Source organism: Nocardia sp. NPDC050712 (assembly GCF_040654295.1).
Lineage (GTDB): Bacteria > Actinomycetota > Actinomycetes > Mycobacteriales > Mycobacteriaceae > Nocardia.
In genome coordinates, this window is sequence record NZ_JBFAHT010000004.1 from 171761 (window position 1) to 227775 (window position 56015).

General features: G+C 68.7%; 57 protein-coding genes and 1 other RNA gene (2 of these 58 running past the window's edge). 27 read left to right on the plus strand and 31 right to left on the minus strand.

Annotated elements, in window-relative coordinates; genetic code table 11:
- Nucleotides 1-269: the 3' end of a leucyl aminopeptidase gene (locus AB0H76_RS28925; protein WP_357330178.1), read on the plus strand. Its footprint begins 1246 nt before the window's first position; the window shows 269 of its 1515 coding nt (coding positions 1247-1515); its start codon lies off the left edge, out of view; the stop codon is at nucleotides 267-269.
- A 49-nt stretch (nucleotides 270-318) separates the two neighbouring features.
- Here the strand turns inward: AB0H76_RS28925 and AB0H76_RS28930 are convergent, their stop codons facing one another.
- Nucleotides 319-681, minus strand: a complete 363-nt coding sequence (locus tag AB0H76_RS28930; protein ID WP_357330179.1) for an oxidoreductase — start codon at nucleotides 679-681, stop codon at nucleotides 319-321.
- 270 nt (nucleotides 682-951) lie between these two features.
- On the opposite strand from AB0H76_RS28930, the gene sucB reads away from it, so the two are divergent.
- Both sucB and AB0H76_RS28940 read left to right on the plus strand, forming a co-directional pair.
- Nucleotides 952-2748, plus strand: a complete 1797-nt coding sequence (gene sucB, locus AB0H76_RS28935) for a 2-oxoglutarate dehydrogenase, E2 component, dihydrolipoamide succinyltransferase (RefSeq protein ID WP_357330180.1) — start codon at nucleotides 952-954, stop codon at nucleotides 2746-2748.
- 6 nt (nucleotides 2749-2754) lie between these two features.
- Entirely contained in the window at nucleotides 2755-3663 is a 909-nt protein-coding gene (locus AB0H76_RS28940; protein WP_357330181.1) for a TIGR01777 family oxidoreductase, read from the plus strand.
- Here AB0H76_RS28940 and AB0H76_RS28945 read toward each other — a convergent pair.
- Nucleotides 3660-4088, minus strand: a complete 429-nt coding sequence (locus tag AB0H76_RS28945; protein WP_357330182.1) for a VOC family protein — start codon at nucleotides 4086-4088, stop codon at nucleotides 3660-3662. The genes AB0H76_RS28940 and AB0H76_RS28945 overlap by 4 nt on opposite strands.
- Nucleotides 4089-4219: 131 nt before the next feature.
- On the opposite strand from AB0H76_RS28945, the gene AB0H76_RS28950 reads away from it, so the two are divergent.
- From AB0H76_RS28950 to AB0H76_RS28965, 4 genes are all read left to right on the plus strand, one after another.
- The gene (locus AB0H76_RS28950; RefSeq protein WP_357330183.1) at nucleotides 4220-4753 is read left to right on the plus strand and encodes an N-acetyltransferase family protein; all 534 of its coding nucleotides are present in this window, start codon (nucleotides 4220-4222) and stop codon (nucleotides 4751-4753) included.
- Between the two features lie 154 nt (nucleotides 4754-4907).
- Nucleotides 4908-5660: a lipoyl(octanoyl) transferase LipB gene (gene lipB, locus AB0H76_RS28955; protein WP_357330184.1), complete on the plus strand. Its 753-nt coding sequence runs from the start codon at nucleotides 4908-4910 to the stop codon at nucleotides 5658-5660.
- Nucleotides 5661-5670: 10 nt separating this feature from the next.
- Nucleotides 5671-6687, plus strand: coding sequence for a lipoyl synthase (gene lipA, locus AB0H76_RS28960; protein WP_357330185.1), 1017 nt, complete (start codon nucleotides 5671-5673; stop codon nucleotides 6685-6687).
- A 46-nt stretch (nucleotides 6688-6733) separates the two neighbouring features.
- Entirely contained in the window at nucleotides 6734-7066 is a 333-nt protein-coding gene (locus AB0H76_RS28965) for a hypothetical protein (protein ID WP_357330186.1), read from the plus strand.
- Here AB0H76_RS28965 and AB0H76_RS28970 read toward each other — a convergent pair.
- From AB0H76_RS28970 to AB0H76_RS28980, 3 genes are all read right to left on the minus strand, one after another.
- Nucleotides 7053-7421 (minus strand): DUF1801 domain-containing protein, encoded by a 369-nt coding sequence (locus tag AB0H76_RS28970; protein WP_357330187.1) that lies wholly within the window; start codon nucleotides 7419-7421, stop codon nucleotides 7053-7055. The genes AB0H76_RS28965 and AB0H76_RS28970 overlap by 14 nt on opposite strands.
- Before the next feature lie 32 nt (nucleotides 7422-7453).
- Nucleotides 7454-7753, minus strand: a complete 300-nt coding sequence (locus AB0H76_RS28975) for an Rv3235 family protein (protein ID WP_357330188.1) — start codon at nucleotides 7751-7753, stop codon at nucleotides 7454-7456.
- 328 nt (nucleotides 7754-8081) lie between these two features.
- Entirely contained in the window at nucleotides 8082-9680 is a 1599-nt protein-coding gene (locus AB0H76_RS28980) for a TROVE domain-containing protein (RefSeq protein ID WP_357330189.1), read from the minus strand.
- A 480-nt stretch (nucleotides 9681-10160) separates the two neighbouring features.
- On the opposite strand from AB0H76_RS28980, the gene AB0H76_RS28985 reads away from it, so the two are divergent.
- The gene (locus AB0H76_RS28985; protein ID WP_357330190.1) at nucleotides 10161-10418 is read left to right on the plus strand and encodes a hypothetical protein; all 258 of its coding nucleotides are present in this window, start codon (nucleotides 10161-10163) and stop codon (nucleotides 10416-10418) included.
- 10 nt (nucleotides 10419-10428) lie between these two features.
- Here the strand turns inward: AB0H76_RS28985 and AB0H76_RS28990 are convergent, their stop codons facing one another.
- The gene (locus AB0H76_RS28990) at nucleotides 10429-11175 is read right to left on the minus strand and encodes a DJ-1/PfpI family protein (RefSeq protein ID WP_357330191.1); all 747 of its coding nucleotides are present in this window, start codon (nucleotides 11173-11175) and stop codon (nucleotides 10429-10431) included.
- Between the two features lie 15 nt (nucleotides 11176-11190).
- Complete coding sequence (locus AB0H76_RS28995; protein ID WP_357330192.1) at nucleotides 11191-12147, minus strand: GlxA family transcriptional regulator; 957 nt, start codon at nucleotides 12145-12147, stop codon at nucleotides 11191-11193.
- Between the two features lie 162 nt (nucleotides 12148-12309).
- Between AB0H76_RS28995 and AB0H76_RS29000 the strand changes: the two genes are divergently transcribed.
- Entirely contained in the window at nucleotides 12310-13398 is a 1089-nt protein-coding gene (locus tag AB0H76_RS29000) for an alpha/beta hydrolase (RefSeq protein ID WP_357330193.1), read from the plus strand.
- Between the two features lie 50 nt (nucleotides 13399-13448).
- Nucleotides 13449-15656, plus strand: a complete 2208-nt coding sequence (locus AB0H76_RS29005) for an SNF2-related protein (protein WP_357330194.1) — start codon at nucleotides 13449-13451, stop codon at nucleotides 15654-15656.
- A 37-nt stretch (nucleotides 15657-15693) separates the two neighbouring features.
- Here the strand turns inward: AB0H76_RS29005 and AB0H76_RS29010 are convergent, their stop codons facing one another.
- The 5 genes from AB0H76_RS29010 to AB0H76_RS29030 all read right to left on the minus strand — a co-directional run bounded on the left by AB0H76_RS29010 (nucleotide 15694) and on the right by AB0H76_RS29030 (nucleotide 18489).
- On the minus strand, nucleotides 15694-15933 hold the full coding sequence (locus AB0H76_RS29010; RefSeq protein WP_357330195.1) for a hypothetical protein: 240 nt from the start codon (nucleotides 15931-15933) through the stop codon (nucleotides 15694-15696).
- A gap of 98 nt (nucleotides 15934-16031) precedes the next feature.
- Complete coding sequence (locus tag AB0H76_RS29015) at nucleotides 16032-16601, minus strand: hypothetical protein (protein ID WP_357330196.1); 570 nt, start codon at nucleotides 16599-16601, stop codon at nucleotides 16032-16034.
- A 66-nt stretch (nucleotides 16602-16667) separates the two neighbouring features.
- Complete coding sequence (locus AB0H76_RS29020; RefSeq protein WP_357330197.1) at nucleotides 16668-17561, minus strand: hypothetical protein; 894 nt, start codon at nucleotides 17559-17561, stop codon at nucleotides 16668-16670.
- Between the two features lie 2 nt (nucleotides 17562-17563).
- Nucleotides 17564-17905 carry a type VII secretion target gene (locus tag AB0H76_RS29025; RefSeq protein WP_357330198.1) on the minus strand — a complete coding sequence of 114 codons (342 nt, stop codon included), beginning with the start codon at nucleotides 17903-17905 and terminating at the stop codon, nucleotides 17564-17566.
- A 2-nt stretch (nucleotides 17906-17907) separates the two neighbouring features.
- The gene (locus AB0H76_RS29030; protein WP_357330199.1) at nucleotides 17908-18489 is read right to left on the minus strand and encodes a YbaB/EbfC family nucleoid-associated protein; all 582 of its coding nucleotides are present in this window, start codon (nucleotides 18487-18489) and stop codon (nucleotides 17908-17910) included.
- Between the two features lie 249 nt (nucleotides 18490-18738).
- Here AB0H76_RS29030 and AB0H76_RS29035 point away from each other — a divergent pair, with 249 nt between their 5' ends.
- Nucleotides 18739-20952 carry an elongation factor G-like protein EF-G2 gene (locus tag AB0H76_RS29035; protein ID WP_357330200.1) on the plus strand — a complete coding sequence of 738 codons (2214 nt, stop codon included), beginning with the start codon at nucleotides 18739-18741 and terminating at the stop codon, nucleotides 20950-20952.
- A 43-nt stretch (nucleotides 20953-20995) separates the two neighbouring features.
- Complete coding sequence (locus AB0H76_RS29040) at nucleotides 20996-21739, plus strand: DUF4191 domain-containing protein (RefSeq protein WP_357330201.1); 744 nt, start codon at nucleotides 20996-20998, stop codon at nucleotides 21737-21739.
- Nucleotides 21740-21787: 48 nt separating this feature from the next.
- On the opposite strand, the gene AB0H76_RS29045 is transcribed toward AB0H76_RS29040, so the two are convergent.
- Complete coding sequence (locus tag AB0H76_RS29045) at nucleotides 21788-22318, minus strand: RDD family protein (protein WP_357330202.1); 531 nt, start codon at nucleotides 22316-22318, stop codon at nucleotides 21788-21790.
- Nucleotides 22319-22583: 265 nt separating this feature from the next.
- On the opposite strand from AB0H76_RS29045, the gene glnA (AB0H76_RS29050) reads away from it, so the two are divergent.
- Nucleotides 22584-24020 carry a type I glutamate--ammonia ligase gene (glnA, locus tag AB0H76_RS29050; RefSeq protein ID WP_357330203.1) on the plus strand — a complete coding sequence of 479 codons (1437 nt, stop codon included), beginning with the start codon at nucleotides 22584-22586 and terminating at the stop codon, nucleotides 24018-24020.
- Between the two features lie 277 nt (nucleotides 24021-24297).
- Nucleotides 24298-25176: a tyrosine-protein phosphatase gene (locus tag AB0H76_RS29055; protein WP_357330204.1), complete on the plus strand. Its 879-nt coding sequence runs from the start codon at nucleotides 24298-24300 to the stop codon at nucleotides 25174-25176.
- Between the two features lie 56 nt (nucleotides 25177-25232).
- On the opposite strand, the gene AB0H76_RS29060 is transcribed toward AB0H76_RS29055, so the two are convergent.
- A complete protein-coding gene (locus tag AB0H76_RS29060) occupies nucleotides 25233-27011 on the minus strand; it encodes a protein kinase (RefSeq protein WP_357330205.1) in 1779 nt (592 codons plus the stop codon).
- A gap of 57 nt (nucleotides 27012-27068) precedes the next feature.
- Nucleotides 27069-27506 carry a hypothetical protein gene (locus AB0H76_RS29065; protein WP_357330206.1) on the minus strand — a complete coding sequence of 146 codons (438 nt, stop codon included), beginning with the start codon at nucleotides 27504-27506 and terminating at the stop codon, nucleotides 27069-27071.
- Between the two features lie 190 nt (nucleotides 27507-27696).
- Between AB0H76_RS29065 and AB0H76_RS29070 the strand changes: the two genes are divergently transcribed.
- From AB0H76_RS29070 to AB0H76_RS29095, 6 genes are all read left to right on the plus strand, one after another.
- Entirely contained in the window at nucleotides 27697-28227 is a 531-nt protein-coding gene (locus AB0H76_RS29070; protein WP_357330207.1) for a DUF6886 family protein, read from the plus strand.
- Nucleotides 28228-28289: 62 nt separating this feature from the next.
- Nucleotides 28290-29933, plus strand: a complete 1644-nt coding sequence (locus AB0H76_RS29075) for a CocE/NonD family hydrolase (protein WP_357330208.1) — start codon at nucleotides 28290-28292, stop codon at nucleotides 29931-29933.
- An 82-nt stretch (nucleotides 29934-30015) separates the two neighbouring features.
- The gene (locus tag AB0H76_RS29080; protein ID WP_357330209.1) at nucleotides 30016-31398 is read left to right on the plus strand and encodes a M20/M25/M40 family metallo-hydrolase; all 1383 of its coding nucleotides are present in this window, start codon (nucleotides 30016-30018) and stop codon (nucleotides 31396-31398) included.
- Between the two features lie 133 nt (nucleotides 31399-31531).
- Nucleotides 31532-32371 carry a lysophospholipase gene (locus AB0H76_RS29085; protein WP_357330210.1) on the plus strand — a complete coding sequence of 280 codons (840 nt, stop codon included), beginning with the start codon at nucleotides 31532-31534 and terminating at the stop codon, nucleotides 32369-32371.
- Nucleotides 32372-32380: 9 nt separating this feature from the next.
- A complete protein-coding gene (locus AB0H76_RS29090; protein WP_357330211.1) occupies nucleotides 32381-32830 on the plus strand; it encodes a 6,7-dimethyl-8-ribityllumazine synthase in 450 nt (149 codons plus the stop codon).
- The gene (locus AB0H76_RS29095; protein WP_357330212.1) at nucleotides 32823-33239 is read left to right on the plus strand and encodes a hypothetical protein; all 417 of its coding nucleotides are present in this window, start codon (nucleotides 32823-32825) and stop codon (nucleotides 33237-33239) included. The genes AB0H76_RS29090 and AB0H76_RS29095 overlap by 8 nt, the downstream gene beginning before the upstream one ends.
- Here AB0H76_RS29095 and AB0H76_RS29100 read toward each other — a convergent pair whose 3' ends face one another.
- The 7 genes from AB0H76_RS29100 to AB0H76_RS29130 form a co-directional block, all read right to left on the minus strand.
- Nucleotides 33240-34682: a metallopeptidase gene (locus AB0H76_RS29100; RefSeq protein WP_357330213.1), complete on the minus strand. Its 1443-nt coding sequence runs from the start codon at nucleotides 34680-34682 to the stop codon at nucleotides 33240-33242. It lies immediately after the preceding gene.
- Nucleotides 34683-34799: 117 nt separating this feature from the next.
- Entirely contained in the window at nucleotides 34800-35744 is a 945-nt protein-coding gene (locus tag AB0H76_RS29105) for an endonuclease/exonuclease/phosphatase family protein (protein ID WP_357330214.1), read from the minus strand.
- Between the two features lie 69 nt (nucleotides 35745-35813).
- Nucleotides 35814-36422 (minus strand): aminodeoxychorismate synthase, encoded by a 609-nt coding sequence (locus AB0H76_RS29110; RefSeq protein WP_357330215.1) that lies wholly within the window; start codon nucleotides 36420-36422, stop codon nucleotides 35814-35816.
- A 69-nt stretch (nucleotides 36423-36491) separates the two neighbouring features.
- Nucleotides 36492-39506, minus strand: coding sequence for a bifunctional [glutamine synthetase] adenylyltransferase/[glutamine synthetase]-adenylyl-L-tyrosine phosphorylase (locus tag AB0H76_RS29115; RefSeq protein ID WP_357330216.1), 3015 nt, complete (start codon nucleotides 39504-39506; stop codon nucleotides 36492-36494).
- An 86-nt stretch (nucleotides 39507-39592) separates the two neighbouring features.
- Nucleotides 39593-40933, minus strand: coding sequence for a type I glutamate--ammonia ligase (gene glnA / locus AB0H76_RS29120; protein ID WP_357330217.1), 1341 nt, complete (start codon nucleotides 40931-40933; stop codon nucleotides 39593-39595).
- A 126-nt stretch (nucleotides 40934-41059) separates the two neighbouring features.
- On the minus strand, nucleotides 41060-41920 hold the full coding sequence (locus AB0H76_RS29125) for an alpha/beta fold hydrolase (RefSeq protein WP_357330218.1): 861 nt from the start codon (nucleotides 41918-41920) through the stop codon (nucleotides 41060-41062).
- 72 nt (nucleotides 41921-41992) lie between these two features.
- The gene (locus AB0H76_RS29130) at nucleotides 41993-43534 is read right to left on the minus strand and encodes an alpha/beta hydrolase (RefSeq protein ID WP_357330219.1); all 1542 of its coding nucleotides are present in this window, start codon (nucleotides 43532-43534) and stop codon (nucleotides 41993-41995) included.
- A 147-nt stretch (nucleotides 43535-43681) separates the two neighbouring features.
- Between AB0H76_RS29130 and panB the strand changes: the two genes are divergently transcribed.
- The 4 genes from panB to AB0H76_RS29150 all read left to right on the plus strand — a co-directional run bounded on the left by panB (nucleotide 43682) and on the right by AB0H76_RS29150 (nucleotide 47092).
- Nucleotides 43682-44536, plus strand: coding sequence for a 3-methyl-2-oxobutanoate hydroxymethyltransferase (panB, locus tag AB0H76_RS29135; RefSeq protein WP_357330220.1), 855 nt, complete (start codon nucleotides 43682-43684; stop codon nucleotides 44534-44536).
- A 171-nt stretch (nucleotides 44537-44707) separates the two neighbouring features.
- Nucleotides 44708-45100, plus strand: a complete 393-nt coding sequence (locus tag AB0H76_RS29140; RefSeq protein ID WP_357330221.1) for a hypothetical protein — start codon at nucleotides 44708-44710, stop codon at nucleotides 45098-45100.
- Nucleotides 45097-46068, plus strand: a complete 972-nt coding sequence (pip, locus tag AB0H76_RS29145) for a prolyl aminopeptidase (RefSeq protein ID WP_357330913.1) — start codon at nucleotides 45097-45099, stop codon at nucleotides 46066-46068. Before AB0H76_RS29140 ends, pip begins: the two co-directional genes overlap by 4 nt.
- A gap of 4 nt (nucleotides 46069-46072) precedes the next feature.
- Nucleotides 46073-47092 (plus strand): CHAD domain-containing protein, encoded by a 1020-nt coding sequence (locus AB0H76_RS29150; protein WP_357330222.1) that lies wholly within the window; start codon nucleotides 46073-46075, stop codon nucleotides 47090-47092.
- Here the strand turns inward: AB0H76_RS29150 and AB0H76_RS29155 are convergent.
- Nucleotides 47080-48522 carry an RNB domain-containing ribonuclease gene (locus tag AB0H76_RS29155; RefSeq protein WP_357330223.1) on the minus strand — a complete coding sequence of 481 codons (1443 nt, stop codon included), beginning with the start codon at nucleotides 48520-48522 and terminating at the stop codon, nucleotides 47080-47082. The genes AB0H76_RS29150 and AB0H76_RS29155 overlap by 13 nt on opposite strands.
- A 20-nt stretch (nucleotides 48523-48542) precedes the next feature.
- Nucleotides 48543-48917, minus strand: a complete 375-nt coding sequence (locus AB0H76_RS29160; RefSeq protein ID WP_357330224.1) for a hypothetical protein — start codon at nucleotides 48915-48917, stop codon at nucleotides 48543-48545.
- A 384-nt stretch (nucleotides 48918-49301) separates the two neighbouring features.
- Between AB0H76_RS29160 and AB0H76_RS29165 the strand changes: the two genes are divergently transcribed.
- Nucleotides 49302-49682 (plus strand): hypothetical protein, encoded by a 381-nt coding sequence (locus AB0H76_RS29165; protein WP_357330225.1) that lies wholly within the window; start codon nucleotides 49302-49304, stop codon nucleotides 49680-49682.
- Here the strand turns inward: AB0H76_RS29165 and AB0H76_RS29170 are convergent.
- Together AB0H76_RS29170 and rnpB are read right to left on the minus strand one after the other, a co-directional pair.
- A complete protein-coding gene (locus AB0H76_RS29170) occupies nucleotides 49679-50476 on the minus strand; it encodes a slipin family protein (protein WP_357330226.1) in 798 nt (265 codons plus the stop codon). The genes AB0H76_RS29165 and AB0H76_RS29170 overlap by 4 nt on opposite strands.
- Nucleotides 50477-50554: 78 nt before the next feature.
- Nucleotides 50555-50959, minus strand: an RNA gene (gene rnpB / locus AB0H76_RS29175) — RNase P RNA component class A.
- Between the two features lie 85 nt (nucleotides 50960-51044).
- On the opposite strand from rnpB, the gene AB0H76_RS29180 reads away from it, so the two are divergent.
- Together AB0H76_RS29180 and AB0H76_RS29185 are read left to right on the plus strand one after the other, a co-directional pair.
- Nucleotides 51045-51932 (plus strand): alpha/beta fold hydrolase, encoded by an 888-nt coding sequence (locus AB0H76_RS29180; RefSeq protein ID WP_357330227.1) that lies wholly within the window; start codon nucleotides 51045-51047, stop codon nucleotides 51930-51932.
- A 79-nt stretch (nucleotides 51933-52011) separates the two neighbouring features.
- The gene (locus AB0H76_RS29185; RefSeq protein ID WP_357330228.1) at nucleotides 52012-52530 is read left to right on the plus strand and encodes a TrmH family RNA methyltransferase; all 519 of its coding nucleotides are present in this window, start codon (nucleotides 52012-52014) and stop codon (nucleotides 52528-52530) included.
- A gap of 4 nt (nucleotides 52531-52534) precedes the next feature.
- Here the strand turns inward: AB0H76_RS29185 and AB0H76_RS29190 are convergent, their stop codons facing one another.
- The 5 genes from AB0H76_RS29190 to AB0H76_RS29210 form a co-directional block, all read right to left on the minus strand.
- Complete coding sequence (locus tag AB0H76_RS29190; protein ID WP_357330229.1) at nucleotides 52535-52792, minus strand: DUF4235 domain-containing protein; 258 nt, start codon at nucleotides 52790-52792, stop codon at nucleotides 52535-52537.
- The gene (locus tag AB0H76_RS29195) at nucleotides 52792-53055 is read right to left on the minus strand and encodes a hypothetical protein (RefSeq protein ID WP_357330230.1); all 264 of its coding nucleotides are present in this window, start codon (nucleotides 53053-53055) and stop codon (nucleotides 52792-52794) included. Before AB0H76_RS29195 ends, AB0H76_RS29190 begins: the two co-directional genes overlap by 1 nt.
- Nucleotides 53056-53057: 2 nt before the next feature.
- The gene (locus AB0H76_RS29200) at nucleotides 53058-54080 is read right to left on the minus strand and encodes a YihY/virulence factor BrkB family protein (RefSeq protein WP_357330231.1); all 1023 of its coding nucleotides are present in this window, start codon (nucleotides 54078-54080) and stop codon (nucleotides 53058-53060) included.
- 167 nt (nucleotides 54081-54247) lie between these two features.
- On the minus strand, nucleotides 54248-54952 hold the full coding sequence (locus tag AB0H76_RS29205) for a hypothetical protein (protein ID WP_357330232.1): 705 nt from the start codon (nucleotides 54950-54952) through the stop codon (nucleotides 54248-54250).
- A gap of 242 nt (nucleotides 54953-55194) precedes the next feature.
- Nucleotides 55195-56015, minus strand: partial view of a bifunctional RNase H/acid phosphatase gene (locus AB0H76_RS29210; RefSeq protein WP_357330914.1) — the 3' portion only. The gene runs 391 nt beyond the window's last position; only the last 821 of its 1212 coding nucleotides appear in the window; the start codon falls outside the window, past its right edge; the stop codon is at nucleotides 55195-55197.

Consider the following 56015-nt stretch of genomic DNA (forward strand, 5'->3'; position numbering starts at 1 on the left):
CCATGCCGCTGCCCGCGGAACTGCGCGCCGACCTGAACTCCAAGATCGCCGATCTGGCCAACGTCGCGCCGCACCGCTGGGGCGGCATGCTCTCGGCCGGGCTGTTCCTCAAGGAGTTCGTGCCCGAGGGCGTGCAGTGGGCCCACGTCGACATCGCGGGTCCGGCCTACAACACCGGCGGGCCGTTCGGCTACGTCGGCAAGGGCGGCACGGGTGTCCCGGTGCGCACGCTGATCGCGGTCCTCGAGGACATCGCCGCGTCGGAATAGCAACACTGAGGTTCGAGGCCCACCCGGACAATTCCCGGGTGGGCCTCCGTCATAGGTCGCGCAGTTCCTGCTCGAAGGCGCGCTGCCGTTCGATCTTCTTGCGGGCGTCGTGATCGCGCATCCGCTGCGGGTATCCGGTCTTGGCGATGTCGTAGACCGGAATGTGCAGATCACCCGCCAGACGCGCGGCGCCGCGCTCGCCGACGATCCGGCGCGTCCATTCCCCGTCCGCGGCGATCAGCACGGCTGTGACATCGGTCACCGTTGTCTTCGGTTCGATGAAACCTTCGACCCCGACGTGGGTGCGAACCCACTCGCGCAGATAGCGCAGATCCTCCTTGGTCGAAGTCCCCGCACGTGACGAGGTGCCACCACCTCTGCCGGCGCTCTTGAACCGATCCAGCAAACCCATCAGCGCCGACCTCCTAGCGACACCGGAGAACCAATCCCCACCGGTACCCCCATCTTGCCAGCTCGGCGAGAATTAACCGGTTTCTTGGCTGCCCTGTGCTACACGCCACCCGTGCGAGTGCAAGGATGGATCGCGGTACAAGGAACCACCCCGATCCTCGGTGCCACCGGAACCTCGGTGACTTTCGGGCATTCGTCGCGACCTGCGACGGCGGCCTGCCGAAGATCAACTGTTGCAAAATCCGTCGAGCAGTCAGAGGAGTCAACGGACATGGCCTTCTCCGTCCAGATGCCGGCTCTTGGTGAGAGCGTCACCGAGGGAACGGTGACCAGGTGGCTGAAGCAGGAAGGAGACACGGTCGAGGTCGACGAGCCACTGCTCGAGGTCTCCACCGACAAGGTCGACACCGAGATCCCGTCCCCGGTAGCCGGTGTGCTGTCGAAAATCGTCGCCAATGAGGACGATGTGGTCGAGGTCGGTGGCGAGCTGGGAGTGATCAGCGATGCCGGCGAGGCAGCGGAATCCGCGCCCGCACCTGAGGCATCCGAGCCCGAGGCTTCAGCCCCCGAGCCGGAACCCGAACCTGAGCCCGAACCCGAGTCGAAGCCCGCCGCACAGGAATCCGCCCCCGCGGCTTCCGGCAACGGCAATGGCAACGGCGGCTCCGGGACCCCCGTGAAGATGCCCGAGCTGGGCGAATCCGTCACCGAGGGCACCGTCACCCGCTGGCTCAAAGCCGTCGGCGACGAGGTCGCCGTCGACGAGCCGCTGCTCGAGGTCTCCACCGACAAGGTCGACACCGAGATCCCGTCGCCCGTCGCGGGCACCCTGCTGGAGATCACCGCGCAGGAAGACGATGTCGTCGCGGTCGGTGGCCAGCTGGGCGTGATCGGCAGCGGTCAGCCCGCCGCCGAGGCTTCCGAGCCGAAGCCCGAGCCCAAGCCGCAGGCCAAGGCCGAGCCGAAGCCGGAACCCAAGCCGAAGCCCGAGCCCAAGCCGGAACCCAAGCCCGAGCCCGCCCCCGCGGCCAAGGCCCCAGCCCCCGCGCCGAAGGCTCCCGCCCCGCAGCCGCCGGCCCAGGCCCCGGCCGCGTCGTCCTCCTCGTCGGGCAACGGCGCGACCCCGTACGTCACCCCGCTGGTCCGCAAGCTGGCCGATGAGAACGGCGTCGACCTGTCGTCACTCACCGGTTCCGGTGTCGGCGGCCGCATCCGCAAGCAGGATGTGCTCGCCGCGGCCGAGGCCAAGAAGGCGCCGGCCGCCACCGCGACCGCCGCCCCGGCCGCACCCGCTGCCAAGGCGCCGTCCGCTCCCGCGGCCGCCGCCCGCCCGCAGCTGGCGCATCTGCGTGGCACCACGCAGAAGGCGAACCGGATCCGCCAGATCACGGCCACCAAGACCCGGGAATCGCTGCAGACCACCGCGCAGCTGACCCAGGTGCACGAGGCCGACGTCACCAAGATCGCGGCGCTGCGCACGCAGGCCAAGGCGGCGTTCAAGGAGCGCGAGGGCGTCAACCTGACGTTCCTGCCGTTCTTCGCCAAGGCCGTGGTCGAGGCGCTGGGTGTGCATCCGAACGTCAACGCGTCCTACGACGAGTCGTCCAAGGAGATCACCTACCACGCCGCGGTGCACCTCGGTATCGCCGTGGACACCGACAACGGCCTGCTGTCGCCGGTGATCCACAACGCCAGTGACCTGTCGCTGGCCGGCCTGGCTCGCGCCATCGCCGATATCGCGAACCGGGCGCGCAACGGTGGCCTCAAGCCGGACGAGCTGTCCGGTGGCACCTTCACCATCACGAATATCGGCAGCCAGGGCGCGCTGTTCGATACGCCGATCCTGGTTCCGCCGCAGGCGGGCATGCTCGGCACCGGCGCGATCGTCAAGCGCCCGGTCGTGGTGACCGACGAGACGGGCAGCGAATCCATCGGCGTCCGCTCGATGTGCTTCCTGCCGCTCACCTACGATCACCGTCTCATCGACGGCGCCGACGCTGGTCGCTTCATGACCACGATCCGGCACCGGCTCGAGGAAGCGGCGTTCGAGGCCGATCTCGGTCTGTAACTACCGATGAAGGTTGTGATCGCCGGGTCCTCCGGAGTGATCGGGACAGCGCTCGTCGCGGCCCTGCGCCGCGACGGGCACGAGGTGGCCCGGCTGGTACGCCGTCGGGCCGCCGCACCCGACGAATTCGCCTGGGACCCGGTCCGCGCGGAACTGGACGTGCGCGCCCTGCGCGGCGCGGATGCGGTCGTCAACCTGTGCGGCGCATCGATCGGCGGGCGGCGCTGGACCGGCAGCTACAAGCAGGAGCTGCGGGACAGCCGCCTCACCCCGACCGATGTGCTGGCTTCCGCGGTCGCCGCCGAAGGGGTGCCGGTGCTGGTCAACGCCAGCGGCGTGCACGTCTACGGCGGCGACACCGGTAACCGGGTGGTCGACGAATCCACCCCCGCCGGAACGGGTTTCCTCGCGGCGCTGTGCCGCGACTGGGAGGCCGCCACCGCTCCGGCGGCCGCGGCCGGCGCCCGCACCGTGCTGCTGCGCAGCGCTCCCGTGCTGACTCGGCACGGCGGCATCCTCGGCATGCTGCGGCCGCTGTACTCGATCGGCCTGGGCGGGCGGCTCGGCAACGGCCGCCAGTACACCCCGTGGATCTCCGGCGACGACGAGATCGGCGCGATCCTCTTCGCGCTCACCCACGACACCGTCTCCGGCCCGGTCAACCTCGTCGGCCCCGCCCCGGTGACGAACGCCGAATTCAACCGCGCCCTCGGCAAGGCCCTGCACCGGCCGGCCCCGTTCGTGGTTCCCGCCTTCGCCCTGCGCGCCCTGGTCGGCGAGTTCGCCGACGAGGCGATTCTGCGCGGCCCCCGCGCCATCCCCACCGCCCTGGAAACCGCGGGTTACCAGTTCCGCCACCCCACCATCGGCGCGGCGCTGGCCGCGATCACCGGCCGCGACAGCGCCGAGCGCTAGCCGAAATCGGGCAGCGTCAGCGATCCGTCCGCGGCGAGCGGGAACCCGGGATTGTGCGCGATTTCCCAGGCGTGGCCGTCCGGGTCGACGAACGCGCTCGAATAGAAGCCGATCTCGTTGACCGCCGCGGGTTTGGTGACGGTCCCGCCCGCGCGCACCACGACCGCCAGCAGGGCATCGACCTCCGCCTCGGATCGGACATTGTGCGCCAGGACGATCCCGCCGAACCCCGTGGCCGGCCCGGGCGCCAGGCCGCAGTCGGCGGCGAGCTTGTCACGGCTCCAGAGGACCAGACCGAGCCCGCCCGCCTGGAAGAAGACCGTCTCCTGGACTTCCTGCCCCTGCCAGCCCAGGGCCTCGTAGAAACGCTTGGCCCGGGCGAGATCGGCGGCGCCCAGCGTGACCAGGGTGATGCGCTGCTCCATGCGGCCACGGTACGCCGCGGACGCGGCTGTGATCTTGCGAACCGCAGCCGCACAGTCCCGCCCGGATCGGCGACAATCGGGAGGCCAGCCCACCCGGCGACCCTCCCCCGACGACCACGACCGAGGCGATGATGACCGACACCGAGCTACGTCCCGCCACCGTCATCCGCGATGCGCGCGCGGACGACCTGCTGGCGATCCTGGACATCCACAACGCGAATATCGCGGCGTCCACCGCCATCTGGGATACCGACCTCGTGGGGCTGGACGATCGGCAGGCCTGGTTCCGGGATCGCACCGCGGCGGGCATGCCCATCCTGGTCGCCGAGATCGACGGCGAGCTCGCCGGGTACGCCAGCTACGGGCAGTGGCGCCCCAAATCCGGGTACCGCTACTCGGTGGAGAACTCCGTCTACATCGCCGACCGGTTCCACCGCCGCGGCCTGGCCACCGCGCTGCTCACCGAGCTGATCGCGCGCGCCGCCACATCCGGCCGGGTGCATGCCATGATCGCCGCGATCGAGTCCTCCAACACCGGTTCCATCACCCTGCACGAGCGCTTCGGCTTCGTCACCGTCGGTCAGCTACCGGAAGTCGGCCACAAATTCGGCCGCTGGATGGACCTGACCCTGATGCAGCTCACCCTCCCGCTCGAGCCCCAGTAGTGCGATCGCACGTGTGCAGGCGCGAGCCGCGGTGTGCCGTTTCCCCGATGCCACAAGGCCCAGGGTCAAGCCACCGTTAATGCCGCAATCTCGTGCCCCGAAGCGAGCCGGGTCCCCTTCACTCGGCGACTCTCCTGGGCGTAGCGTCAGAGCGGTGAACGACACGCGCACCATTCGGTCCGCCAGATTCGACACGACCCCGATCGTGGTCGAGGATCTCGGGCTCATCGATTACCACAGTGCTTGGGACCTGCAGCGCACCATCGCCGCGGAACGCGCTGAGGGCACCGGAACCGACCGCCTGCTGCTGCTGGAGCACCCGTCGGTCTACACCGCGGGCCGCCGCACCCAACCCGAGGACATGCCGATCGACGGCAGCCCGGTGGTGCAGGTGGACCGCGGCGGCAAGATCACCTGGCACGGTCCCGGGCAGCTCGTCGGCTACCCGATCGTGCGGCTCGCCGAGCCGGTCGATGTCGTGCACTACGTGCGCCGCCTCGAGGAGGCGCTGATCTCGGTCGTCTCCGGTTTCGGTCTCACCTGCGGCCGGATCGAGGGCCGTTCGGGCGTGTGGCTGCCCGCCACCGAGGTGTGCACCGAGCGCAAGATCGCCGCGATCGGCGTGCGCGTGCAGCGTGGGGTTGCGCTGCACGGCATTTCGCTCAACTGCACCGCCATGGACGGCTTCGGCGCCATCATCCCGTGCGGCATCCGCGACGCCGGTGTCACCACGCTCTCGCGTGAACTCGGCCGCGAAGTCACCGTCGCCGAACTGAAGCCCGCGGTCGCCGCCGCCATCGTGCGCGCGCTCGACGGCGAGTTGCCAGTTACCGAGCACGATATTCCCCGTGTCGCCAATGCCACAGCCGCCGACACGGCCCGTCCGGCCGTTTCGGCCCAAGCGTAAGGTCGATCACGTGACCTCAGCTCAAGCCCCGGCAGGACGCAAACTGCTGCGGATCGAAGCGCGCAACTCGGAGACCCCGATCGAGCGCAAGCCCAAGTGGATTCGTACCCGCGCCACCATGGGCCCCGAGTACTCCGAACTCAAGGGCCTGGTCAAACGCGAAGGCCTGCACACCGTCTGCGAAGAGGCCGGCTGTCCCAACATCTTCGAATGCTGGGAAGACCGCGAAGCCACCTTCCTGATCGGCGGCGAGCAGTGCACCCGGCGCTGCGACTTCTGCCAGATCGACACCGGCAAACCCACCGCACTCGACCGGGACGAGCCCCGCCGCGTCGCCGAGAGCGTCCAGGCCATGGGCCTGCGCTACTCCACCATCACCGGCGTCGCCCGCGACGACCTGGAAGACGGCGGCGCCTGGCTCTACGCCGAAACCGTCCGCGCCATCAAGGCGCTGAACCCGGCCACCGGCGTCGAACTGCTCATCCCCGATTTCAACGCCGTCCCCGATCAGCTGGCCGAGGTCTTCTCCTCGCGCCCCGAGGTTCTGGCGCACAACCTGGAGACGGTGCCGCGCATCTTCAAGCGCATCCGCCCCGCCTTCCGCTACGAGCGCTCACTGGCCGTGCTGACCGCGGCGCGCGAGGCGGGCCTGGTCACCAAGTCCAACCTGATCCTCGGCATGGGCGAGACCCCGGAAGAGGTCACCCAGGCCATGCGCGACCTGCACGAAGCGGGCTGCGACATCCTCACCATCACCCAGTACCTGCGCCCGTCCCCCAGGCATCACCCGGTCGATCGCTGGGTCAAGCCGGAGGAGTTCGTGGAGCATTCGAAGATGGCCGAGGAGATCGGTTTCGCCGGCGTGATGGCCGGGCCGCTGGTCCGCTCCTCCTACCGCGCGGGCCGGTTGTACGCCCAGGCCATGGCCCATCACGGCCGCGAAATCCCGTCCGACATGGCGCATCTGGCCCAGGGTGGCACCGCCTCCCAGGAAGCCAGCTCCGTCCTGGCCCGGTTCGGCAGCTAGCCCGGACGTACCCCGCGCCTCCGGGCGCGGGGTTCCGCTCTCCGCTATGTACAGAAATCGCATCGACAACCCGATCGCCACCGGCCGCGTCCAATGGACCTCCGGCGGCCGCCGCCTCGGCGCACCCACCGGTGGCCTCTACCTCCCCACCGCCCTGCCCGGCATCGGCCCGAACATCCGCCTGCGCGCGGTGCTGCTCAGCATCTACCTCGAGCGCACCGGGCAGATCTCCGACGAGGGCGAACTGGTGCAGATCGGCTTCCTGGTCCCCACCCTCGCCGCCCCGCACCTCTACCCCGGCGCGGAATGGACCGTCTTCGAGGGCCCGCGGCCCGTCGCGGAGCTCTCGATCAAGGCAGTGCTGATCAAGACTTCGTGATCTCTCCCGGCACGGCAGCCGTGGCTTCGATCAGATCCCGCACCAGGTCGAAGTCCACGTCCGCGGCATTGCGAAACCGCAAGCAGGCCTTGCCCATATCGTGCCCGGCGAGCCGTTCCTCGAACGCTTCGCGCACATCGGCGCGCATGACGTACACCGCGATGTACTGCTTCTGACTCGCGAACCCGAATTCGATGTCCGCGCGCTCATACCCGGGCATCCCGTACCGCATGACCTCGCCGAATCCCGCCAGCTCGGCCCGGCACATCTCGACCAGCCGGGTCAGCACCGCCCGCCGCTCCTCGGGCAGCTCCGCGAGATACTCCTCGACTGTCGCCGCTTTGCTCTGCACCATGCCCGCAGATCCTAGCGAGGGGGTCCGACGGTCTAGAACAACCGGAACGCCGTCAGGAGCCAGTCCTTCGAGCGACCGCATTCCATGCGAGCCGCCAGCGCGAAGTGGCGAGGACCTCGTTGGTAGCGGGCACACAGCTCGGCGGTGGCCGGGTCGAGCATCGTCACCTCGACCCGCAGCAGCACCGCGGCACCCAGTGCGCGATGCGGAGCCGAGTTCTCGGTGACGATGGTGCGGATTCTGTGCAGCACAGCGTCGCTCGCGGACAGGTGCCGTAAAGGTCGTCGGCGATCGATGATTTCCAAGGCGAGTCGCAACGACTGCGACGCCACGTCCTGCACCGTGCCAGAAACCGGGGCAGGCGGATCGGCACGTCCGGCTGTCCGCTCGACTCGCCGCGGTACAGCCATCCGCGGCACGGCACGGCGTCTGTTCCGACTCTGTGAGGGTGAGCAGTGAAACCACTGCAACGGTGTGGAATTCGAGACATCAGACTCGGGCATGGCAAGTCCCACCTTCGCGCATCGCCTACGGATCAGATCGACAACCGCCTTCTGCACTTGTTCTGACGCACGGAGTTGCCGATCGGTTCCATCGCCCCCGGACATGCGACCGCCCGTCTGCTTGCCGGGATGGCGAGCAGACGGGCGGTCACACAGATCAGGCTCCGCGCGCGAAGTCGGACAGCAACGCCGGCACCGCCGCATCGAACCCGGCGACGTCCAGCATCCCCGCGTCCGACGGATCGGCGATCGTGAAATCCGTCGCGGTCATACCGACCACGACCAGCTTCGCGTCCGGGTTGACCTGCTCCCGGTACTGCCGCAGCGCCTGGTGCGGGTGGATCTCACCCGCCCACGTCTCGTTGTCGGTGTACACCGTGAACACGTCGACCTCGAGCTTGCGCTCCAACGCGTACCGCATCGGCAACGAGCAGTCGGTCCCGCCGAACGGCAGGCCGGCGGTGCGGCGCAGCACGTCGTCGAGCCGCTGCCGCGGCCCGATCGGCAGCGGCGTCAGCGCGCTGTCACGGTAGTTGTTGTGCTCGCCGGAGGTGAATCCGACGATCTCGTAGTCGGTTTCGGTGCTCGCGGTCACCATCGCCAGTGCGGCGGAGGCTTCCCGCGCCGTGATCGGCAGCCCGGAGATGCCCATCGTCATCGAGCCCGAGACGTCCAGCGCCAGCAGATGCCGCTTACCGGTCGGCTGGACCGCGTCGAACGCCGCGTAGAACGCCGCGTCGAGCGCGTCGACGATCGGACGCGAAGGCTCCCAGGTGCCCTCACCACGGGCACTGCGCCCGGAGGCGTAGGTCCGCAGCGCGACCAGTACCGACACCGGATGCACCCGCGACTTCCGCAGCCGCGCCGGATCGGTGAGTTGCGCTGCGACAGCACCGGTCCGAGCCCCGAGCGGCGACAGCAGCCCGAGCCGGGTCAGGCGCGGCAGCTGCCGCAGCAGTGCGGTCTGCGGAATTCCGTTGTCCAGCAGGGCTTCCCACACCGCCGCCTCGTTCAGCGCGGCATCGGGCAGCATCTCCCAGGACAGCCGGTACGCACGCACCAGCTCCGGAACCTCGGACACCGGCGCGGCCTGGGCCCGCTGGAATCCTTCGACGAACCGCAACCCGTCCAGCGACCCACCGCGACCACAGATCCAGTCGAACAACCGGATTCGCGCGTCCTCACCGGTCGCCGGATGCGACAGCCGCAGCAGATCGCGGTGCGACCAGCCTTCCCGCTGCCGATACTTCACGACCTGATAGGCCAGGTCATCGACCGGCTTCGTGGTGTACCAGGCGCCGACCGCTCGCCGCAGCCCGCGACCCCAGCCCCGGAACTGCTCGACGTAGCGAGCGAACAGAAACAGATGCGTACCGGTGCGTGCGACCAGCGGCAGCGCCGCGAGCGCGGTGCGCCGGCCGTCCTCGTCACCGAGGGATGCCGCGGCGGCGAGCGCGAACAGCGCCGGGTTCTGCTTCGGCGCCCGGCCGGAGGTGGAGATCTCGACGATCTCACGCACCAGATCAGCCGGCCGGTTGCGCGCGAAATCCATTACGACAGCGGCGTTTTCCTTCGCCAAATCCTGTGCCCGCACGTAGTAGGTGCCGCCGTCGACACCGAGAACCAGGAATCTGCGCAGCCGGACCTCGGGCGTCACCTCGAAGGTGAATCCGCCCGCGTTGTTGCGGACCTGCCGCGGGTCGGCCTGGGTGTGCTGCGCGGTCGCGCGGGCGTTGATGCCTGCCAGTGCGTCCATGTCGTCCTCGATTCCGGCCCTTGCGGGCATCACTTCGAGGGGGTACGCACGGTCGCGCCTAGAGACTCCCCCTCGTTCAATACAGTTGGAAGAGAAGGACGGTCGTGGGTTGCCGACCGGACCAGCGCCGGCTTGCGCCGCCGCTGTCAGGAGTTGAACCTGGGAACCGATAACCGATCAGCTCCGGCCCGTCCTTCTCGTCCGGGCAACCGAGGGCGAGCGGGCATGTGATTGCCGACCGAAACTGCTCTGCCAGTTGAGCTACGACGGCCTGAGCCATCGACGGGACTCGAACCCGCAACCCGTCCATTAAGAGTGGATAACCGATCGAACTCCGGCCCGCTCACCCTCGGTGTGCCTTACTGCCAGGAACTGTACGTCGCCCGGGAGGGGCCCCGCCACCCATTTATTTCGATCACCCATCTACCGCCGCCGCCATGCGGCAAGATGATCGGGTTTGACCGAACTGATTGGAGCACAATGCGTTTCGCCGCCCTTCTCGGGTCCTCCGCCGTCGTCGCCGCCGGCTTGATCCTCGCGACCCCGGCCCAGTCGATGGCCCAGCCGCAATCCAACTGCCACGCCTCCTACACCCCCTGCGTCCCCATCACCAGCGATGTCGACTGCAAGGGCGGCGGCGGCAACGGCCCCGTCTACACCGGCCGCGTCCAGGTCATCGGACCCGACGAATACGGCCTCGACAAGGACGGCGACGGAATCGCCTGCGAAAAGAGCTGATTCCGGCACCTCACCGCGCGGCAGAGCCCACCCGCTTTGCCGCCCGGTCCCGGACCCGGTTCAACGTCAGCCGCCACAGCGCGGTAGCGACATCGAGCGGAACCCGCGGTGTCACAGCACGTTTGGTCATCTCCCGCCGCGTCTTGCGCAGCACTTCCTTCGACGCCTTGTCCGGGTGCCCGGAGTCGAACGGCGGCTGCGGATCGTATTCGATCCCCAACTGCACCATCTGCGCCGCCTCTACCCCGGCGATCTCCCCCACCAGCCACAACCCGAGATCGATGCCCGCGGAAACCCCGGCGGCAGTGACGATCTTGCCGCTGCGCACGATCCGATCGTGTGGCCGCGACTCCACCCCGAACGCCGCCAGCGCCGACTGCGCCGACCAGTGCGTCGTCGCCGGGTGTCCCCGCAGAATGTCGGCCGCCGCCAGCACCAGCGCCCCACTGCACACCGAGGTCGTCCACTGCGTCCCCGCGTGCACCCGCCGTAACCACTCGATCAGCTCCTTGTTCGCCATCGCCTCGGTGGTCGCCGCCTCCGATCCCGGCACCAGCACCAGGTCCGGCGCCGGCGTCTCCGCGAACGTATGCGTCGCCCCCAGCACCAGCACCCCGCTGTCGGACACGATCGGCCCGACTTCATTGGACACGAACCGGATCTCACCGTCCGGCAGCCCGCGCAGCACCTCGTAGGGCCCGATGGCATCCAGCACGGTCAGCCCCGGATACAGCACGATTGCGATCTGAAATACCATGGTGCACTTCCTTTTTCATTGATCAGCGAACCGGGCGCGATATTCGCCCGGTGGTATCCCCAAGTGACGATGAAAGATTCGATACAGCGTGTCCGGACTCCCCAGCCCCACCGTCGAAGCCACCCGATCCATCGTCTGATCCGTGGTCTCCAGCAGCCGCCGTGCCGCCCCCACCCGGACCCGCTCCACATAGCGCGCCGGCGTGGTCCCGAGCTCGGCCGCGAACACCCGGGAGAAATGCCTGGTGCTCATCCCCGCCCGCATCGCGAGCGCCGCCAGCGACAAATCGCCCGCCAGGTTCTCCTCCATCCACACCTGCAGTGCCCGAAGCGAATTCCGCTGCGGGGCCTCGGCCGCCATCGGCGCGCTGAACTGGCTCTGCCCACCCGGCCGATGCAAATAGACCACCAGCCACCGCGCCACCTCCCGCGCCAGCGCGGCATCGTGATCGTCGGCCACCATCGCCAACGCCAGATCGATCCCCGCCGTCACCCCCGCCGACGTCCACACCGGCCCATCACGCACATAGATCCGATCCGGCTCCGTCGTCACCGCCGGAAACCGGCTCGCCAGCAACTCCCCACCGGCCCAGTGCGTAGTGGCCCGCCGCCCATCCAACAACCCGGCCTGCGCCAACAGATACGCCCCCGAACAAATCGAACCGACCCGCTCGGCCCACCCTGCGCCCCGCCGGATCCCCGCCACAAGCCCGTCCTCCCCACTCGCCGCCCACGCCGCCAGCCCACCCGCCACCAGCAGCGTGTGCACCGGCTCGCTCCAACTCCCCAGCGCATGCCGCGCCATCACCTCGACCCCGCATGCCGACCGCACCAGCCCCGCTGACGCCGAAGCCACCTCCACCCGATACCCCGGCCGCGCCCCCAGCAACGCCGCCGAACTGAACACATCCGCGGGCCCCGCCAGATCCAGCAACTGAAACCCGTCGAACACCACGATCAGCACCGTCCGCATGGGTTCAGCCTGCTGGAACGCGGTTTTGGCGTCAACGACACGACTACCGCAAATCCAGCCATCCCCCGATCTCCGGGGCGGAATCCGGGAACTTCCCGATCCGAATACCGGTACCGACTGCGAGACTGCCCGGGCACCATCCCTTCGACCAGAAGCGAGCCCATGCGTTTCCCCCGTTTGCTCACTGTCGCAGCACTTCTCGTCTTCGGTCTCAGTGCGGCGGCCCCGTCGGGCGCCGCCGCCGACGACTGGTCGCTGCCCGCACCCACCGGCCAGTTCCCGGTCGGCGTGCAGGAGTTCCACCTCGTCGACGATCGACCGGATATCTGGGCGCCGGAACAGAATCGCGAACTGATGGTGTCCGCGTGGTATCCCGCACTCGCGCCGATCGGCAGACCCGACCCCTACACCACGACGGCGGAGGCGGCCCTCGTCCTCGCCTCACAGCGAGTCACCGGCGTCACTCCGGACACGCTCAGCGAGCTTCGAACCCACGCCTACCTGGACGCCCCGCGACTGGGCAACCCGCTACCCACGGTGGTCCTGTCCCCCGGCTTCAACATGCCCCGTTTCACCCTCACCGGCCTCGCCGAAGAACTGGCCAGCCGCGGCTACCTCGTCCTCGGCATCGACCACACCTACGAATCCGCCGCGATCACTTTCCCTGGCGGCCGCATCACCGAATGCCTCGCCTGCACAAGCGATCCGAACCCGGCGATCTACTCACCGAACCGCGCCGCCGACGTCTCCTTCGTCCTGGACGAACTAATCGGCCGCCTCCCCATCGACCCGGCCCGCATCGCCATGGGCGGCCACTCCGCAGGCGGTTTCGCCGCCCCGTTCGCCCTCGCCCAGGACACCCGCCTCCGCGCCGGCTTCAACATGGACGGCACCTTCCCCGCCGCACCGACAGGCCGAGCCACCGACCAGCCGTTCCTCATGCTCGGCGCACCCCACCACGCCCCCGACGGCGAATACAGCGCCAAATGGTCCGCCGCCTACACCGCCTTCCACGGCTGGAAACGCTGGATAACCATCGACGGAACCAACCACGGCTCCTTCACCGACTTCGGCCCGATCGCCGACTACCTCGGCGTCGTCATCCCCGGCACCTCGATCGCCGGCGACCGGGCCATGCAGCTGACGCGTGCCTGCGTCGTCGCGTTCGTCGACCACCACCTGCGCGGCCTGCCCGCACCGATCCTCGACGGCCCCGACCCCGCCAACCCAGAACTCCACTTCGGCGGCTGACAGCCGCGGCCGAGTTGCCCGAGTGCACAATTGGTGGTCTAGGAGTGGATGTGACCCAGCCGCCGAGTTCGGCACCAGCGACGAGCGCGAACGTCAAGCAGGCGATCGCCGACGCGCGCTCGCTCGTGCAACGAGGGAAAGCTGTTGTCAGCGCTGCCGAACACCTGCGGGAAAGCATCCGGCATCAGCTCGATATCGCTACCGCCGAGGAAGTCGAGAGCCAGCTGCGAGGCCGAGACCTCGACGAGCTCCGGCCGCTGGCGGGCGGCACTCGCTTCGGAGCTCTGAGCAAAGCGGGCTTCCGCACTATCGCCGACGTCCGGCAGGCCGGACGCTACCGCCTCGCTCAGGTCCCCGGGGTCGGTCCGGCCACCGCCGAGCGGGTGGAGTCGGCAGCCCAGACGTATGCGGAGAAGCTGCGGGCGGCGACCCGGGTGCGGCTCGACGCGGAACGCCGGCCGCCTACCCAGACGCAGTTGCTTGCCTTGATCTCCGCCCTCGATCGGGCCACCGCCGCGGCGGCGACCCTCACCGATCCCGTTGCCGACCTCGATGACGCCGTCGCACCGCTCGCCGCCCGAGCACAACCCGCGGCGAGCAGATTTCGAATGTTGTTCGCGGGCAACGACAAGAAGGGCGCTGCCCGAAGCGCCGCTGTCCAGCTGCAGACCCTGCTCGCCGATCGGCGAACGGAAGCGCTGCGGTCCTCGATCGACAGTGCCGAGCGCGGCATAGATCCGGCGAGCTACGCCGTCGACCAGCTCTGGCGCGAGTATCAAGCCAACGCGGCGGCGGTGAACTCCCTGCTGGATTCGATATCCGGCGCCGAAGCAGCGGACGCCGAGGCGGCTCACGGATACATCGCGGACGAACTGCGCCAAGAGATCAGCGCGGTTCCATTGGACACTGGTCTGCTCACCGCCACACTGCGTAAATATCAGGTGTTCGGCGCACAGTATGCGCTGCACCAGGAGCGAACCATTCTCGGCGACGAGATGGGACTGGGAAAGACGGTGCAAGCCTTGGCCGTGTTCGCCCATATGACGGCCCGAGGGCACCGGCACTTCCTGGTGATCTGCCCTGCCAGCGTTCAAATCAACTGGCTCAACGAGATCGAGAAACATACCCGGCTGACCGCCCACAACCTGTACGGGCGAGACCGGGAGGCGAACGGGCAACGCTGGCTCCGGGACGGCGGGGTCGCGGTTACCACGTACGGCACGCTCGGCAGGCTGACATTTCTCACGGACGCGGAAATCGCCATGCTCGCAGTCGACGAGGCGCACTATGTGAAGAATCCGGCCACACAGCGCGCCCGCCAGGTGCGGCTGGCCGGCGAGCGATCACAGCGACTGCTTTTCCTCACGGGAACTCCCATGGAGAACCGGGTCGAGGAATTCCGGAACCTCGTCGGGTATCTACGGCCGGAGGTGGCGGCCCGGATCGACGCGAGCGACGCGGTGGCGGGTGCGCGCCATTTTCGCAAAGCGGTCGCGCCAGTCTATTTGCGGCGCAACCAAGAAGACGTCCTCACTGAACTGCCCGAGAAGATCGAAGTCGAGGATTGGGTGCAGCTCAGCTCGGCGGACCTGGATGAATACCGCGACGCCGTGGCCGCCGGCAACATGATGCGGATGCGGCGCGCCGCCTACGCCGCGAGCTCCTCGGCCAAGCTCGAACGCCTCGTCGAGATCGTCGAGGAGGCGTTCGAAGACGGCCGCAAAGTGATCGTGTTCTCCTTCTTCCTCGATGTCCTGGGAACCGTGGGCACGAGCCTCGGCGCCGCGGCGATCGGCCCGCTCACCGGCCGCGTCAGTCCACCGGAACGGCAGCGATTGATCGAGGAATTCACCGCCCGGCGGGAACCGGCCGCCTTGCTGAGCCAGATAGAAGCCGGCGGCGTGGGCTTGAATGTGCAGGCCGCATCGGTCGTGATCATCGCCGAACCACAATGGAAGCCGGCGACCGAGGACCAAGCCATCGCTCGCGCGCACCGCATGGGCCAGACCCGACCGGTCCAAGTCCATCGACTATTGGCCAAAGACAGTGTGGACGAGCGGATGCGGGAGATTCTCGAACACAAGCAACTACTGTTCGCGGAGTTCGCGCGAAAGAGCGACGCGAAACAGGCCGACCCGAATGCCGTAGACGGTTCGTTCCATCGGCCCGAAATCATCGACGACGAAGCCGTACCGGCCGAGCAGCGGGTACTGATCGCCGAACGGCATCGGCTCGGTTTGGATAGTTCAGACCGATGAACCGGCTGTAAACGGCGGCTCGCCTCGAGCCACCGGATCAGCAGTTGTTGTCGCGCAGCTTGCTTTCCAGCCCCCGAATGCGAAACTCCAGAATCGACTGCTGGTTGGAGTTGCTGGTGATCCGCAGCTGACGTTCCGCCCGGTCGAGCGCTTTCTGGAGGTCGGCGCAGGTGTCGGACTGAGCGGCGGGGGCGGCGGTCGCGGCGGGGAGTGCGAGGGTGAGAGCGGTGGCCGCGGCGAAGGCGCCGGCGAGGATGCGGGTTGCGGTGACAGACATGTGGTTCCTGACATTTCGAAGGGATTACCTACGATGATGTCGGTGGATCGGAACACCTTCCAGCCACCCTTGGGGTGCGAATTCGCAACCCCGCGCGGTCACCTCACCGAACTCACGACGGCCCCCACAACCATCATGGCCGCGAACAAGCCGAAGAATACCGAACTGAAACGCATCCAGTTGAGAGCCGGCCAGCGCTTGGGCTCCGCGCCGATGGCGCCCTGGTAGTACTTCAATCCGGGCGAACGGTAATAGACCGGGGTCTGCGCGCCGGGATAGACCGGCACCTCCGCGACCGCTTGCCCCATGTCTTCCCACCACACACGGTTCAAGGTCCAGCGAACCCAGGCCGAGGGTCTGCGGGTACGGACTTCGACGGTGTAGCGGCCGGGATGAGCGGGAATATGGGTCTCACCCCAGTGGGTATCCGGTATCTCGTTGCCGTTCACCAAGATTCGCGGCCCGGTCGAGGCGTAGGCGAAAGCGAGCACCCACGGCCGGTAGTACTGGGCGTCGACTCGGATTCCGGTCGGCCCGGGCGCTGGGCGGTAGGCCTCCAGCGGATCGGGCCGGTCGACCGGCGACATGCGCCACCGGTTGCGCGGACCGGGTTGTTGATCAATCGCCCCGCGATCGGGCCGCGACTCTTCCCCATGCTGTTTACGCACAGCGACTTCCTCCCATGTGCCGGCCGTCGAAGCAGACGCACTTCGGCGACCGGATCTGAACCTCGACTACGCGGGCTGCGGTTGCTGCTGCTGTTGCTCTTGCTGTTGCTTGGCCTGATCCTCCGCGATGCCGGTGAGGACCGCGGTCAGAGCATCCTTGTAAGGGCCTATATCTTTCAGCGCCGCAAGCATTTTGGTGATGAGCATCGATACTTTCACGGTGTCGCGAGCGAGCCGTGCCGCGGCGGCCGGTGCAACGTGCACCATGGCGGCACCGGCGGTCACGATCAATTCGAGGGTCCAGCCGATCAGTGCGCCGGCCAGACTGGCGAGCACGTCCTGGACCAGCGTGCGGAAAGCATCGATGACCTTCTGCACGATCTCCATGATTTTGCCCATGCTGGCGGCTACGCCACCGGCGCCGGAGATCTTGGCGATCAAGGTGTTCGCGGTGGCCTTGTAGGCATCGCCGGCGCCGCCGGTCCAAGTCGAGACATCCTTGGCCAGCCCTGTTTCCCAGCTCTTGGACGTTTCAACCAGTTTTTCGGCGATCTTCGTCCACGAATCCGCGTACGCCTGAACCATGTCGGGCGCTCCGGCCAGTTCGTCCAGCCACTCCCGCAGCGGCTCGACGTGCGTGAGCATCCAGTCGACGATTTGCTCCGCGACGAAGGCAAAGGGATCGACGATCGCGTCGGCGACGGTGACGCCGGTGGCGATACCGCCGGTGATGGCCGACAGGGTGTCGCCCTTGCTCAGGTCCGCGAAAACCTTCCAGCCATCACCGAATACCGTGCCGTCCATAAACCCCGGCACGCCGTCGTCGTTGCTGGCGAAACCTACTTCGTGGAGCCAGGAAACATCTTCCTGGAAGTAATTGTTGCGATAGTCAACCGCGAGTTCTCCGTCATCGTTCTTCAGCAGTTCGTTGTCAGGAGCTTCGCCGTCATTGTGCGCCATGCCTACTTGGTCCCCCCGGATTCACCGATCGTCTCGCGGAGTTCGCTCAACGCCTTGCCGAAGCTGCCATCCTTGTCCTCGAACGTGGTGGCAACCGTCTCGAGTTTGTCCGGCAGCGCGGCGACGTTCTCCGCGACGGTGCGGATCGCCGCCACGGTCGCCTCGAAGTTGTCGTCGAGTAGCCAGCTCACCACTGGTCGCGGAATCTTGCCGTAGCCGTCGTCGGCATTGCCGAGATAGGTGGCCGCCTCCAGTGCCGTATCCAGGTCCTGGATAACGGATTTGAGGTTCTCCGCATGCGCGCGGACCTCGTCGGGATCCACCGAAAGTGCTTCGTTGCCCATGATTACACCAGCCAGGACTTCTTGTTGAAGTAGTCGTCATCGTCGTCCGGCTCATCGGGGGTGACGATCTGATCGCGGTCGGGTTTACGCGTACGCGGCGGCGGAGTCGTTTCCGTCGGCCACCCGGGCGGCGACGCCGGCGGAGCCGGACTGGGAACCGGCGGCACGGGCGGAGCCGGGTCGGGCACCGGTGGCGGGGTGAACGGTTCCGGCTTTACCTCGTCGGGAAAGCGCTGAGTGAAGTTCTGGATGATCGCGGCGCCAACCGGGTCGTCGCCCACGGAATTATGGACAGCGTTGGCAACCTCGGTACGCAATCGCGCCTGGGCACCGCGCATGGTGGACATGATCTCGGCGGCAAGCGCCGAGGGGTCCGCACCACGCGCACTGCCCGACAGCTTGATCGAGGAGGGAACACCGTTGCTGTCGACCGTCACGGTCACCCGGCCGCTTCCGCTCGCCCCCGTCGCGGTCAGCGCGGCCATCCGCCCCTGCAACTCCTCGAACCGTTCAGCTCGGCGCTCCATTTCCGCCGCATACCGCGCCATGTCCTCCGCGGTGCGGCCCGGACCGAATCCGACCATGAACAACTCCCCTTCTTCGCAGTCTCGGCGATCGACGCCGTACACACCCTGTCGCCCGGGAACCGCCCGCGCAAATCGCGTCCTGAGGTTTGCAGAGTGGGTTCCTATCTCCTTCGACGCACTTGCGAACCGATCGGTTCCATCAATTCGACAACCCCCAGCAAGGCCCCGTTTCCCACGATCCGTGGACGTGACCCACATCACGGTGGGAAGCTCGATACAACGTGTCGACGCAAGGAATCAAGACCTATGGCGGACAAGGCGAACGGTCAGGCCGGGGGCAACGGCAGAGTGCCGAGTGTGGATCGGCCCGAGCGGATACGGAATGTGGTGCTGGTCGGGCACAGCGGGTCGGGGAAGACGACGCTGGTGGAGGCGATGGCGTTGACCGCGGGGGCGGTGAATCGGGCGGGGCGGGTGGAGGATGGGACGTCGCTGTCGGATTATGACGAGATCGAGCATCGGCAGCATCGGTCGGTGCAGTTGTCGGTGGTGCCGATGGCGTGGGCGGGCATGAAGGTCAATCTGGTGGATACGCCGGGGTATGCCGACTTCGTCGGGGAACTTCGGGCGGGGCTCAGGGCGGCGGATGCCGCCCTTTTTGTTTTGTCGGCCGCGGAGGGGCCGGAAGGGGTCAGTGGCACGACGCGGGCGCTGTGGGCGGAGTGTGCGGCGGTCGGGATGCCGCGGGCGATCGTGATCACCCATTTGGATACCGCGCGTGGGGATTTCGAGGAGATGGTGGCGACCTGCCAGGCGGTGCTCGGCGGTGGGTCCTCGGAAAACATTCTGCCGCTGCATCTTCCGGTGTATGGGCCGGGCAGCGCGGACGGGCATCGGCCGGTGACGGGGTTGATCGAACTGCTGCCGAATTGCGTGGTCGATTACGCCTCGGGCGCGGGGGTGCGGCACGAACCCGTCTCGGAGCAGCGGGAATTGCTGGCGGAGGCGCGGAATCGGCTGATCGAGGGAATCATCGCCGAGAGCGAGGACGAGTCGCTCATGGATCGGTATCTCGAGGGCGAGGACATCGAACTCGACACCCTGGTAGTCGATTTGGAGCGCGCGGTGGCGCGCGGCAGTTTTCATCCGGTGCTGTTCGGGGCGCCCGCGCCGGAGGGTGCGCGGCAAGGGCTCGGCACCGTGGAGTTACTGGATCTGATCACCGGCGGGTTCCCGACGCCGGCCGAGCACGTCGTCTCGGCAGCGCCACTGTCGGACGGCACGAAAACCCGCCCGCTGCCGTGCGATCCGGATGCCGCGCTCGCCGCCGAGGTGATCCGGACCGCCTCGGATCCCTATGTCGGGCGGGTCTCCCTGGTGCGCGTCTTCTCCGGCACGTTGCGCGCCGACGACACTGTGCACGTGTGCGGGCACGGCCTGGCCGAGCGTGGCCGCCCGGACCACGACGCCGACGAGCGGGTGGGCGGGGTGACCGCCCCGTTCGGCAAACAGCAACGCCCCCAGGGGCAGGTCATCGCGGGGGACATCGCCTATGTCACCAAGCTGAGTCACGCCGAAACCGGCGATACTCTCTCCGGCACCGGCACTCCCCTGCTCATCGATCCCTGGCCGATGCCGGATCCGCTGCTGCCCATCGCCATTCGCGCGCACGGCAAAACCGACGAGGACAAGCTCTCGCAGGGCCTGAGCAGATTGGCGGCCGAGGATCCGGCCGTTCGGGTCGAGCACAACGGTCACACCCATCAGCTGGTGCTGTGGTGCCTGGGTGAGGCGCACCGGGATGTCGCGCTGGAACGACTACGCACCCGTTTCGGTGTGCAGGTCGATGTGATCGAGCACCGGGTGGCGCTGCGAGAAACGTTCGCGGGCAAGGCGATCGCGAAGGGGCGGCATGTGAAACAGTCCGGCGGGCACGGGCAGTACGCGGTGTGTGAGATCGAGGTGGAGCCGCTGCCCGGTGGATCCGGGATCGAGTTCGTCGACAAGGTCGTGGGTGGTGTGGTGCCCCGGCAGTTCATCCCGTCCGTGGAGAAGGGTGTTCGCGCCCAGGCTTCGAAAGGCGTGGCGGCCGGTTATCCCCTGGTCGACATCCGCGTCACGCTCTTCGACGGCAAAGCGCACTCGGTCGACTCCTCCGACGCCGCCTTCCAGACCGCGGGCGCGCTCGCCCTGCGGGAGGCGGCGGGTCTCGCGGGCGTCGCGCTGCTGGAGCCGATCGCCGACGTCTGGGTGGTGGTCACCGACGAATATGTCGGGCCGGTGCTCAGCGATCTGTCCGGGCGGCGCGGGCGCGTCCTGGGCACCGAACCGCACGGCACCGGCCGCACCCGCATCCACGCCGACGTTCCCGAACTCGAACTCAGCCGCTACGCCATCGACCTGCGCTCGATCTCGCACGGCACCGGCGACTTCAGCCGCACCTACACCCGCCACGAACCCATGCCGTCCCAGCTCGCGGCGTCCGTCCGGGAGCGGACGAAGGCTGAGACACGGAGTTGATCCGCTGCCCAGTCCCGCGTACCCAGCCACTATCCTGAGAGCCATGGCACCAGGTAAGGGCGGCACGCCGTCGAAGGAAGCGAAGGCCGCGGCGAAAGCGGCCCGCAAGCAGGCCTCGAAAGAGCGTCGCCAGCAACTGTGGCAGGCGTTCCAGATGCAGCGCAAGGAAGACAAGCTGCTGCTGCCGCTGATGATCGGCGCGCTGGTCGGCCTCACCGTGGTCGCCCTGGTGATCGGTTTGCTCACGGGCCTGCAATGGTTCCTGCTGCCGCTGGGCATCCTGCTCGGCGTGCTGGCCGCGTTCATCATCTTCGGCCGCCGGGTTCAGAAGAACGTGTTCGCCAAGGCCGAGGGTCAAGCCGGCGCGGGCGCCTGGGTGCTGGACAACTTGCAGGGCAAGTGGCGCGTCAAGCAGGGCGTCGCCGCGACCACGCAGCTGGACGCGGTGCATCGGGTGATCGGCCTGCCGGGCGTCGTCCTGGTCGGCGAAGGTAACCCGCAGCGGTTGAAGGGCCTGATCGCGCAGGAGAAGAAGCGCACCGCGCGCCTCATCGGCGACACTCCGATCTACGACGTCATCATCGGCAACGACGAGGGCCAGGTCGCGCTGAAGGATCTGCAGCGCTGGCTGACCAAGCTGCCCCGCAACATCGACACCAAGCGGATCGACAACATCGAGGGCCGCCTGTCCGCGTTGAGCGCGCGCACCGGCCCGGCGCTGCCGAAGGGCCCGATGCCCGCCGGCGCCAAGATGCGGGGCGTGCAGCGCACGATCCGCCGCCGCTGAGTTCCTGATCTACGAAGGCCCGTGTCCGGTGGATGCGGGCCTTCGCGTTTATCGGGCGCGGGCCAGCGCCGTCCCCGTCGCCCGGTCGTGCATGCCGCGGCCGTCACCGTCGGTGAAGAGCGCCGGCACCACGAACACCAGCAGCACCTGGCGGGCCAGGGCGCGCACGAAACCGACACCGACCGGGGCATCCACCCGGATCACCCGGATCCGCAGGAAGTACTGGCCCGGCGTGTAGCCGAAAGCCGTCACCGCGAGCACTCCGATTACGAACCACACGCCCCAGGTGGGGGTGCTCAGCGCGTTGATCACGGCTTCCATCTCCGAGGGCGGCGTCTTACCGGCCGGGATGTTCATGTCCGACACGAGCTGCGCGCCGTTCGGGCGCACCAGCACCGCGGCCAGGCCGATCGACAGAATCCAGTCCACGAACAGTGCCGCGATCCGCCGGCCCATCCCGACCAGTGACCCCACTCCTTCGCGTGGCAGACCCAAATGCTCCCCCGGATACTCTGGGGTAGCCGGGTCGCCCGGTTCCGAGGAAGGTCCGGACAGCCAAGAGCCGGTCATGCGCGCCATGCCACCACAATAAGCCGACCCTCACGAGCGACCTGCAAGCAGTCACTTGCGGTGGTCAAGACCCCTCCGACACCGAACCGAACAGACCGGATGGCAGGATTAGCCTGCTGGTAGAGCCCGGGTGGCGTTCTTCACCCGTTCAGCCGCACGTGTAACACTGGCGAAACACAGCCTTGACTGCCGGGAAACTTCGCATCCATAGCGTCTGGTCGCGACGAACCCATGCAATCGACTCAGGCTGGGAACCGATCCGTAAGGAGAACAAGTGACGTTCAGCACGGCCGACGAGGTCATCAAGCACATCAAGGAAGAGGAAGTCGAATACGTCGACATCCGCTTCACCGATCTTCCCGGTGTGCAGCAGCACTTCTCCATCCCGGCCAAGGCGTTCACCGCCGATCTCGCCGAGGAAGGGCTCGCGTTCGACGGTTCCTCCGTCCGCGGCTTCCAGTCCATCGACGAGTCGGACATGCTGCTGCTCCCCGACTTCAGCACCGCGCGCATCGACCCCTTCCGGGCCGCCAAGACGCTGAACCTGAACTTCTTCGTGCACGACCCGCTGACCCGCGAGGCCTACTCCCGCGACCCGCGCAACATCGCGCGTAAGGCCGAGGAGTACCTGCGCTCGACCGGTATCGCCGACACCTGCTACTTCGGTGCCGAGGCGGAGTTCTACATCTTCGACTCGATCCGCTACGACTCGTCGATGAACGGCGCCTTCTACGAGATCGACTCGGTCTCGGGCTCCTGGAACACCGGTGTCGCTCGCAACTCGGACGGCTCCCCCAACCTGGGCTACAAGGTCCGCAACAAGGGTGGCTACTTCCCCGTCGCGCCGTACGACCACTACGTCGACCTGCGCGACAAGATCTCGACCAACCTGCAGAACGCGGGCTTCGAGCTGGAGCGCGGCCACCACGAGGTCGGCACCGCCGGTCAGGCCGAGATCAACTACAAGTTCAACACCCTGCTGGGCGCCGCTGACGACCTGCAGCTGTTCAAGTACATCGTGAAGAACACCGCGTGGCAGGAAGGCAAGTCTGTCACCTTCATGCCGAAGCCGCTCTTCGGCGACAACGGCTCGGGCATGCACGCCCACCAGTCGCTGTGGAAGGACGGCAAGCCGCTGTTCCACGACGAGGCCGGCTACGGTGGCCTGTCGGATCTGGCGCGGCACTACATCGGCGGCATCCTGCACCACGCCCCGTCGCTGCTGGCGTTCACCAACCCGACCGTCAACTCCTACCACCGTCTGGTGCCGGGCTACGAGGCCCCCATCAACCTGGTGTACTCGCAGCGCAACCGCTCGGCTGCCGTGCGTATCCCGATCACCGGCTCCAACCCGAAGGCCAAGCGCATCGAGTTCCGCGCGCCGGACTCCTCGGGCAACCCGTACCTGGCCTTCGCCGCCATGATGATGGCCGGCATCGACGGCATCAAGCGCAAGATCGAGCCGCTGGCCCCCGTCGACAAGGACCTCTACGAGCTCCCGCCGGAGGAGGCCAAGAACATCCCGCAGGCCCCCACCTCGCTGGCCTCGGTCATCGACAAGCTCGAGGAAGATCACGAGTACCTCACCGAGGGCGGCGTGTTCACCGAGGACCTGATCGAGACCTGGATCGACATCAAGCGCACCCAGGAGATCGCCCCGATCAACCTGCGTCCGCACCCGTACGAGTTCGAGCTCTACTACGACGTCTAAGTCGCAGGGCTGCTTCGCGGTTCGTCACCGGAGGCCCATCCGCATTGCGCGGGTGGGCCTTCGGGCGTTCCGGGCCGAAATCACTACCGAACCGGCATATTTCGATAGGGTGTACTTCTAGAGCGAAAGACCGGTCGAGTGGGCTAAACGCTCGAATCTCGTTGAACGGCAACGAGATCCCGGTGACCGGCTGGTCGGTTCCGGTGACCGGGGCTACGGCGGCGATAACGCGAGAAGCCCTGGCAGGCGGCCTGCCGGGCTCCTAACGTCCCCCGCCATGAAGATTTCCCTGATTTCTCTGCTAGCCGCGCCGCTGAGCGCCTTAGCACTGCTGTCCGCACCGACGGCCACGGCCGACGAAGAGGTGACGACACTCGCCAAGATCGAGCTGCAAGGCGCGGTCAATGTTCGTGACATCGGCGGGTACCGGACCTACGACGGCGCGAAAGTGAAGACCAAGAAGGCGATTCGCGCGGACTCGCTGGAAAAGCTCACGGCCTCCGACATTCAGGTCCTGGGCGGATACAACCTGAAGCAGGTGATCGACCTGCGGACGCAGGCCGAGATCCAGTTCAGTGGGCCGGACAAGCTGCCCAGCGGTGTGCCGCTGGTGGCGCGGCCGATCGACGACACCGGGCTGTTCACCAAGCTGCTGCAGGTGATCCAGTTGCGGGACCCGGTGAAGCAGGAGGAGATGCTGGGCGGCGGTAAGGCCGAGCAGATCATGGGCGGGGTGTACAAGAGCTTCCTCACCGATGCCTCGCGGGCCGCGTTCGGGCAGACCATCCGCGATCTCGCGAACACCGACCGTCCGACGCTCTACCACTGCACGGCGGGCAAGGATCGCACCGGCTGGCTCACCTACCTGACACTGCGGGCCGTCGGTGTCCCGGAACGCACTGCGCGCCAGGACTATCTGCTGTCCAACCAGTACCGCGCCGCCGCCGACGCGGCCCTGCGCCAGCAGGTGAAGCAAGCCGGGCTGATGCAGAATCCGGATCTGCTGATCCCGTTGCAGGAAGTCCGTGACGCGTACCTCGATACCGCAATCCGCGAAATGGAGGCCAAGTACGGCGATTTCGGTAAGTTCCTCAGCCAAGGGCTGGGGCTGGATGCCGGCACGATCCTGAAGTTGCGCCGCAACCTCGTCAGCTGACCTCTCCCGCAACCCAACTCGGCCCCTCCGACCCCTCGGGAGGGGCCGAGACCTGTTTATCCGAAGGTGACGATGAGCGCCAGCAGTAGCGCTGCCAGCAGCATCGCGTAGTAGCCCAGGCGGGCCCGGTGGGGCGACACCGGACGGCGGTGCGCGGGGGCACGATGCGACGCAATGCCCTCGCCGAGAACGATATTCAGTGCGGTTTCGGTGCGCGTCGCCCGGACGGCCACCGGCTTTCGCTCTACCAGCAGCGCCGTACCCGAGGGCAGTGACGGTGGCACCTGCACCGCCCAGGACTCCCCGAGCGCCAAGGCTTCGTCCGACTCGAAGCGATCACTCAGCAGCGACGACTCACTAACCTGCGGACTCGGCTCCTCGGCGAAATGCCCTGCGGCGGAGCACTCGTCCGGCACCGGCGAGCCTTCGGTTGGGGGCGATTCTGTCAACGGCGACTCGTCCGCAAGGCGGCCGGACAGTGCGCCCGCCTGCACCGGAGGCCGCCGATTCACACCGAACCGGGCTGTCGGGTACAGCCCGCGCGACAGGAAAGCCTCCACGCTGCGAGGTGCTGGCTGCGGTGGAGCGGCCACGGGCTGTGGCGGCCCGGCGGGTTGTGGCTCCTCCACGACAATCGCGAGTTCGGTAGTGGGCGGTTCGTCCAGCGATTCCGGGGCCGGCTCGGGCATTTTCGGCCATTCCCGCGGTGGGCTCGAAGTCGTCGGGGAAAGCGGCTGCGGCGTGACGGGATCGAGTGGATCCGCGGTGGCGGGTGCCTCCGTTTCGGGTTGCGATTTCTCCGGCGCTCGGGTCGCGGCGGGTCGGCTGTCCTCGAGCGGGGCCGGGTCCGACTGTTCGATGATCGGCGGGATCGCCGTGGTGGGTGAATCATCCCCGGTGGTCAGGTCTTCCGAGGGCCCCGGACTGTCCCAGGCGGTGCGGAGGGGCTGTTCTGCGGGGGGATGGTGGCCGGTTGCGGGGTGAGTGAGTGGCTGGGTGGTGGGTGTGGTGAAGGCGTCACGGACCGCGTCGACGAAATCGGTGCAGGTCGGGTAGCGGTCGGTGGGGTGTTTGGCCAGGGCCCGGGTCATGACCTGGTCGAGGGTGCTGGGGAGGTCGGGGCGCAGGGCGGCTACGGGCTGGGGTGGGTCGTGCAGGTGGCCCTTGATCATGGCGGCGGGGTTGGTGGCGGCGTGTGGGAGGGCGCCGGTGAGCATGCGGAAGAGGGTGCAGGCCAGGGAGTACTGGTCGGAGCGGTGGTCGAGGGGCAGGCCGCGGAGTTGTTCGGGGGCGGCGTAGGCGAGGGTGGCCAGGATGGTGCCGGGGCGGGTGGGGAGCGGCGAATCCGCGTGCAGGCGGGCGATGCCGAAGTCGGTGAGCAGGGCGGCTTCGGGGTGGGTGCGGGTGGGACGGGCCAGGAGGATGTTTGCCGGTTTCACGTCGCGGTGCAGGACGCCGGCGTGGTGGGCGTAGTCCAGGGCCGAGGCGGTGGTGCCGGCGAGGGCGATGACGCGGTCGGCGGGCAGGCTGCGCGGGGAGACGACGGTGGCGTCGCGGCCGTCGACGTACTGCATCGCCATCCACAGGCGGTCGTCCTCGACACCGCTGTCGTAGACCGCGACGATACCCGGATGGTGCAGGTGCGCAACGACTTCCGCTTCATCCGCGAAGCGGGCGCGGGTCTCCGGGTCGGCGGAGACGTCGGAGTTGAGCAGTTTCAGCGCGACGGGTCCGGCCATGGCGGGGTGCCGGGCGAGGTAGACGGCGCCCATGCCGCCGCGCCCGAGCGTGCCTTCGATGCGGTAGCCGGCGAAGACATCTCCCCTGTCCAGCATCAGACCTCCCGATCGTCTGCCGAATGATAGCCAGGGTCGGTGCGGGTACGGGCCGGTTCAGTAGCTGTTGCGGCGGACCACGGCGCCCAGGACGGTGAGATCGAGGTCACCGGAGGCCTCGGTCCAGCCCATGGCGCGCAGGTCGTCGGGGGCGGCGACGCCGAGCGCGTCGTGCAGGCCGTAGGCGACGGAGCGGGCGAATTCGACCAGCCCGCTCCAGGACAGCGGCCAGAACAGGATGCGATGCCAGTTGTCGATCTCGCGCCGCTGGATCGGCTCGTGCCAGCCCATATCGCGCAGGTGGTCGGCGGCGTCGAGCGAAATGGGCTGGGCCAGATACTGGTTGCCCGCCAGCTCGGCGGAGAGTTTGATGTCGTACTGGACGAACTGGACGTAGCGGTTGCCGGGGGCGGCGATGATCAGGGTGGCGCGAGACGGCAGTTCGGAGAGGCATTGCGCCAGTGCCTGCACGAATTCTTCCCAATCCGTGGTCACCGGCTCGCTCATTCTTCCCCCGGGTATCCGCACTGGCCCGATCATACGCCGACGTGCCTGAGACACCAGTCCCAATCGTGTTGGGAGAAAAGTCCGTTCGGGCTGGTCATACCCATCGGCAATCACCGCTGGCAGCGTCGGGCCCGGCGGTTTCCGGCCGCCCGTGCGGCGCGGCTGGTAAGACCAGAGCATGTATCCGGAACCGGGCCAGGTGCTGCATTTCTCCGAGGATTCCTCGATCGAGCACTTCGTCCCGCGCACGATCGAGGGCCGACCCGGGCCGTATGTCTGGGCAGTCGACGCGCACAACGCCCCGAGCTACTGGTTCCCGCGCGACTGTCCGCGCGCGATGGCCTGGACCACACCGGCCACCGCCTCACACGATCGCGCGCGGATCCTGGGCGGCCGCGACCGAGTCCACGCGATCGAGGACAGCTGGCTGACCGCGCTCCGCTCGGTGCGCTTGTTCGCCTACCGCCTGCCCGCCCCGCACTTCCGGCCGATCGGCGACCCCGAGCCGTTCGCCCTGGTGTCCGCCACGGCCGTCGCACCACTGGGCCCACCGGAACCCGTCGGCGATCTGCTCCGCCTGCACGAGCGGGCAGGCATCCAGCTCCGGCCGCTGCCCAGCCTCTGGCCGTTCTGGGACGCGGTCACCGCGAGTTCGCTCGGCTTCAGCGGCATCCGCCTGCGCCACGCCCGGCCGCGCGGCACGGAGTGATCTTGGTATCCCCTGGTTCCGGGGTCTGTACCGGGCGGGGGTGTACGAGCGATAGTCCTGGGGTGAGCGTGGTGGTACGGGTTCTGGCCGGAGTGGCCTTGGTGTTGGGGGTGCTGGCACCGGTGACGGTGGCGGAGCCGTTGGGGGTTGGCTTCCAGTGGCGGCAGACCTACATAGACGCGCCGGATGGGACGCGGCTGCACGCGGACATCCTGCGGCCCGAGGGCATCGCCGACGACGTCCGGACGCCGGTGATCCTGACTGTCAGCCCGTATCGCTCGCACACCGCGTTCATCAGCGCACCGCGCCTCGAGGGCGGGCCGTCGACCGACAATCTGCCGGTGGAGCCGGCCCTGCGCGCGGGGTACACCTACGTGATCGTGGACCTGCGCGGCTTCGGCGGCTCCAACGGCTGCCCGGATTACGGCGGGCCCGGCGAACGCGCGGACGTGGCCACCGCGGTCGAGTGGGTGGCGAGCCAGCCCTGGTCGACCGGCAAGGTCGGGATGGCGGGGGTGTCCTATGAGGCCTGGACCGGGCTGCTCGGATTGGCCGCGAAGCCGAAGGGGCTGGCCGCGGTGCTCGCATTCGAGCCGGTGGTCGATCCCTACTCCTACCTGTACATGCAGGGCGTGTCGTGGAAGTTCTCCGGAAAGCCGGTGACCGAGAACGGCATTCGGCCCGCCGACCAGGTCGGCGAGGAGCACCTGCTGATCGCCTCGACCCCGGGCCGCCCGGACGACTCCCCCGAGTACCAGGCCAACGCCCTGGACATGTCCGTGCGCTGCGGTGAGGAGTACCTGGCGCTGACCGCCGATCACAACGGCGACAACCCGGATTGGCGGGCCCGTGATCTCGTGGACGGCGTGCGGGGCAGCACGATTCCGCTGTTCCTCGGACAGGGCTTCCTCGACTACAACACCCGCGCCGACCGCGTCTTCGATCTGTGGAACGGCCTCGGTCCCGGCGATCACCGCGCCTGGTTCGGGCAGTGGGGCCACAGCGACTGCCGCGTCAAATGCGGCACACCGCAATTCGACGCCGAGATGATGGCGTTCTTCGACAAGCACGTGGCGGGCAAGGACGTGACCGTGCCCGGACCGCGCGTGACCGTCGGCCAGTTCGACGGCGGATGGCGCTCCGAAACCGCTTGGCCTCCCGTCGATTCCCGCAAGATCGCGGTCGATCTACGCACGGGCACCTACACCGATCGCGGCTTCGTTCCCGGCGCGGATCGCGAAATCTGGTCCATCTCACAGCCTTTGGCCCAGGCCACGCACCTGTCCGGAGTCGCCACCGCCGACCTGCGACTGAGCGGTCCAGCCTCGGCCACCGCCGCGGTGGAGCTCTACGACATCGGCCCCGACAACCGGGCCACCGTCATCACGCGGGGGATCGCCCCGGTCGCCGAGACCACGAACGTCCGGCTCCTCGGCCAGGATTGGCCGCTGGCCGCCGGGCATCGGCTCGGCGTGCGGATCACCGACGTGGTGGACGACGTGTGGTCGCACGCGCCGTCCAACGCTCAGGTCACCGTGCAGTCGGCTCGCCTGGACGTGCCACTGGTCCCGCAACGCCAACCCGACCTGACCGGCGGCGGCAGCGAGGCGCACGCGAAGTGGCGGGTCGAGAAGGTGATCACGCTGACGCCCGAGCTGGTGAGCAGTGCCTCGATCACGATGAACCTGCCCGGCGAAACCCGCTGACCGCCGAGCGCGGAGTCGTCGTCCGCGCCGCGGTGCTGAAGAATGCAGGGATGTTCATGACACAGCCCGCAACGGAAGCCCGATGAGCGGCGAGCCGGTGCCGCCGGTCGACGACGTGGTCGCCGAGCGGCTCGCCGTGGCCTTGCGGTGCGTCACCATCTCCGGTGATGCCGGCGAGCCGGTGAACAACGCGGGCATCTCCGCCGAGCCCGCGGACGCCGAATTCGCGAAGCTCGCCGAACATCTGGAGCACTCGTTCCCCCGCGTCCACGCCGAACTCGACCTGGAAACCCTCGGCCGCAGCCGCCTCTACCGCTGGCCGGGCACGGACCCCGACCAGGTCGCCGCCCTCCTGCTCGCCCACCAGGATGTGGTCCCGGTGGACGACGCGGACCGCTGGACGCACCCGCCGTTCGCGGGCGTGGTCGATCCGGAATTCATCTGGGGCCGCGGCGCGATCGACGACAAGAGCCGCGTGCTGGCGATCCTCGAGGCGGTGGAGGCGGCACTGGCCGCGGGCGTCCGGCCGAAGCGGACCATCTATCTGGCGTTCGGGCACGACGAGGAGGTGTTCGGCGACCGCGGCGCGGTACTGATGGCGCAGCGCCTGCGCGAGCGCGGCGTGCACGCCGACCTGCTGCTGGACGAGGGCGGCGTGATCACCCAGGGTGTCGCCGACGGCGTGGACGTGCCGGTGGCCACGATCATGGTGGGCGAGAAGGGCTATGCCACGGTCCGGCTGTCGGTGCGGGAAGTCGGCGGGCACTCCTCGATGCCGGGGCGTCAGACCGCGGTGGGCCGGCTGGCCCGCGCGGTGGCCCGCTTGCAGGACAGCCCGATGCCGACCCGCCTGATCCCGGTGATCGCCGACATGCTGAACCGCTTGCGGCACACCATGGCCGAGCCACGCCGCAGCCTGCTGAAGCTGGCCGGCAACGGTGTCGTCGCACCGCTGATCACCCGCATCATGGCCGCCACCCCGACGACCGAGGCGCTGGTGCGCACCACCACCGCGCCCACCGTCTTCCACGGCGGCGTGAAGGCGAACGTGCTGCCGCAGCGGGCCGAGGCGCTGGTGAATTTCCGGATCCTGCCCGGTGATTCGGTCGAGTCGGTGCTGGAACACTGCCGGAAGGTGGTGCGGGACAAGGGCATCGAGATCGAGGTCATCGGCGCGGCCTCCGAACCGTCGCCCGATCCGCGCGTCGGCCCCGCCTTCGACCTGATCGCCCGCACCGCGCAGTCCGTCGTCCCGGGCATCGCGGTGACCACCGGCCTGGTACCCGGCGCCACCGACTCCCGGCACTACGACGATCTGGCCGCCACCCGCTGCAATTTCGCGCCGATCGTGCTCACCCAGGCCGACATCGCCTCGATCCACGGTACCGACGAGCGCATCTCCCGGCTGAACTACGCCCGCCTGATCGAGTTCAACCGGCGGCTGCTCACCGAGCTCGCCGGCTGACCGGGCAATGGCACAACTGGCCCGATCGGTGCTGTGTCGAGCCACAGTTTCCCCGCCGATAGCCGACCCGGACCGCTAGTTTGATGACACGGGTGCTGGGCAGGCACCCCGCAGACATTCGTAAGGAGCGCACGTGACCCGCACCGAAGAAGGCAGTTTCGAGGGCGTCGGCAGCCGGATCGCCTGGCGCGCTTGGCTTCCCGACGGCGAGACGCGCGCGACGGTGGTGCTCGTGCACGGTGTCGCCGAGCACTCCGGGCGCTATGTCCACGTCGGGACGCGGCTGGCGGACGCCGGTTTCGCGGTGTACGCGCTGGATCACGTGGGGCACGGCAAGTCCGAGGGCGGCAAGGCGAACATCGGGACGCTGTCGGGTTCGGCCGACAATGTCGAGGCCATGCTCGAGCTCGCGGCGCGCGAACAGCCCGGCGTGCCGCGCTTCCTGCTCGGCCATTCGATGGGCAGCCTGATCGTGCTGTTCCGGGCCACCCGCGCGCCGTTGCAGGTGGACGGCATCGTGGTTTCCGCGCCGCCGCTCGACATTCCGGTCGGCAACCCGGTGCAGAAGCTGCTCGCCCCGGTACTGAGCCGGTTCACCCCGAATCTGGGTGTGCTGGGCTTGGATTCGGCGATGATCAGCCGCGATCCGGCCGTCATCGCGGCCTACGACAACGATCCGCTGGTGTACCGCGGCAAGCTTCCGGCCCGCACCGCCACCGAGATCCTGCACGGCAGCGAAATCGTGAAGAGCCGCCTGGACAAGCTGACCGCGCCCCTCCTGGTGCTGCACGGCAGCGCCGACGCCCTGGCCGCGCCGTCGAGTTCGGATCTGATCGAGCGCGGCGCCGGCTCGAAGGATCTCACCGTGCTGCGCTACGAGGGCCTCTACCACGAGGTATTCAACGAGCCCGAGCAGGACAAGGTGCTCGCGGATGTGGTCGAGTGGCTGCAGGCGCATATTACTCAGCAGTAGACTTCGGTCATGAACAACAAGGTCGCCTTCATCCGCGCCACTTGGCACAGCAATATCGTCGGCAAGGCCCTGGAGGGCTTCACCACCGAATACACCGACCTGGGCTTCGACCCGGCCGGTATCGACGTGTTCGAGGTGCCGGGCGCCTTCGAGATCCCGCTGCACGCCCAGCGCCTGGCCCGGTCCGGCCGCTACTCGGCGATCGTCGCCGCGGCCCTGGTGGTCGACGGCGGCATCTACCGGCACGATTTCGTCGCCCGCGCGGTGATCGACGGGCTGATGCGGGTCCAGCTCGACTCCGACGTCCCGGTGTTCTCGGTGGTGCTCACCCCGCACCATTTCCACGAGCACAGCGAGCACGTCAACTACTTCACCGAGCACTTCGTGACCAAGGGCGCCGAAGCCGCCCGCGCCCTGGCCAACACCGTGAACTCGTTGCGCAGCTTGCCCGTTGACTGACCCGGAGCCCGGCCGCCGCCGGATCACCGTCCTGGTGGCGCTGGCGCTGTTCAGCGCCGGGATGTGGGCGGCCTGGCTCGGCTGGGACACCGAGTACTACTACGTCGACGACGTCGCGCAGGGCCCGTACCGCCCGGTGCAAGTGATCGGTTGCGGCGCGGGCATCGTGCTCGCGAGCGTCGCGGCGTTCCTGTACCTGCGGCGGCCGACCACGATCCCGGCGGTGGCGGCGGCCGCGGTGCTGGGTTTCGCCGTGCCGTGGGCGACGCAGGCCTCGGCCGATTCCACCGGGCTGTGGGCCGTCGGCCTGCTGTTCCTGCTGATCGGCGGCGGCACCGGTTTGGTCGCGGTGCTGGCGGTGGTGCACCTGCTCCGCACCCTGCTGCTGGCCGCGCGCACGCGCCGCTAGCTAGGCGAACTTGGTCAGGCAGGCCTGCTCGCCGTCGAGCACGCCGTGCCGGAAGGCCTCCAGCCGCTGGTACCCGCTCTTGACGATCTTGCCGTCCACGTCGGCGGCCGCGATGCCGTCGGCCAGCAGGCCCGATACCGCCTCGTCCAGATCCTTGGCCGACAGCCGCGGATTACTTTCCGGCGCACTGAGTTTCGTGGTGAACGCCCCGCTCAGGCACACCGTGCGCAGGCCCGCGGTCTCCGCGCCGGTCAGGGTGAGTTTCCGATCCTGTTGCACGGCGAGCATATAGCGGGAGATGAAGACGATGAAGGCGTTGTAGTCGCCGTCCACGTCGGCGGACAGCACGTCCTCCTCGTTCGCCTTCTCGCCGCGCTCGGCCAGCGCCGCGACATTCGTGCCGATCTTGTTCGAACTCGGGCAGTACGAAACCGGTTCCGTGGTGGTGGTTTTCGGGCAGTCGCGCACCACGCCCTGATAGTCGAAGTCCGGCGCCTTCGTCACCGGAAACGCCTTGACCAGCGCCTGAGCGACGCTGTCCAGCGACTCCCTGTCGATCGGCAGTTGCCGCTGCTCCTCGTCGGCGACCTCGAAGCTGGTGGGCAGGTTGCCGCGCCGCTTGTTCAACTCGGACCGGTTGATCTGCTTGCACGCGGTCGCGCCGTCGGTGTAGCCGAGCTGCACCGCGGTCACCCGCTCGAAGGCCGAGCCGTGCTCGTTCTTCTTGTTGCTCGGATCGGTGTCGCGCACCGCGATGGTGGCGCCGAGCACGCCGTCGAGCCCGTCGGTCAGGTTCATCGTGAAATGCGGTGCGTCGCCCTCGGCCACATGGCGCAGGAAAACACCGGCCAGGCAGTCGGCCTGCTGCTCCTGCACCAGGGCGCTGGTGAAGAACCCGGTGATCTCGGCCTGCCCCTGGATGGCGTGCCCGTACTCGTGTGCCATCACCATGACCACGGCCAGCGGGTTGTACTTCTTCTCCAGCAGCGGGAACAACACGCCGCGGTCCCAGCCGATGGTGCGGTCCAGACCGCAGTAGGCGGCGTTGACCAGCTGATAGGTGGAGGCCTTGCAGAAGGTGATCGCGCTGTCCTTGGCGGCCCTGGCATCCCAGGAGAAGTATTTGCCGACCGGTTCGAAGGCGCCCGGAAAGGTCTTGGCGTACTCGGCTTTCCAGAACGCCTCGATGTCGGCGATCGCGTTCAGCGCGAGTTTGTCGACCGCTCCCCCATCGCCGTTCTGCGCGGTCAGCGCGGCGTCGGGGACGCCCTTGCGTGGCCCGCTCGGCCCCTCGGCCTGCACCGCACCGGCCAGTACCCACGGGTTGTTCGGATCCGCGATCACTGGTTGGGCGGCATCGTTTTTCGATAGCTCCGCGCAGCCGGACAGGGCGGCCCCCACCGCCAGCACCACCGCGAGCACCCCGAAGCGCCATCGTCCCATGTGAAATTCCTCCCCGGGTCCACCGCAGAGCAGGCCCGGGCCACCCGCCGAGCGTTCTCATCGTAATCGCCGGAACGCCAACGCGCGTATCACCTTTGCGGACGGATACGAAACCGGTCAGGGATTCATCCGCAGGCGGGCCAGCAGCGCGCGATGATCGGAGCCCGGAATCGACAGCGACCGGAGCTCTTCGGCCGTGCCGTCGGCGACGAGGATGTGGTCGATGCCGAGGACCGGGCCCCACCGTTTGCTGTCCGGCCAGGTCAGCATGGGCCCCGCGCCGACCAGATCGGCGGCGGAATCGAAGCGGCCCGCCACCAGCGCGCGGAAGGCCGCGTGGTCGCGGGTGGCGTTGAAATCCGCGCCGACGATCGCGGGACCCGTTTGCGCGTCCAGGATTTCGCGGATCCGCGGCATCTCCCAGCTCCACGCCGCGAAGTTCAGATTCGGCGGAATCGGGTGCAGGGCGAACACGGCGATGTCGCCGCGCTCCGGATGCCGCATGGTCGCGCCGAGATTGTTGATCTGGAAGCCCTCGAATCGCTGGGTGTCGCGCAGCGGATACCGGCTGTAGATGCCGGTGCCGCCCCCGCCGAGGCCGGGAACCAGGAACTGGTGTGGCAACTCCGCGCCGATCCCCGCGGCGGCGAACCGTTCGACGGCCTGCGGGGTCAGCTCGTCGACGGTCAGCAGGTCGACCTGTTCGGCGCGCACCGCGCGCAGCACCGCGTCCACGTCGGCCTCGCCGAACAGGATATTGGACTGCATCACAGTCACTTTCGGCCCCGCCGCCGCGTGCCCGTTCGGAACGAAGATCGGCAGCTGCGTCCACAGTGCCACCGCCACAACGACTCCCGCGACCGCCGCGCTGCGCCAGCCGCGCGCGATCAGCACCAGCACCAAGCCGACGAGCGCACCGGCCATCAGATACGAGGCCCCCGAAGCCGCCAGCGTCAACAGCTCCCACCGCCAGTTCCCCAGATGCAATACGACCCCGGTAACCCCCGCGAGCACAGCGAGCCACCCCACCCCGAGCAACGCCCGGTCCAACCATCTACGCATCACTGAACCCTAGGTGGCCCAGATGGACCGACTGTGCACCCCGTGTGCGGATTCGGTGCGGATCCGAGCTCAGGACGCCGTCGTGCGCGGCCCCGGCAGCACCGCGTAGCCCGGAGATTGTTGCAGGACAAGAAGATCCGCGTACGGGCGGGAGGGATCGTCGGCGAAGTGGGCGCGTTCCTCGGCGGTCCACTCGTCCCAGAAGGGTCCGAGCCCGGCCCCGTCCCGCTCCCGGCCGCGCTCCCAGGCCTCCTCGGGCGCGCACTCCATCCACAGCAGCTGCGCCAGGTGCGGCCGCACGCCGCGCCGCCCCGCGCCGACGCCGTCGAGCAGCACCACCGGCTCGGCCAGCAAGGCGCGCTCACCCCCGAATTCGCACTGCTGCCAGTCGTAGGCCCGATAGAACGCGGTGTGCCCCCAGCGGAACGGCCGCAGCACCTGCTCGCGCAACCGATCGGTCCACTGGAAGAACTCGCTGTGCGTCGCGAGGTCGTCCAATCTCAGCACCGGCGCGCCCCCGAGCACCTCGGCCAACTGCGCCGCGAACGTGCTCTTGCCCGACCCCGCATGCCCGTCCACCCCGACCAGCCGCACCGGCCCGCAGGACGGCGGTAGCGCCCGTAGCCTGCGCGCGAGCACACTCAGGTCATCGGTTTCCTTGGGTAGGAGGGGATCCATACCGGCCACTCTAGGTGGGCGGCTGCGGCCGACCGGCCCGCGACGCGGCCCAATCTCCCGGCGCACCGCTCAGTCGCCGCCGAAGACCCGCTCCACCACCGCTTTCGCGCGGCGGGTGATGCGCATGTAGTTGTCGAGGAATTCGGCGCCGTCGTCGTTGGGCCAGCCGGCGACGCGGGCCACGGCCGAGAGCAACCGGCCCGGGCCGGGGAGCTGATCGGTGGGCTTGCCGCGGACCAGGACCAGGGCGTTGCGGGCCTTGGTCGCCGTGAGCCAGGCATCGCGCAGCAGGGCGACGTCGGCCGGCTCCAGCAGCTTGGCTTCCTCGATCACATCGAGGCATTCCAGCGTGGAGGTGTTGTGCAGGCCTTGGATCTCGTGGGCGTGGCGCAGCTGCAGCAGCTGCACCGTCCATTCGATGTCGGCCAGGCCGCCGCGGCCGAGTTTGGTGTGGGTGGCCGGATTCGCGCCGCGCGGCAGCCGCTCGGAATCGACCCGGGCCTTGATGCGGCGGATCTCGCGGACCGCCTCCGGGGACACCCCGCCCGCGGGATAGCGGACCTTGTCGATGGTGCGCAGGAAGCGCACGCCCAGCGCCGCGTCACCGGCGACCTGGTGGGCGCGCAGCAGCGCCTGCATCTCCCACGGCTGGGCCCACTGCTCGTAGTAGGCGGCGTAGGCCGCCAGCGTGCGCACCAGGGCGCCGTTGCGGCCCTCCGGGCGCAGGCCCGCGTCGACTTGCAGCGGTGGGTCGGTACTCGGCGCGCCCAGCAGGCGCTGCACCTTCTCCGCCACCGAGATCGACCACTTCACCGCCAGGGTCTCGTCGACCCCCGGTCTGGGGTCGCAGACGAACAGCACGTCGGCGTCGGAGCCGTAACCGAGTTCCATGCCGCCGAGGCGGCCCATCCCGATGACCGCCATGTCGGCGGGCGCGGGCTCGCCCCGTTCGGCCTCACTGGCCCGGATGATCGCGGCGAGCGAGGCTTCCAGCGTCGCCACCCACACCGCGGACAGCGCCCGGCACACCTGCTGCACGTCGAGCATGCCGAGCAGATCGGCCGAGGCGACGCGGGCCAGTTCGTGCCTGCGCAGCGAACGGGCCGCCGCCACAGCGCGTTTCGGCTCGTCGTAGCGGGCGGCGGCGGTCAGGATGCCGCGCAGGACGTCGTCGGGCTGCGGACTGAGCAGCAGCGGGCCGCTCGGCCCGTCGGCGTACATCCGGATCGTGTCGGGCGCGTTGATCAGCAGGTCGGGCAGGTACTCCGAGGAGCCGAGCACGATCATGAGCCGCTGCGCGATCGCCCCTTCGTCGCGCAGTTCGCGCAGGAACCAGATCTGGTCGTCGAGGCCCTCGGAGACCCGGCGATAAGCGAGCAGGCCGGCGTCGGGATTCGGTGTCTCCCCGAGCCATTCGAGCAACGTCGGCAGCAGCAGGGCCTGGATCCGGCCCTTGCGCGACACCCCGCCGGTGAGCGCCTTCAGGTGACTGAGCGCGTGCTCCGGCGAGGTATAACCGAGCGCCTTGAGCTGGCGCACCGCCGCGTCCGGGCTCAGCCGCAGCGCGTCGGACTCCAGCCGGACCACCGAATCCAGCAGCGGGCGATAGAACAGCTTGGCGTGTAACCGCCGGACCCGCACCGCGTTCCGGCGAATCTCGGACGCGAGCACGCCGACGGCGTCCTGTCTGCCGTCGGGCCGGATGTGCGCCGCGCGCGCCAGCCACCGCATGCCCTCCTCGTCGTCGGCCGCGGGCAGGGTGTGCGTGCGCTTGAGCCGCTGCAACTGCAACCGATGTTCGAGCAGACGCAGAAATTCGTAGGAGGCAGTGAGATTCGCGGCGTCGTCGCGCCCGACGTAGCCGCCGGCCGCCAGCGCCGTCAGCGCCTCGACCGTGCCCTGCACGTGCAGCGTGTCGTCGACCCGGCCGTGCACCAATTGCAGGAGCTGGACCGCGAATTCGACGTCGCGCAGGCTGCCGTGCCCGAGTTTGAGCTCGCGCTCGCGCAGGTCCGCGGGCACCAGATCCTCCACCCGGCGGCGCATGGCCTGCACGTCGGTGACGAAATCCTCCCGCTCGCTGGCGGCCCAGACCATCGGCATCAGCGCGTCGCGGTAGTCCTGGCCCAGCTCCAGATCGCCGGTCATCGGCCGGTTCTTCAGCAGCGCCTGGAATTCCCAGGTCCGGGCCCAGCGCTTGTAGTAGGCGACATGCGAGTCCAGCGTCCGGACCAGCGCGCCCGCCTTGCCCTCCGGGCGCAGCGCGGCGTCGACCTCGAAGAAGGCCTGGCTGCCCACGCTCATCAGTTCCGCGGCCAGCCGGGTCGCGGTGGCGTCGGCCGGTTCGGCGACGAAGACCACGTCCACGTCGCTCACGTAGTTGAGTTCGCAGGCGCCGCTCTTGCCCATGGCGATCACGGCCAGACGCACCGGCACCGGGCGGTCCTTGCAGACCCGCGCCACCGCGACCGCGAGCGCCGCCGTCAGCGCGGCATCGGCCAGCGCCGTGAGATGTTTGCCCACCACCTGGTAGGGCAGGACCGGCTCGTTCTCCACCGTGGCCGCCAGATCCAGCGCCGCGAGAAGCATGAGCTGATCGCGATAGCGCCGGCGCAGCAGCGCCACCGTCTCCGGACCCGAGATCCCGGCTCTGTACAGCATCGGGCCGGCGTTCGGCCCCTCCTCCGGCACCGCCTGCACGGCGTCGAGCAGATCCGCGATCAACTCGTCCCGGTCGGGTAACTCGGTGCGCCGCAACGACGTCCACACCGCGGGCTCGGAAACCAGATGATCGCCGAACGCGCTCGACGACCCGATCAGCGCGAACAGCCTGCCGCGCAACGACGTATCGGCCCGCAGCGCCGAATCCAGTTCGGCCCAGCCCGCGCCCAGCGCCTCGCGCAACCGGACCAGCGTGCTCAGCGCCAGGTCGGCGTCGGGCGCCCGGGACAACGCCCACAGCACCGGGATGCTGTCGAGGTTGTCCCAGGCCAGCTCGCGCAGCGACTCGGCGGCGTTCGGCTCGAGCAACCCGAGCCGACCGACGCCGGGGACCGCTGAGCGCTGCGTTGGGGGCCGAACCATAGCTCCCAACCTAGTTGTCCGGACAACGCTTTCCGGCGCAGGGCACGGAAAGACACGCAAACGGTACTTTTCGGGCAGCAGCCGCTTTACAGGCCCAGATATTCCTTGAGCTCGAACGGCGTGACCTGGCTGCGGTAGTCGGCCCATTCCCGGCGCTTGTTGCGCAGGAAGAAGTCGAACACGTGCTCACCCAGCGTCTCGGCGACCAGCTCGGACCGCTCCATCGCCTGCAGCGCCTCGTCCAGGGTGCCCGGCAACTCCCGGAAGCCCATGGCGCGGCGCTCCGCGGAGGTCAGCGACCACACGTCGTCCTCGGCCTCGGGCGGCAGGGTGTAGCCCTTCTCGATGCCGCGCAGACCGGCCGCGAGCAGCACCGCGAAGGTCAGGTACGGGTTGCAGGCCGAATCGGGGCTGCGGATCTCGACGCGCCGCGAGGAGGACTTGTTCGGGGTGTACATCGGCACCCGGACCAGCGCGGAACGGTTCGACCGGCCCCAGGAGGCGGCCGTCGGGGCCTCGCCGCCGTGGATCAGGCGCTTGTAGGAGTTCACCCACTGGTTGGTGATCGCCGAGATCTCCGGCGCGTGCTCCAGGATGCCCGCGATGAACGCGCGCGCCGTGCCGGACAGGTTGTCCGGGTCGTCGGGATCGGCGAAGGCGTTCGCCTCGCCCTCGAACAGGCTCATGTGGGTGTGCATCGCCGAGCCCGGGTACTCCGCGAACGGCTTGGGCATGAAGGTGGCCCGCACGCCCTCGTCGATCGCCACCTCTTTGATCAGGTAGCGGAAGGTCATCACGTTGTCGGCCATGGACAGCGCGTCCGCGTAGCGCAGGTCGATCTCCTGCTGGCCCGGGGCGCCCTCGTGGTGGCTGAACTCCACCGAGATGCCCATGGACTCCAGCGCGTCGATGGCGTGGCGGCGGAAGTTCGGCGCCGAATCGTGCACGGCCTGGTCGAAGAAGCCGCCGCTGTCGGCCGGGACCGGCTTGGAGCCGTCCTGCGGGCTGTCCTTGAGCAGGAAGAATTCGATCTCGGGGTGCACGTAGCAGCTGAACCCGACATCGGCGGCCTTGTTCAGCTGACGCCGCAGCACGTGGCGCGGGTCGGCCCAGGACGGCGAGCCGTCGGGCATGGTGATGTCGCAGAACATGCGCGCGGAGTGCTGGTGGCCCTTGGAGGTGGCCCAAGGCAACACCTGGAAGGTGGAGGGGTCCGGCCGGGCGACCATGTCGGCCTCCGAGACGCGGGCGAAGCCCTCGATGGCCGAGCCGTCGAATCCGATGCCCTCCTCGAACGCGCCCTCCAGCTCGGCGGGAGCGATCGCGACGGACTTCAGATAACCCAAGACGTCGGTGAACCAGAGCCGCACGAAGCGGATGTCCCGCTCTTCGAGCGTCCGCAGCACGAATTCCTTCTGGCGATCCATGGTGGCGAGCGTAGGCACCTGGCGTTAAATCCGTGTTACGTAGCGGCTGAAGATTGCGAACAGTGCGTCCGCGCACCAGGGCGAGATCCGCTCGGCACCTCCGTGACGGCGGGATCTCGGGTGCGATCAGGGCAGCGGATTGGCCTCGAACAGTTGCCACATGCGGTTCATCATCTCGGTGCGCCGGGCACCGGTCGGCCAATAGTGGCTACCGCCGTGGTACACGCGCCAGAGCACTTCGGTGCCGGAATCACAGTCCCACCGCTTGGTGTCCTTGACGTCGGTGCCGCCGTCGTTCGCCTCGCCGACGCACTCGCGGTTCTCCCGCAGCCAGTACCACGCGTGGCCGGCGGCGACCGGCTCGACCACGGTGGCGTCAGCGGCCGAGGCGAAAACGCCCCAGGAGATGGCCCGGGCCGGATCGCAACCGAGCGGCGGCGGCGCGGGTGCGTACACCGCGCCCGAGGCGAAGAAGGCCGACTCCGCGCACCCCACCCGCGAGGCCATCTGCCCGCCGTTGGAGTGCCCGGCGAGGTGTATGCGTTTGGGATCAACGCACCATTCGGCCCGGACGGCCGCCACCACCTTCATGATGAAGGCGACATCCTCCGCGTCGGCGTACCAGGCCCAGGTCGCCGGGTCGGCGTCGCCTTCGTCTTTCCGGCCCTGCGGGGCGACCACGATGAACTTCTCCTGGGCGGCGAATTCGGCCCAGCCCGATTCACCCAGGTGCTTGCCCGGATTGCTGAAACCGCCGTGCAGCGCGACCACGAGCGGGGCGCGCCGCGGAAGGCCGGCGGGGACGTTGACGAGGTACTCCCGGCCGTCGATCGTGGCCGATCGGTTGCCGTCGGTCGGCGCCGTCGCGCAGGCGGCGGCCGGGTCGTCGACGGTTTCCGCCTCGGCGCTCGCGGGGCCGGCGGCAATCGCGAGCGCGAGGACCGCGACTACGAGGGCGGCTAGTCGGGTGCGGAAGGGCGACGCCACAGAAACTCCTTGTGTCCGAACGCTGTCCGCCACCACTCTGGCATGCCAGAGCATAAAGTTCTATGCGATAGTTCAGTCGGACGGGCCGCAGCTGAGGGTCGACCCCGGTTCGGTCAGGTTCGTCAGGTACGCGATGACCGCGCTGTCCAGGCATTCGTCACCGGCGACCAGGGCGGCGGTGTGGCGGGTGCCGTGGAAGGTGATCAGGGACGCGCCGAGCTGCTGGGCCAGGTCGACGCCGGCCTGATACGGGGTGGCGGGGTCCTCGGTGGTGGAAACGACGACCACCTTCGGCAGCCCCGGCACCGAGATCCGGTGCGGCTCGGAGCTGTTGGGCACCGGCCAGAACGCGCACAGTTCCAGGGCCGCCGCGCCGGTGCCGGTGCCGTCGTCGAGGAACGGGGCGGCCTTGCGGTAGTTGGCGTCCTGGCGGGACGCGATCGCCGGGTCGGTGATGCGCGGGTCGTCGACGCAGCGGATGGCGTTGAAGGCGTCCTGGGTGTTGGTGTAGGTGCCGTCGTCGTTGCGGCCGTCGTACATGTCGGCCAGTTGCAGCAGGGTGTCGCCGCGGCCCTGCGCCAGTTCGGTCAGGCCGGTGGACAGCCCGCGCCACAGCGAGTCGGAGTAGAGCGCCTGCTGCACGCCGGTGATGGCGTCGCCGTAGGACAGGCCGCGCGGGTCCTTCGTCCGGGCCGGCTTGTCCGGCAGCGGATTCACCAGATCCCGGAAACGCGCGACCGCCAGGGCGGGGTCGGTGCCGAGCGGGCAGTCGGGCTGCCGCACGCAGTCGGCGCTGAAGCCGTCGAAAGCCTTCTGGAATCCGGCGGCCTGGCGCAGCGACTCCTCGACCGGGTCCTGCGAGGAATCGATGGCGCCGTCGAGCACCAGGGCCCGCACCCGGTCGGGATACTTCTCGGCGTAGGCCGAACCCAGCTTGGTGCCGTAGGAGTAGCCCAGGTAGCTGAGCTTCGAATCGCCCAGCACCGCGCGGATGACGTCCATGTCCTGCACGACCTCACGGGTGCCGACGTGGGAGAGGAACTCGGTGCCGGTCCGTTCGACGCATTTGCCGACGTATTCCTTGTTCTCGGTCTCCTGGACCGCGATGCCCTCGGGCGTATTGCCCACCGGGCGCTCGGCCCGCTCGGCGTCGGTCTCCTGCGGATTCAGGCAGGTGATCGACGGCGTCGAGGACCCGACGCCGCGCGGATCGAACCCGACTCGGTCGAAGCGCTCGGCCAGCGCCGAGCCACCGGCCAGGCTCACGATCGACAAACCCGACACCCCGGGGCCACCCGGGTTCAGCAGCAACGACCCGATCTTCTTGCCCGACGCCGGAATCCGGGACAGGGCGAGCTGCGCGGTCGCGCCCTGCGGCTGCGCGTAGTCGACCGGCACGGTGAGCTTCGCGCACTCCGCGGACGGGGGCAGCCGCTCACCGGTGACCTCGGCGCACGACCCCCAGTCCACCGTCTGCCCGTAGAACTTGTCCAGCGCCGCCGGGGTCGGCGGCATCGGCGCGGTCGGGCGCGGCGGTTCACTGTCCTGCGCCGAGCAGCCCCCCGCGACCAACGCCAGCACCGCAACACCCAGCACGCCCCGTCGCAAGCCCATGGCCCCGATCCTGCCAGGACGCCGGTGTGACCGATCGCACCGGGGAGGACTCTTATTCGAGGTAGGGCGGCGGTGGCAAAATAGAGGGGTCAGAAGACCCGGGGACCCGATATGGGCCTCGAGGCGACACCCAACGAAGGGACGATGATGTCCGTATCCGATTCGGAAACCCCGGCCTACGGCGCGGCCCCGGCCGAACCGCAGAAGCGGCGCAAGACCCGCGTCACCCATCTGCAGCAGATGAAGGCCGACGGCGAGAAGTGGGCCATGCTCACCGCCTACGACTATTCCTCGGCCCGCCTCTTCGAAGAGGCCGGTATCCCGGTGCTGCTGGTCGGCGATTCCGCGGCCAACGTGGTGTACGGCTACGACACCACCGTGCCGATCACCGTCGACGAGCTGATCCCGCTGGTCCGCGGCGTGGTCCGGGGCGCGCCCAACGCCCTGGTGGTGGCCGACCTGCCGTTCGGCACCTACGAGTCCTCGCCGCAGCAGGCGCTGGCCACCGCCACCCGGTTCATGAAAGAGGGCCAGGCGCACGCGGTGAAGCTGGAGGGCGGCGAGCGCGTCGCCGAGCAGATCGCGCTGATCACCGCGGCCGGCATCCCCGTGATGGCGCACATCGGCTTCACCCCGCAGAGCGTCAACACCCTCGGCGGTTTCCGCGTGCAGGGCCGGGGCGACGCCGCCGAGCAGCTCATCCACGACGCCATCGCCGTGCAGGAGGCGGGCGCGTTCGCCGTGGTGATGGAGATGGTGCCGGCCGAGCTGGCCGGTCAGGTCACGCACAAGCTGACCATTCCGACCGTCGGCATCGGCGCCGGCGCGGATTGCGATGCCCAGGTGCTGGTCTGGCAGGACATGGCCGGCTACACCAGCGGCAAGACGGCCAAGTTCGTCAAGCGCTTCGCCGACATCGGCCCGGACCTGCGCAAGGCCGCCGCCGACTACGCCGACGAGGTCCGCCGGGGCACCTTCCCCGGCCCGGAGCACAGCTTCTGATTTCGGTGACGAGTGGGGCATGACCGCGGCGTTCGGCCCGGTCATGTCCCACTTTTCGTGGCTACCCCGGACGGGGATGGCAGACTCGGGGCGATGCTGTCGACACGAGTGACGAGGTTTGGAATGCCGCAGAGCCGTTGGATTTCCCGCAGTAGCTTGGTGGTGGCGGGGATGTTCGCCACGGTCGCACTGGCCGCGTGCACCACCACGGGCGATCCGAATCCCGCCGGGACGTCCGGGTCGGCCACCTCCTCCGCGCAGGGGTCGACGAGCGCGGCCGCGCCGACCACCACCCTGGAGATCTCCGACGCGAGCGCCGAGCAGCTCTGCGATCTGATCGAGCCGGAACTGTCGAGCTGGCGGGTGCAGGGGCCGACGCTGGGCAAGATCGGGCTGAACGCGCTGGTCCACCAGTGGGGTGTGCAGCAGGGCGGCATCAACGGCCATATCCTGCACGACAAGTCGATCATCGACACGACCACCACCAAGGCCTGCCCGGAGGTCCGCCAGCAGGCCATCCAGGCCCTGGAGCTCCCGAACCTCGCCGCGGGGATCGCCTTCTGATGACCCTGCGCACCTTCTACCCCGCGATCGAACCGATCGAGACCGGCCTGCTCGACGTCGGCGACGGCCAGCAGATGTACTGGGAGGTCAGCGGCAATCCCGACGGTAAGCCGGTGGTGTTCCTGCACGGCGGGCCCGGCGGCGGCACCGACCCGAGTTACCGGCGCTTCTTCGATCCGGCGGCCTATCGCATCGTGCTGCTCGATCAGCGCGGATGTGGCCGCAGCACACCGCATATCGCCGACGGCGCGAGCCTGGAGACCAACACCACGCCGCATCTGATCGCCGATATCGAGGCGCTGCGTACCCATTTGGGCATCGAGCGCTGGCAGGTGTTCGGCGGGTCCTGGGGCTCCACCCTGGCCCTGGCCTACGCCCAGCAGTATCCGGAGCGGGTCACCGAACTGGTACTGCGCGGCATCTTCCTGTTGCGGCGCAAGGAGATCGACTGGTACTACAACGGGGCCGCGGGCAACATGTACCCGGACCTGTGGGAGAAGTTTCTCGCCCCGGTGCCGCTCGACCAGCGCGACAGCGATCTGGTGGAGGTCTACCACCGGCTGCTGCACTCCCCCGACCCGGAGGTCGCCACGGCCGCGGCCGTCGCCTGGACCACCTGGGAGGGCGCGACCAGCACCCTGCTGCCGAACCCGGAGCGGGTGGCCGAATCCGGGGAACCCCGTTTCGCGCTCGCCTTCGCGCGCATCGAGAATCACTACTTCCGCCACGGCGGATTCCTCGAGGAGGGCCAGCTGCTGCGCGACCTCGCTAAGATCACCCACATCCCCGTGGTGATCGTGCAGGGCCGGCACGATGTCGTGTGCCCGCCGGTCAGCGCGTGGGATCTGCACCGCGCCTGGCCCGGTTCGGTGCTGCACATCGTCGACGACGCCGGGCACGCCTCCAACGAACCCGGCATCGTGCACCGATTGGTCGAGGCGACCGACGAATTCGCGAAAGTGAAGTGATCGCATGGCGGACAGCGCCGGTACGGCATTCATCGCGGCCCTAGCCGGCGATGTCGACCGGCTGCTGGCCGCCGAACCCGAAGTCCGTTCCGACGCCGACGATTCGGTGCATCAGATGCGGGTGGCGACCCGCCGGCTGCGCAGCGTGCTGCGTTCCTATCGGATGCTGCTGCAACGGGATCGGGCCGACGAGATCAGCCAGGAACTCAAGTGGCTGGCGGGCCTGCTCGGGGTGGCCCGCGACGCCGAGGTCCGCGCCGACCGCTTCGAGACGCTGCTGGCCGAGCACGCCGCCGCGGCGGTCGAGGTCACCGACATCGACACGGTCACCGGGAAACCCGCCGCCGAGGACGACGTCGCCGCGCCGCGCAACACCGTGCCCGTCACCGTCGGCGAACATCATGTCGCCGCGCCCATCACCACCGCCGAGGATGTCGAGCGGGTCACCGCGCGCCTGGTGGCCGCCGAACGCGCCCGCTACGACGGCGCGCACGCTCAGATCCTGGCCGCCCTGGACGACGACCGCTACCGCGCGCTGCGAAACACCCTGTCGGACTGGAAGTCCGGCCCGCCGCTGCGCCCTTCCCGCGCCGCCGTCCCCGCCCCTGATTTCTTCCGCGTCGTCCTGCAACGCGACCACGAACGCATCGAGGCCTTCATCCGCGCCGAGCCCAGCACCGACCCGGCCGAGCGTATCGAGATGCTGCACGACATCCGCAAGAGCGCCAAGCGCCTGCGCTACTCCTGCGAGGCCGCCGCCGAGATTCTCGGCGCCGAAGCCACCGATCTCGGACGCCACGCCAAACACCTGCAATCCGTGCTCGGCGACCACCGCGACGCCATCGAATCCTGCGAGGCGATCCATCTGCGCGCCGCCGAAGCCGAAGCCGCAGGCGAGAACCCGGCGCTCTACCATCTGCTGGCCGCGGCCGAGACCGACGCCGCGCATCATGAGCTGGAGCGCTACCCCGAGGCCGCCGAAGCGCTCACCTCGCACCGGCAGGCGCCGGGTCAGGCGGAGTAGGTGAACACGATCTTGCGGGTGGTGGGGTCCGCGGCGGTGAGCTGAACCCGCACGGTCGCGCCTTCCGGCGGCGCGCCGTTGCAGGGGCCGAGCACGGGCGGGTCGGCGATGAAGATCTCGGCGGCGCGGTTGCCGTTGGCCTCGCGGATGACCACCGCGTCGAAGGTGGCGCCGACGCGTTCGGAGAGCAGGGTGGATTCGGTCAGGTCGATGCAGGCGCGTTCGACCTTGCCCGCCAGCGCGTCCGAGCGGCGCAGCGCGGTGACGACCTCGGCGAGACCGTCGCGAACCCATTGCGGGACTTCGGTTCCCGCGCAGCGGGCCAGGCAGATCTCGGTGGCGTAGCGGTCGCCCAGACGGCGCAGCGGCGCGGTCACGTGCGCGTAGGGGGCCCCTATCGCACTGTGTTCCAACGAATCCGGCCGGCCTTCGGGATCGCCGTTGAGCACGGTGTACCCCGCGCCGCGCAACAGCCCGGTCGCCTCGGACATGAGCACCAGGGCCGCCGGAGTATTCGGGTCCAGCAGCGCCAGCATCTGTCCCACCTGCTGCTCGGCCGGCCAGTGCACGCCCAGCGCGGCCGCGGTGCGGCGCATCGCGGCGATGGCGGATTCAGCGGGCGGCGGCATCGTCCGCAACAGCGCGATGACCTGCCCGGAGTCGTCCCCGCGCAGCATGATTCGGGCCGCGACCATGCCGGTCAGCAGCGAGACCTGTTCGTTCCAGTCGTCGGCCGCGGTCCGCGGTTCGACCACGAGTTGCCAGTGCCCGTCGGTGCCGTCGTCGCGGATGATGCTCTGCGAGGGCAGCCGCAGCCCGATCGCGCCGCGCGCCAGCCCGGCTTCGATGCGCCGCTGACCGAATTCCGGCAGGGCAGCGATCGACGGGTGCAGGCGGCCCGCGTCGGCGTCGGCTTGCACGCCCGCGTAGTCCAGGCGCGCCCGGGAGCGGACCAGGGCCCGCTCGACCCGGAACTCCGAAGGCGCACCGGCGGAATCGCATTCGATGGTCCACAGCACGGCGGGCCGGGTCTGATCCGGCAGCAGGCTGGCCGAATCCTCCGACAGCTCCGGCGGGTGCAGCGGCACGGTGCCATCGGGTAAGTAGAAGGTTTGCCCCCGGGCCACCGATTCGCGCGCCAGCGCGCCGTCGGGGCGAATCACGGCGGCGACGTCGGCGATCGCGTAGTGCACGAGGAAGCCGGTCGCGGTGCGTTCCAGATGGACCGCCTGATCGAGATCCAGCGCGCCGGGCGGGTCGATCGTCACCAGGGCCAGATCGGTGCGATCGATCCGAAAGCCCGCGAACGCGTCGGACGCGTCGCGGGCTTCCGCGGTGGCCTCGGCGGGATACGCCGAGGCCAAACCGAATTCGGACCTGATGGCCCCGAAGTCCACCGGGGCCGACACGATCCGCTGGTGCAGTTCCACAGTGTGAGAGCCGCTCGCTACTACTGCAGCGCCAGCATCGTGCCGTTCAGCTCATTGAGCGGACCGAACACGGTAAAAGTGACCCGGCCGTTCGGCACAGCCGCCGACACCCCGGCCGCGGCGTCGAGCGCCTGACCGAACGATGCCGCCGACGGATGCGGCAAACCGGCAATCGCCAGACCGATATTGGACTGACTGACCCACTGGGTATCACCAGGGGTGAGGTCGACCTGCACCCCACCCGGCAACGGCGTCACCGCGACCGCATTCGCGGACCCGGCGCCCAGCACGGCGAAAACCGATGCGGCCCCGGCGATAAGCGCGCCGGCGACCAGTGAACGAACTACCCGCATATGTTTTGAGACCTGCTTCCTGCACTCGGAGAAGAAGAGCACCCGTCAGACCGCCCCGCCAACGGGTATTACCAACGGCGACCACTCTATGACGTCGATCACTCCAAAGGCCAGTTACCGACGAAACGCCGTGCCGGACCAGCCAAACCGGCCGCGGCTGTTAGGGTTCCCCGGCGATCCGCGCGGTGCTCGGTCCGTGCGGCTCGCAAAGTGTCCGTGTACGTCGACAATTGGGAGAAACGCAGTCATGTCAACGATCCTCTTCGACTACCTGATGCCGGTCCTCGGCCCGGATCAGGCCGCGTATTGGGCCTCGGTCTTTGTGATCAACCCGACCTGACCTCACGGTTTTCGTACACGCGGTGGCCGCCTTCCGTTCACCGGACGGAAGGCGGCTTTCGCGGGATGGGGCTAGCATCCCGCAACGTGATCAGAACTACCGCCGCCATCGCGGCCAGCTCCACCGTCTTCGCCGCCCTGCTGCTCGCCGGCTGCGGTGGCGAGGACACGGCGACTCCGGCCACCTCGTCGACCGCCGCCTCGGCCTCGGCCGCCTCGATCATCGACAGCGCCCGCGCCGGCACCTTCGTGGTCAGCTACAAGTCCGCCTTCCCCAAGCTCGCGACCGGCCGCTCCGATGCCCAGATCGCCGAGATCCTCACCGAGACCTGCAAGGACGTGAAGGCGGCCAAGTCCGAGGACGCCATCGTCGCCAACATCATCAAGCTGGCCAAGAACGGTTCGGCCGAGGCCTCCAAGGAGGAGGCGCAGTCGGTCTACCAGATGGCCAAGATCATGTGCGGCTAGTCCGGGTCCTTCGGCTCCGCCCCTTTGACCTCGGGGGTGCTCCGTTCCAGGAAGCGCAGCAGCTCCACCGGGAACGGCAGCACCAGCGTCGAATTCTTCTCCGCCGCAACCTGAACCACCGTTTCCAGCAACCGCAGTTGCAGCGAGGCGGGCGATTCCGCCATCCGCGCGCCCGCCTCGGCCAGCATCTGCGAGGCCTGCAACTCGCCCTCGGCCGAGATGACCCGGGCGCGGCGTTCCCGCTCGGCCTCGGCCTGGCGCGACATCGACCGCTTCAGCGATTCGGGCAGCGCCACATCCTTGATCTCCACCCGATCGATGTGCACGCCCCAACCCAGGGCCGGGCTGTCGATCAGGATCTCCAGACCCTTGTTCAACTCGGCGCGGTTGGACAGCAGGTCGTCCAGCTCGCTCTTGCCGATGATCGAGCGCAGTGAGGTCTGGGCCACCTGCCCGACGGCGAACAGATAGTTCTGCACCTCCACGACCGCGCACTGCGGATCGACCACCCGGAAGTACACCACCGCGTCCACCCGGACGGTGACGTTGTCGCGGGTGATGCCGTCCTGGGCCGGCACCGGCAGCGTGACGATCTGGGTCGAGACCTTGCGCATCTTGTCGACGAACGGAATCAGCAGGCGCAGACCGGGTTCCCGGACGCCGGCCACCTTGCCGAGGCGGAACACCACCCCGCGTTCGTACTGCGCGACCACGCGCGCGCCCAGGGCGGTGAGCACCGCGCCCGCGACCACCCCCACCCCGAAGATGCTGCCGACGATGCCGAGAATGTCCATAGCCGCTCCCTGCGCTCCCCCACTCCATCATGCACCCGCAAGGGTGGGCGGAGCGGGGAAACTCGGAGGCCGAGCGGGCGGACGAGTTGGCCTGTAAGCCGGATCCTGTCCCCGGCTCGCGCCGGGTGACGACCATCCATCTGGACACACCGTTGCCGGGTGCCTCGAGCGGCCCACCCGCAGGCTCGGGCGAGCAGCCCTCGAACGCCTGCGCAGTCGCACCGCGAGGTGCGACCTTCGACCTTGCTCCGGGCGGGGTTTACCTAGCCGCCCCGGTCGCCCGGGGCGCTGGTGCGCTCTTACCGCACCGTTTCACCCTTACCGGGGTTGCCCCCGGCGGTCTGTTTTCTGTGGCACTGTCCCGCGGGTCACCCCGGGTTGCCGTTAACAACCGCCCTGCTCTGTGGAGTCCGGACTTTCCTCGGCGCGGGGCGGCGGCACACGCGTGCCCGTTCCCTGCGCCGCGGTCGCCCGGCCAACTCGTCCGCGTGCCCAGCGTAGCCGGTGCGTTGCGGCGGACCCAACCACGCCGCGAATGCGGCAGCCGAACACAGTACGGTAATGGCCCATGGAACGTCTCGAGGTCAGTTTCCCGTCGGGTAACGAGCATTGCGCCGGCTGGCTGTATCCTCCCGCAGGCGTCCCCAAGCCCCGCCCACTCGTGGTCATGGGGCACGGTCTGGGGGGCACACGGGATATGGGTCTGGATCGCTACGCCCGGCGGTTCGCCGCGGCGGGCATGGCGGTGCTGGTATTCGACTACCGGCATTTCGGCGCCAGCGGCGGGGAGCCCCGGCAGGTGATCAATATTTCCAGACAGCGCACGGACTGGCGTAACGCCATCGCCTACGCGCGCACCCTGCGCGGCATCGACAAGACGCGAATCGCGTTGTGGGGCACCTCGTTCGGCGGCGGGCATGTGCTCTCGATCGCGCCCGAGGACGACTACCTGGCGGCCGTCGTCGCGCAGGTGCCGTTCACCAGCGGGTGGGCTTCCGGGCTGGCGAAGGGGCCGATCAGCCTGACCAAGGTCGCCACCCTGGCCACCACCGACGTGCTGCTCGCGCCGGTGCGGCGCAAGCCGATCCGGGTGAAGCTGGCCGGGCGCAAGCGGTCGGCGGCGTTGATGTCGGCCTCGGATGTGCCGGAGGGCTACGGCAGGCTCGCCGAGGAGAGCCTGACCTACGAGCCGAAAGTCGCGGCGCGCTTTGCCTTCTCGGCGCTGTTCGATTCGCCCGCGCGGCGGGTCAAGGGCTTGAAGGTGCCGGTGTTCTACGCCATCGCCGACCACGACTCGATCGCGCCGGCCAAGCCCACCCTGAAGGCGGCCGAACGCACGAAACACGCTGTGGTGAAACGGTATCCGGTGGGGCACTTCGACGTGTACTTCGACGACGTGTTCGAGCAGGCGGTCTACGACCAGACCGAGTTCCTGGTGTCGGTGCTGCGGCCCTGATCAGCGGGACGCGGCGTGCGGTATCGTCGATCGATATGAATTCTGTTCTCGCTCCGGGGAAGGCTCTTCCCCTTCCGCTGTGACGGCCGCGCGGGTTCGCACCCGCCCCGAACTGCGCCGCCAGCGCCGCCGCCGGGCACATGGCTGCTGGAACCACCTCCTGGCTGCCCCGCTGTGGCCCAAGCACGGCGTCAACCTGGGCACCTTGCTGCGCACCTGCGACGCGGTCGGAGCCTGCCTGGTGGTGCCCCGTAAGCCGTGGGTCCCCGATGCCCTGGATCATGGCAACACGCTGCGCACCCCCCAATGCGTGCACTGGGTCGACGGACGGGTGGACCGCTGGCTGCAACGCCAGCGCGCCGGCGGCTCGGCGATCGTCGGCGTCGAACTCACCGATGAGTCCATCCGCCTGGCCGACCTGCCGACCGCCCGCAAACGCACCGTGATGGTGCTCGGTCACGAGGCCGACGGGATCCCGCCGGAGGGATTGGAATACCTCGATCTCGCCGTCGAGATCCCGATGGTCGGCACCGGCCACAGCCTCAATGTCGCGGTGGCCGGTTCACTCGTCCTCTACAAATTGGCGGGCCTGATCTGAGTGGCTAGGCCGGCCAGGTGCCGGTCACCGACTGATACCCGGTGGCACTGGCGCGATTCAGGGCCGCGCGGACCAGCCCGAAGATCGCGCCCTGCAACGCGGCCGCGGCCAGCACCTCTTGCCAGCTGTGGTCTTTCGCGGTGGCGTCGGGCGCCTCGTCCTCGCCGGTCAGCGTTCCCCACACCTTGCTGAACACCGCGCCGGCGAGCAGACCGCCCAGCACGCTGATCAGCATCTCCAAGGGCTTGTACACGGTGCGCATCATCGCCTCCGCAGGATCAGCCAGACCAGCAGGGCCGCGGCGGCTCCCGCGGCGGCCAGGGCCGGGGTCGCCCGGCTCTTCTTGGCCGCCGGTGCGTTCGCCTCCGCCCGATCGACGAGATCGCGAGCCTTGGTGCGGACCCGGTCCACCGCGGCGGTGGCGGCGACGGCGGCCTGCACCGTGCCCTGGTCCGCCTTCTTCTTGACGCCTCCGGCGATCTCGTGCAACCGATCTATCTCGGAGGTCGATTTTCGTGGACTCATCTCTATCTCCCTTTCATTATCGGTACTTTCGCGGCGCCGGCGTCCGAGCGTTCTTTTGGGCTGTCGGAATCGTCGTCCGCCTCCTGCCGTGGCGGCAGGAACGGCTCCTGCTCGGGTGGCATGCCCTCTTCGATCCGGCGGCCGCGCGCCAGTTCCGCGTCGAACTCGGCGCCCAGCAGGACGGCGATATTCGAGATCCACAGCCAGACCAGGAAGACCGCGACACCGCCGAGCGAGCCGTAGGTCTTGTTGTAGGAGCCGAAATTGGCGACGTAGACCGCGAATCCGGCCGAGGCCGCGATCCAGACCAGCACGGCCAGCACGCTGCCCGGGCTCAGCCAGCGAAAGCCCGGCTGTTGCGCGTTCGGCGCCACCCAGTACAGCAGGGCGAAGGCCAGGCTGATCAGAATGGCCAGCACCGGCCACTTCACGATGTCCCAGGCCGTCACGCCGGCCGAGCCGACGCCGAGCCACTGGCCCGCCCGGTCCGCGATGCCGCCGGTGGCGACCACCCCGACCGCGCACACCGCGAGCAACACCACCATCAGCGCGGTCAGCCCGACGCGCACCGGCACCGTCTTCCAGATCGGGCGGCCCTCGTCGACGTCGTAGATCGCGTTCGACGCCCGCATGAATGCGCCGATGTAGCCCGACGCCGTCCACAGTGCGGTCAGCAGGCCGATGATGGCCAGCGGGCCCGCGATCTGTTGCGAGCCTTGCAGTTCCTTGATCGCGTCGACCAGCAGCGTGGTGGCACTACCGGCGCCGACGTCCTCGACGGTCTGGATCAGCGTCTGGGTCTGTGAGTCGCCCAGCAACCCCAGCAGGGCGGTGCAGACGATGATCGCGGGGAACAGCGACAGCATGGAGTAGTAGGTCAGCGCCGCGGCCCAGTCCATCAGATTGTCGTCCAGGAACTCGGCGCCGGTGCGCCGCAGCACGCCCCACCAGGACCGCCACTTCAGCTGCGTCGGACCCACCGACCAGTCTGTTTTGTGCTTGCCCTCGTGCCACCCGCCGCGCATCACGTCACCTTCCGATCGAAGGCCGCAATACCCCTGGCTACCAGGCCCAAACCCGCAGGGAGATCGCCCCTTTGACAGCCCGGCACGCATACGCGCCGCATGATCACGGCCCGTAAACGAGAGCACCGCCGCACCCGAGCGGGTACGGCGGTGCCTCGCGAATTCGCTTAGACCGGGCGGAAACCGGCGCCCGGGCCGCCCATGCTGTCGATCGCCGCGAGGATCTCACCGATCGGCGCGAAGTACGCCGGCGAGTGGATCGGGTTGGCGGCGGTGCTGCACGGGATATCGAAGCCGATACCCGCGAGACCGGTCAGACGGCCCAGGTTCAGGCCGACCAGGCGGTCGCCCACGGTGACCGGGCCGCCGGAATCGCCCGGCTTGGAGCAGGCCTGGTTCAGCGTGGTGATCTCATCCAGGTTGCCCCAGACCAGACCGCACCCCGGACCGCTGGTGCGGCCGTTGGAGCAGACCGTGCTGCCCGGCGCCGGGGGCGCGCCGATGCCGGCGACGGTGGTCGCGCCGACCGTGCGCACCGGCGTGACCCGCTGCTTGTCGAAGACCAGCACCGAGAAGTCCAGCCCCTCACCATCGTCGGAGTACGCGACGATGCCGACCGCGCCCGCGCGCAGCTGCGTCTCCGAGCCGACCAGCGACCCGGTGGGCGCGCAGTGCCCGGCGGTCAGGCCGACCAGGCGGCCCGCGTTGTCGTAGCCGATGGCCCCCAGTGAACACGCGTGATCGTTTTCGAAGACGAGCCCCGAGCTCGCGCCCAGCACCACACCCCCCGGATCGGCCTGTGCGGTACCTGCCAGGGCAGCACCCACACCCGCGATGACGGCAGCAATGGCCGCCACGCCTCTGAACTTCACGTAGAACTCTTTCTCTCGAAACACCAGCCGGCGCCCGGGATTCCCCCCGCACGCCGGCCACACCCTCACATCATGGAGTACCACCCCGACAAGGTTCTCCCCGCACTGTCTATCCGCCGGAAAATCTCACATCGCGAACCGTGAGCTACCAGGGATCGACCGCGGGGTGAATACTCGGCCACTACTCCGACTGTCGATCGGCGACGAGCAATGGCTCGTTACTTTTTGGGCGCGCCGAAGCTTCAGGCGAGGTAGGAGGTGTCGTTCACCAGGCGGACGGAAGAACCGCCGTCCGGGTAGAACTCGGCGACCGAGAGCGAGGCCAGATCCAGATGCAGCCGGTAGAGCAGGGACGGGCCGACACCCAGCGCGAGTTGCAGCAGGGTCTTGATCGGCGTGACGTGACTGACCACCACGACGTTCTCCCCCGGGTACGTCGCCACCAGATCGCGGCGCACCGCCTCGATCCGCTCGCGGACCGCGTCGAAGCTCTCGCCGCCCGGCGGGGTCACCGAGGTGTCGCCGAGCCAGCGCGCGTGCAGCTCCGGATCCTGTTGCGCGGCTTCGGGAAAGGTCAGGCCCTCCCAGTCGCCGAAATCGGTTTCGATGAGTCCGTCGAGGATGCGCACCGGCACGTCCAGCAGGGTGGCCGCCGCCTCGGCGGTCTCCCGGGCGCGGCCCAGCGGCGAGCTGACGATCGCGGCGATATTGCCCTTCGCCGCCAGCGTTTTCGCGGCGTGCGCGGCTTGGTCGCGACCGTGGGCGGTCAGCGGCGGGTTGCCGCGGCCCGAATACCGGCGCTGCACCGAGAGTTCCGTCTGACCGTGCCGCAGGAGCAGCAGGCGGGTCGGGCGGCCGATCGCGCCGGTCCAGCCGGGACTGGAGGTTTCGGGCGCGCTCTTCGTAGTCTTCTCCGCCGCAGCCGAATTCGAGCTCTCGGTCCAGGGCGCCGGGGCGGCCTCAGCGGCGCGCGGTTCCTCGCGCACGCGGTACTCCCCGATCGAATCACCGTGGCCCGCAGCGCGTGCCGCGTGCACCTCGTCGATCAGGGGCGCGTCGTCCA

Coding starts and splice junctions, on each gene's coding strand:
- AB0H76_RS29040 (WP_357330201.1), top strand. CDS start 20,996: ATGGCACCAGGTAAGGGCGGCACGCCGTCGAAGGAAGCGAAGGCCGCG.
- AB0H76_RS28970 (WP_357330187.1), bottom strand. CDS start 7,421: ATGGTGCAGAGCAAAGCGGCGACAGTCGAGGAGTATCTCGCGGAGCTG.
- AB0H76_RS29130 (WP_357330219.1), bottom strand. CDS start 43,534: ATGGGCTTGCGACGGGGCGTGCTGGGTGTTGCGGTGCTGGCGTTGGTC.
- AB0H76_RS28945 (WP_357330182.1), bottom strand. CDS start 4,088: ATGGAGCAGCGCATCACCCTGGTCACGCTGGGCGCCGCCGATCTCGCC.
- AB0H76_RS29020 (WP_357330197.1), bottom strand. CDS start 17,561: ATGGCGCACAATGACGGCGAAGCTCCTGACAACGAACTGCTGAAGAAC.
- sucB (WP_357330180.1), top strand. CDS start 952: ATGGCCTTCTCCGTCCAGATGCCGGCTCTTGGTGAGAGCGTCACCGAG.
- AB0H76_RS29100 (WP_357330213.1), bottom strand. CDS start 34,682: ATGGGACGATGGCGCTTCGGGGTGCTCGCGGTGGTGCTGGCGGTGGGG.
- AB0H76_RS28995 (WP_357330192.1), bottom strand. CDS start 12,147: ATGCGGACGGTGCTGATCGTGGTGTTCGACGGGTTTCAGTTGCTGGAT.
- AB0H76_RS29090 (WP_357330211.1), top strand. CDS start 32,381: ATGAACAACAAGGTCGCCTTCATCCGCGCCACTTGGCACAGCAATATC.
- AB0H76_RS28965 (WP_357330186.1), top strand. CDS start 6,734: ATGTACAGAAATCGCATCGACAACCCGATCGCCACCGGCCGCGTCCAA.
- AB0H76_RS28985 (WP_357330190.1), top strand. CDS start 10,161: ATGCGTTTCGCCGCCCTTCTCGGGTCCTCCGCCGTCGTCGCCGCCGGC.
- AB0H76_RS29190 (WP_357330229.1), bottom strand. CDS start 52,792: ATGCGCACCGTGTACAAGCCCTTGGAGATGCTGATCAGCGTGCTGGGC.
- AB0H76_RS29170 (WP_357330226.1), bottom strand. CDS start 50,476: ATGGACATTCTCGGCATCGTCGGCAGCATCTTCGGGGTGGGGGTGGTC.
- AB0H76_RS29180 (WP_357330227.1), top strand. CDS start 51,045: ATGGAACGTCTCGAGGTCAGTTTCCCGTCGGGTAACGAGCATTGCGCC.
- AB0H76_RS28980 (WP_357330189.1), bottom strand. CDS start 9,680: ATGGACGCACTGGCAGGCATCAACGCCCGCGCGACCGCGCAGCACACC.
- AB0H76_RS29045 (WP_357330202.1), bottom strand. CDS start 22,318: ATGGCGCGCATGACCGGCTCTTGGCTGTCCGGACCTTCCTCGGAACCG.
- AB0H76_RS29070 (WP_357330207.1), top strand. CDS start 27,697: ATGTATCCGGAACCGGGCCAGGTGCTGCATTTCTCCGAGGATTCCTCG.
- AB0H76_RS29150 (WP_357330222.1), top strand. CDS start 46,073: ATGGCGGACAGCGCCGGTACGGCATTCATCGCGGCCCTAGCCGGCGAT.
- AB0H76_RS28940 (WP_357330181.1), top strand. CDS start 2,755: ATGAAGGTTGTGATCGCCGGGTCCTCCGGAGTGATCGGGACAGCGCTC.
- panB (WP_357330220.1), top strand. CDS start 43,682: ATGTCCGTATCCGATTCGGAAACCCCGGCCTACGGCGCGGCCCCGGCC.
- AB0H76_RS29140 (WP_357330221.1), top strand. CDS start 44,708: ATGTTCGCCACGGTCGCACTGGCCGCGTGCACCACCACGGGCGATCCG.
- AB0H76_RS28950 (WP_357330183.1), top strand. CDS start 4,220: ATGACCGACACCGAGCTACGTCCCGCCACCGTCATCCGCGATGCGCGC.
- AB0H76_RS29030 (WP_357330199.1), bottom strand. CDS start 18,489: ATGGTCGGATTCGGTCCGGGCCGCACCGCGGAGGACATGGCGCGGTAT.
- AB0H76_RS29115 (WP_357330216.1), bottom strand. CDS start 39,506: ATGGTTCGGCCCCCAACGCAGCGCTCAGCGGTCCCCGGCGTCGGTCGG.
- AB0H76_RS29110 (WP_357330215.1), bottom strand. CDS start 36,422: ATGGATCCCCTCCTACCCAAGGAAACCGATGACCTGAGTGTGCTCGCG.
- AB0H76_RS29200 (WP_357330231.1), bottom strand. CDS start 54,080: ATGCGCGGCGGGTGGCACGAGGGCAAGCACAAAACAGACTGGTCGGTG.
- AB0H76_RS29025 (WP_357330198.1), bottom strand. CDS start 17,905: ATGGGCAACGAAGCACTTTCGGTGGATCCCGACGAGGTCCGCGCGCAT.
- AB0H76_RS28990 (WP_357330191.1), bottom strand. CDS start 11,175: ATGGTATTTCAGATCGCAATCGTGCTGTATCCGGGGCTGACCGTGCTG.
- AB0H76_RS29195 (WP_357330230.1), bottom strand. CDS start 53,055: ATGAGTCCACGAAAATCGACCTCCGAGATAGATCGGTTGCACGAGATC.
- glnA (WP_357330217.1), bottom strand. CDS start 40,933: ATGGATCGCCAGAAGGAATTCGTGCTGCGGACGCTCGAAGAGCGGGAC.
- AB0H76_RS29105 (WP_357330214.1), bottom strand. CDS start 35,744: ATGCGTAGATGGTTGGACCGGGCGTTGCTCGGGGTGGGGTGGCTCGCT.
- AB0H76_RS29055 (WP_357330204.1), top strand. CDS start 24,298: ATGAAGATTTCCCTGATTTCTCTGCTAGCCGCGCCGCTGAGCGCCTTA.
- AB0H76_RS29035 (WP_357330200.1), top strand. CDS start 18,739: ATGGCGGACAAGGCGAACGGTCAGGCCGGGGGCAACGGCAGAGTGCCG.
- AB0H76_RS29000 (WP_357330193.1), top strand. CDS start 12,310: ATGCGTTTCCCCCGTTTGCTCACTGTCGCAGCACTTCTCGTCTTCGGT.
- AB0H76_RS29080 (WP_357330209.1), top strand. CDS start 30,016: ATGAGCGGCGAGCCGGTGCCGCCGGTCGACGACGTGGTCGCCGAGCGG.
- AB0H76_RS29010 (WP_357330195.1), bottom strand. CDS start 15,933: ATGTCTGTCACCGCAACCCGCATCCTCGCCGGCGCCTTCGCCGCGGCC.
- AB0H76_RS29060 (WP_357330205.1), bottom strand. CDS start 27,011: ATGCTGGACAGGGGAGATGTCTTCGCCGGCTACCGCATCGAAGGCACG.
- AB0H76_RS28930 (WP_357330179.1), bottom strand. CDS start 681: ATGGGTTTGCTGGATCGGTTCAAGAGCGCCGGCAGAGGTGGTGGCACC.